The sequence below is a fragment of the Neorhizobium vignae genome (genome assembly GCF_000732195.1).
GTDB classification, from domain to species: domain Bacteria; phylum Pseudomonadota; class Alphaproteobacteria; order Rhizobiales; family Rhizobiaceae; genus Neorhizobium; species Neorhizobium vignae.
This window is the reverse complement of record NZ_JNNU01000002.1, coordinates 325,203-380,671: the sequence shown is the minus strand read 5'-3', so window position 1 is coordinate 380,671 and position 55,469 is coordinate 325,203. Positions and strand designations below refer to the sequence as shown.

Annotated in this window: 55 protein-coding genes (2 of these 55 cut by a window edge); 24 read left to right on the top strand and 31 right to left on the bottom strand. The window is 62.2% G+C overall.

Annotation, left to right across the window (positions count from 1 at the left end):
- The 4 genes from GQ59_RS02040 to GQ59_RS02025 form a co-directional block, all read right to left on the bottom strand.
- Positions 1-1,218, bottom strand: partial view of a cytosine deaminase gene (locus GQ59_RS02040; RefSeq protein WP_037076868.1) — the 5' portion only. It extends 93 nt beyond the left edge of the window; the window shows 1,218 of its 1,311 coding nt (coding positions 1-1,218); the start codon lies at positions 1,216-1,218; the stop codon falls past the left edge of the window.
- Positions 1,218-2,057 (bottom strand): ABC transporter permease, encoded by an 840-nt coding sequence (locus GQ59_RS02035; RefSeq protein WP_037076866.1) that lies wholly within the window; start codon positions 2,055-2,057, stop codon positions 1,218-1,220. Before GQ59_RS02035 ends, GQ59_RS02040 begins: the two co-directional genes overlap by 1 nt.
- A complete protein-coding gene (locus GQ59_RS02030; protein WP_037076864.1) occupies positions 2,057-2,881 on the bottom strand; it encodes an ABC transporter ATP-binding protein in 825 nt (274 codons plus the stop codon). The genes GQ59_RS02035 and GQ59_RS02030 overlap by 1 nt, the downstream gene beginning before the upstream one ends.
- A gap of 95 nt (positions 2,882-2,976) precedes the next feature.
- Positions 2,977-3,993 carry an ABC transporter substrate-binding protein gene (locus GQ59_RS02025; protein WP_037076862.1) on the bottom strand — a complete coding sequence of 339 codons (1,017 nt, stop codon included), beginning with the start codon at positions 3,991-3,993 and terminating at the stop codon, positions 2,977-2,979.
- 191 nt (positions 3,994-4,184) lie between these two features.
- On the opposite strand from GQ59_RS02025, the gene GQ59_RS02020 reads away from it, so the two are divergent.
- On the top strand, positions 4,185-5,156 hold the full coding sequence (locus tag GQ59_RS02020; protein ID WP_037076859.1) for a LysR family transcriptional regulator: 972 nt from the start codon (positions 4,185-4,187) through the stop codon (positions 5,154-5,156).
- Here the strand turns inward: GQ59_RS02020 and GQ59_RS02015 are convergent.
- Positions 5,153-5,941, bottom strand: coding sequence for a creatininase family protein (locus tag GQ59_RS02015; protein ID WP_037076858.1), 789 nt, complete (start codon positions 5,939-5,941; stop codon positions 5,153-5,155). The genes GQ59_RS02020 and GQ59_RS02015 overlap by 4 nt on opposite strands.
- Positions 5,942-6,187: 246 nt before the next feature.
- Here GQ59_RS02015 and GQ59_RS02010 point away from each other — a divergent pair, with 246 nt between their 5' ends.
- Positions 6,188-6,706, top strand: a complete 519-nt coding sequence (locus GQ59_RS02010) for a transglutaminase-like cysteine peptidase (protein WP_037076855.1) — start codon at positions 6,188-6,190, stop codon at positions 6,704-6,706.
- Between the two features lie 357 nt (positions 6,707-7,063).
- Complete coding sequence (locus GQ59_RS02005; RefSeq protein WP_244447888.1) at positions 7,064-9,247, top strand: methyl-accepting chemotaxis protein; 2,184 nt, start codon at positions 7,064-7,066, stop codon at positions 9,245-9,247.
- A gap of 122 nt (positions 9,248-9,369) precedes the next feature.
- Here GQ59_RS02005 and GQ59_RS02000 read toward each other — a convergent pair whose 3' ends face one another.
- Entirely contained in the window at positions 9,370-10,260 is an 891-nt protein-coding gene (locus GQ59_RS02000) for a DMT family transporter (protein WP_037076852.1), read from the bottom strand.
- A 289-nt stretch (positions 10,261-10,549) separates the two neighbouring features.
- On the opposite strand from GQ59_RS02000, the gene GQ59_RS01995 reads away from it, so the two are divergent.
- Both GQ59_RS01995 and GQ59_RS01990 read left to right on the top strand, forming a co-directional pair.
- Positions 10,550-11,848 (top strand): adenylosuccinate synthase, encoded by a 1,299-nt coding sequence (locus GQ59_RS01995; RefSeq protein ID WP_037076850.1) that lies wholly within the window; start codon positions 10,550-10,552, stop codon positions 11,846-11,848.
- Positions 11,849-11,907: 59 nt separating this feature from the next.
- The gene (locus tag GQ59_RS01990) at positions 11,908-14,556 is read left to right on the top strand and encodes a hypothetical protein (RefSeq protein ID WP_037076848.1); all 2,649 of its coding nucleotides are present in this window, start codon (positions 11,908-11,910) and stop codon (positions 14,554-14,556) included.
- Positions 14,557-14,702: 146 nt separating this feature from the next.
- On the opposite strand, the gene GQ59_RS01985 is transcribed toward GQ59_RS01990, so the two are convergent.
- Together GQ59_RS01985 and rpoH are read right to left on the bottom strand one after the other, a co-directional pair.
- The gene (locus GQ59_RS01985) at positions 14,703-15,086 is read right to left on the bottom strand and encodes an ACT domain-containing protein (RefSeq protein WP_037076846.1); all 384 of its coding nucleotides are present in this window, start codon (positions 15,084-15,086) and stop codon (positions 14,703-14,705) included.
- 90 nt (positions 15,087-15,176) lie between these two features.
- On the bottom strand, positions 15,177-16,079 hold the full coding sequence (gene rpoH, locus GQ59_RS01980; RefSeq protein ID WP_037076844.1) for an RNA polymerase sigma factor RpoH: 903 nt from the start codon (positions 16,077-16,079) through the stop codon (positions 15,177-15,179).
- A 322-nt stretch (positions 16,080-16,401) separates the two neighbouring features.
- On the opposite strand from rpoH, the gene GQ59_RS01975 reads away from it, so the two are divergent.
- Positions 16,402-17,037 (top strand): hypothetical protein, encoded by a 636-nt coding sequence (locus tag GQ59_RS01975; RefSeq protein WP_152564188.1) that lies wholly within the window; start codon positions 16,402-16,404, stop codon positions 17,035-17,037.
- 10 nt (positions 17,038-17,047) lie between these two features.
- On the opposite strand, the gene GQ59_RS01970 is transcribed toward GQ59_RS01975, so the two are convergent.
- From GQ59_RS01970 to GQ59_RS01940, 8 genes are all read right to left on the bottom strand, one after another.
- Positions 17,048-18,184: a hypothetical protein gene (locus GQ59_RS01970; protein ID WP_037076841.1), complete on the bottom strand. Its 1,137-nt coding sequence runs from the start codon at positions 18,182-18,184 to the stop codon at positions 17,048-17,050.
- Entirely contained in the window at positions 18,181-19,173 is a 993-nt protein-coding gene (locus GQ59_RS01965) for a hypothetical protein (RefSeq protein WP_037076839.1), read from the bottom strand. Before GQ59_RS01965 ends, GQ59_RS01970 begins: the two co-directional genes overlap by 4 nt.
- Complete coding sequence (locus GQ59_RS01960) at positions 19,170-19,820, bottom strand: hypothetical protein (RefSeq protein ID WP_152564187.1); 651 nt, start codon at positions 19,818-19,820, stop codon at positions 19,170-19,172. Before GQ59_RS01960 ends, GQ59_RS01965 begins: the two co-directional genes overlap by 4 nt.
- A 313-nt stretch (positions 19,821-20,133) precedes the next feature.
- Positions 20,134-20,919, bottom strand: a complete 786-nt coding sequence (locus GQ59_RS01955) for a class I SAM-dependent methyltransferase (protein ID WP_037076836.1) — start codon at positions 20,917-20,919, stop codon at positions 20,134-20,136.
- 237 nt (positions 20,920-21,156) lie between these two features.
- Positions 21,157-21,465, bottom strand: a complete 309-nt coding sequence (locus tag GQ59_RS01950; RefSeq protein ID WP_037076832.1) for a DUF1127 domain-containing protein — start codon at positions 21,463-21,465, stop codon at positions 21,157-21,159.
- A 106-nt stretch (positions 21,466-21,571) separates the two neighbouring features.
- Positions 21,572-21,733 carry a hypothetical protein gene (locus GQ59_RS32625; RefSeq protein WP_167336288.1) on the bottom strand — a complete coding sequence of 54 codons (162 nt, stop codon included), beginning with the start codon at positions 21,731-21,733 and terminating at the stop codon, positions 21,572-21,574.
- A 91-nt stretch (positions 21,734-21,824) separates the two neighbouring features.
- The gene (locus GQ59_RS01945; RefSeq protein WP_037076830.1) at positions 21,825-22,658 is read right to left on the bottom strand and encodes a helix-turn-helix domain-containing protein; all 834 of its coding nucleotides are present in this window, start codon (positions 22,656-22,658) and stop codon (positions 21,825-21,827) included.
- A 71-nt stretch (positions 22,659-22,729) separates the two neighbouring features.
- Positions 22,730-23,752, bottom strand: coding sequence for an RluA family pseudouridine synthase (locus tag GQ59_RS01940; RefSeq protein ID WP_037076828.1), 1,023 nt, complete (start codon positions 23,750-23,752; stop codon positions 22,730-22,732).
- Between the two features lie 45 nt (positions 23,753-23,797).
- On the opposite strand from GQ59_RS01940, the gene GQ59_RS01935 reads away from it, so the two are divergent.
- Positions 23,798-24,184: a hypothetical protein gene (locus tag GQ59_RS01935; protein WP_037076826.1), complete on the top strand. Its 387-nt coding sequence runs from the start codon at positions 23,798-23,800 to the stop codon at positions 24,182-24,184.
- Positions 24,184-25,005 (top strand): TrmH family RNA methyltransferase, encoded by an 822-nt coding sequence (locus GQ59_RS01930; RefSeq protein ID WP_037076823.1) that lies wholly within the window; start codon positions 24,184-24,186, stop codon positions 25,003-25,005. The genes GQ59_RS01935 and GQ59_RS01930 overlap by 1 nt, the downstream gene beginning before the upstream one ends.
- A 4-nt stretch (positions 25,006-25,009) precedes the next feature.
- Here GQ59_RS01930 and GQ59_RS01925 read toward each other — a convergent pair whose 3' ends face one another.
- Both GQ59_RS01925 and GQ59_RS01920 read right to left on the bottom strand, forming a co-directional pair.
- Entirely contained in the window at positions 25,010-26,215 is a 1,206-nt protein-coding gene (locus tag GQ59_RS01925) for a coiled-coil domain-containing protein (RefSeq protein ID WP_037076821.1), read from the bottom strand.
- Positions 26,216-26,373: 158 nt separating this feature from the next.
- On the bottom strand, positions 26,374-26,976 hold the full coding sequence (locus tag GQ59_RS01920; RefSeq protein ID WP_370649327.1) for a DUF1134 domain-containing protein: 603 nt from the start codon (positions 26,974-26,976) through the stop codon (positions 26,374-26,376).
- A gap of 184 nt (positions 26,977-27,160) precedes the next feature.
- On the opposite strand from GQ59_RS01920, the gene chpT reads away from it, so the two are divergent.
- Both chpT and GQ59_RS01910 read left to right on the top strand, forming a co-directional pair.
- Positions 27,161-27,808, top strand: a complete 648-nt coding sequence (gene chpT / locus GQ59_RS01915; RefSeq protein WP_037076818.1) for a histidine phosphotransferase ChpT — start codon at positions 27,161-27,163, stop codon at positions 27,806-27,808.
- Positions 27,809-27,912: 104 nt separating this feature from the next.
- Positions 27,913-28,275 (top strand): response regulator, encoded by a 363-nt coding sequence (locus GQ59_RS01910; RefSeq protein WP_037076816.1) that lies wholly within the window; start codon positions 27,913-27,915, stop codon positions 28,273-28,275.
- 143 nt (positions 28,276-28,418) lie between these two features.
- On the opposite strand, the gene ctrA is transcribed toward GQ59_RS01910, so the two are convergent.
- Positions 28,419-29,117: a response regulator transcription factor CtrA gene (ctrA, locus tag GQ59_RS01905; protein WP_007769464.1), complete on the bottom strand. Its 699-nt coding sequence runs from the start codon at positions 29,115-29,117 to the stop codon at positions 28,419-28,421.
- Between the two features lie 423 nt (positions 29,118-29,540).
- Here ctrA and GQ59_RS01900 point away from each other — a divergent pair, with 423 nt between their 5' ends.
- A complete protein-coding gene (locus tag GQ59_RS01900) occupies positions 29,541-29,891 on the top strand; it encodes a hypothetical protein (RefSeq protein ID WP_037076814.1) in 351 nt (116 codons plus the stop codon).
- Positions 29,892-30,011: 120 nt separating this feature from the next.
- On the opposite strand, the gene GQ59_RS01895 is transcribed toward GQ59_RS01900, so the two are convergent.
- Positions 30,012-30,290 carry a GNAT family N-acetyltransferase gene (locus GQ59_RS01895; protein WP_037076811.1) on the bottom strand — a complete coding sequence of 93 codons (279 nt, stop codon included), beginning with the start codon at positions 30,288-30,290 and terminating at the stop codon, positions 30,012-30,014.
- 107 nt (positions 30,291-30,397) lie between these two features.
- On the opposite strand from GQ59_RS01895, the gene GQ59_RS01890 reads away from it, so the two are divergent.
- Positions 30,398-30,850, top strand: a complete 453-nt coding sequence (locus GQ59_RS01890; RefSeq protein WP_037076809.1) for a paraquat-inducible protein A — start codon at positions 30,398-30,400, stop codon at positions 30,848-30,850.
- 91 nt (positions 30,851-30,941) lie between these two features.
- On the opposite strand, the gene sciP is transcribed toward GQ59_RS01890, so the two are convergent.
- From sciP to GQ59_RS01875, 3 genes are all read right to left on the bottom strand, one after another.
- Positions 30,942-31,217 carry a CtrA inhibitor SciP gene (gene sciP / locus GQ59_RS01885; RefSeq protein WP_007769470.1) on the bottom strand — a complete coding sequence of 92 codons (276 nt, stop codon included), beginning with the start codon at positions 31,215-31,217 and terminating at the stop codon, positions 30,942-30,944.
- Positions 31,218-31,411: 194 nt separating this feature from the next.
- Positions 31,412-32,068, bottom strand: coding sequence for a sugar transferase (locus GQ59_RS01880; protein WP_432762564.1), 657 nt, complete (start codon positions 32,066-32,068; stop codon positions 31,412-31,414).
- Between the two features lie 197 nt (positions 32,069-32,265).
- Positions 32,266-33,297, bottom strand: coding sequence for a DUF2793 domain-containing protein (locus tag GQ59_RS01875; protein ID WP_037076804.1), 1,032 nt, complete (start codon positions 33,295-33,297; stop codon positions 32,266-32,268).
- A gap of 237 nt (positions 33,298-33,534) precedes the next feature.
- On the opposite strand from GQ59_RS01875, the gene GQ59_RS01870 reads away from it, so the two are divergent.
- The 11 genes from GQ59_RS01870 to GQ59_RS01820 all read left to right on the top strand — a co-directional run bounded on the left by GQ59_RS01870 (position 33,535) and on the right by GQ59_RS01820 (position 45,113).
- Positions 33,535-34,785 (top strand): sarcosine oxidase subunit beta family protein, encoded by a 1,251-nt coding sequence (locus tag GQ59_RS01870; protein WP_037076800.1) that lies wholly within the window; start codon positions 33,535-33,537, stop codon positions 34,783-34,785.
- Between the two features lie 12 nt (positions 34,786-34,797).
- A complete protein-coding gene (locus GQ59_RS01865; protein ID WP_037076799.1) occupies positions 34,798-35,079 on the top strand; it encodes a sarcosine oxidase subunit delta in 282 nt (93 codons plus the stop codon).
- Positions 35,076-38,033, top strand: coding sequence for a sarcosine oxidase subunit alpha family protein (locus GQ59_RS01860; RefSeq protein ID WP_037076795.1), 2,958 nt, complete (start codon positions 35,076-35,078; stop codon positions 38,031-38,033). Before GQ59_RS01865 ends, GQ59_RS01860 begins: the two co-directional genes overlap by 4 nt.
- A 9-nt stretch (positions 38,034-38,042) precedes the next feature.
- Positions 38,043-38,591 (top strand): sarcosine oxidase subunit gamma, encoded by a 549-nt coding sequence (locus GQ59_RS01855; protein WP_037076793.1) that lies wholly within the window; start codon positions 38,043-38,045, stop codon positions 38,589-38,591.
- 298 nt (positions 38,592-38,889) lie between these two features.
- Positions 38,890-39,792, top strand: a complete 903-nt coding sequence (locus tag GQ59_RS01850) for a branched-chain amino acid ABC transporter permease (protein WP_037076790.1) — start codon at positions 38,890-38,892, stop codon at positions 39,790-39,792.
- A gap of 1 nt (position 39,793) precedes the next feature.
- Complete coding sequence (gene livM, locus GQ59_RS01845) at positions 39,794-41,182, top strand: high-affinity branched-chain amino acid ABC transporter permease LivM (protein WP_037076789.1); 1,389 nt, start codon at positions 39,794-39,796, stop codon at positions 41,180-41,182.
- Positions 41,182-42,048: an ABC transporter ATP-binding protein gene (locus GQ59_RS01840; RefSeq protein ID WP_037076785.1), complete on the top strand. Its 867-nt coding sequence runs from the start codon at positions 41,182-41,184 to the stop codon at positions 42,046-42,048. Before livM ends, GQ59_RS01840 begins: the two co-directional genes overlap by 1 nt.
- Positions 42,048-42,776, top strand: coding sequence for an ABC transporter ATP-binding protein (locus GQ59_RS01835; RefSeq protein ID WP_037076781.1), 729 nt, complete (start codon positions 42,048-42,050; stop codon positions 42,774-42,776). Before GQ59_RS01840 ends, GQ59_RS01835 begins: the two co-directional genes overlap by 1 nt.
- Positions 42,777-42,815: 39 nt before the next feature.
- Positions 42,816-43,169 carry a DUF6867 family protein gene (locus tag GQ59_RS01830; protein WP_037076780.1) on the top strand — a complete coding sequence of 118 codons (354 nt, stop codon included), beginning with the start codon at positions 42,816-42,818 and terminating at the stop codon, positions 43,167-43,169.
- Between the two features lie 139 nt (positions 43,170-43,308).
- Positions 43,309-44,433: a branched-chain amino acid ABC transporter substrate-binding protein gene (locus GQ59_RS01825; RefSeq protein WP_037076778.1), complete on the top strand. Its 1,125-nt coding sequence runs from the start codon at positions 43,309-43,311 to the stop codon at positions 44,431-44,433.
- Between the two features lie 266 nt (positions 44,434-44,699).
- Entirely contained in the window at positions 44,700-45,113 is a 414-nt protein-coding gene (locus tag GQ59_RS01820; protein WP_037078081.1) for a hypothetical protein, read from the top strand.
- 64 nt (positions 45,114-45,177) lie between these two features.
- Here the strand turns inward: GQ59_RS01820 and GQ59_RS01815 are convergent, their stop codons facing one another.
- The 5 genes from GQ59_RS01815 to GQ59_RS01795 form a co-directional block, all read right to left on the bottom strand.
- Complete coding sequence (locus GQ59_RS01815; RefSeq protein WP_037076777.1) at positions 45,178-46,101, bottom strand: response regulator transcription factor; 924 nt, start codon at positions 46,099-46,101, stop codon at positions 45,178-45,180.
- Positions 46,094-49,480: a hybrid sensor histidine kinase/response regulator gene (locus tag GQ59_RS01810; RefSeq protein ID WP_037076774.1), complete on the bottom strand. Its 3,387-nt coding sequence runs from the start codon at positions 49,478-49,480 to the stop codon at positions 46,094-46,096. The genes GQ59_RS01815 and GQ59_RS01810 overlap by 8 nt, the downstream gene beginning before the upstream one ends.
- A 121-nt stretch (positions 49,481-49,601) precedes the next feature.
- Positions 49,602-50,333 (bottom strand): SDR family oxidoreductase, encoded by a 732-nt coding sequence (locus GQ59_RS01805; RefSeq protein WP_037076771.1) that lies wholly within the window; start codon positions 50,331-50,333, stop codon positions 49,602-49,604.
- Positions 50,334-50,464: 131 nt separating this feature from the next.
- On the bottom strand, positions 50,465-51,061 hold the full coding sequence (locus GQ59_RS01800; protein WP_037076768.1) for a LysE family translocator: 597 nt from the start codon (positions 51,059-51,061) through the stop codon (positions 50,465-50,467).
- A 68-nt stretch (positions 51,062-51,129) separates the two neighbouring features.
- Entirely contained in the window at positions 51,130-51,573 is a 444-nt protein-coding gene (locus GQ59_RS01795; RefSeq protein ID WP_432762560.1) for a DUF488 domain-containing protein, read from the bottom strand.
- A 115-nt stretch (positions 51,574-51,688) separates the two neighbouring features.
- Between GQ59_RS01795 and GQ59_RS01790 the strand changes: the two genes are divergently transcribed.
- A complete protein-coding gene (locus GQ59_RS01790) occupies positions 51,689-52,651 on the top strand; it encodes a GlxA family transcriptional regulator (RefSeq protein WP_037076765.1) in 963 nt (320 codons plus the stop codon).
- A gap of 1 nt (position 52,652) precedes the next feature.
- Here GQ59_RS01790 and GQ59_RS01785 read toward each other — a convergent pair whose 3' ends face one another.
- From GQ59_RS01785 to GQ59_RS01775, 3 genes are all read right to left on the bottom strand, one after another.
- Positions 52,653-54,314 (bottom strand): alpha-amylase family protein, encoded by a 1,662-nt coding sequence (locus tag GQ59_RS01785; RefSeq protein WP_037076762.1) that lies wholly within the window; start codon positions 54,312-54,314, stop codon positions 52,653-52,655.
- Positions 54,315-54,456: 142 nt separating this feature from the next.
- Positions 54,457-55,113, bottom strand: coding sequence for a phytochelatin synthase family protein (locus tag GQ59_RS01780; protein WP_037076759.1), 657 nt, complete (start codon positions 55,111-55,113; stop codon positions 54,457-54,459).
- Between the two features lie 90 nt (positions 55,114-55,203).
- Positions 55,204-55,469, bottom strand: the 3' portion of a protein-coding gene (locus GQ59_RS01775; RefSeq protein WP_037076757.1) for a putative quinol monooxygenase. The gene runs 55 nt beyond the window's last position; 266 of the gene's 321 nt are visible here — the last part of the coding sequence; its start codon lies off the right edge, out of view; its stop codon occupies positions 55,204-55,206.

Genomic DNA, 55,469 nt, shown 5'->3' with positions numbered 1-55,469 from the left:
ACGGGAAAGGAATTCACTCCAGCGGCGCGCGCTGAACAGCACGAGGTCGGCGGGGCCGCCTGCGGCAATAACCCCGATATCCGGCCGGCCGAGGATTTCGGCGGGCGTCGAGGTCACGACGCGGGCGGATGTGTCGAGCGGGTGGTCGAGATGCAGGATGCGGACCGCCTCGCGGAAAACCTCGACCGGATCCATGTCGCCATAGGCGTAGAACGGATCGCGGGTGTTATCGGAGGAGACGGCGGTTTTCACACCGGCGGCCGTCAATTCGTGGAACAGCGTGACGCCGCGCCACCGCGGGGTGCGGCCGGCGTGGCGGTCCTGAAGGTACATGTTGCACATCGGCAGCGACACGACGGAGATGTTGGCCTTGGCCACCTTGTCGATGACACGCCCTGCGGTCTCGTCGTCCTGCCTTGCGAGCGAGCAGCAATGGCCGACGGTGACCGAACCTTCGAAACGGTTGCGGAGTTTAGCCTCGGCAATGGCTTCCAGGGTCAGGACCTGTCTGTCTTCCGTCTCGTCCACATGCAGGTCGATATCGAGGCCGTTGTTGGCGGCCGCCTTGAAGAGCGTGTCGAGGATCCGTTCGAAATCCGGCAGGATGCGGGTGGCGCCGCCGAGCAGTCCGCCATAACGCTTCGCCGTCGCGACGATGCCGCCGAAGACGCTTTCGTCGAGCACGCATTCCAACGGCAGCAGGGCGACTGCCTGCAGCGCGATCCGATCTTTCCATTCGGCGCGAAGCTCATCGAACAAAGGAAAGGAGATATCCGGCTGCGGCGGAATACTATCGAGATGGGTGCGGATGAGTTTCGTGCCGTGAGCGTAGGCACTTTTCAGTGAGAATTCGAAGCGGGCTCGGATATCCACTGCCGACCAATTGGCGATCCGGTCCTCGCGCACGTTCATCAAGGCGCCTTCGAACGTGCCGTCGGGGTTGGGGCGGCGGTCCCAGAAATGTCCCTTGTCGAGATGGGTATGCATGTCGGCGAAACAGGGCCAGACCATGCCGCCGCGCATATCCGCAATGGTCAGATCGGCGGGTGCCGAGCCTTTCGGCAGGATAGCCTCGATCGTCCCGTCCGCGATGACGAGATCGGCCTCCACGAGGCCGTCCTTCGCGGCAACCGGCAGGCCCTTGACGAGGACGGCCGGCAGCGTCGCATTGGTGAGCGCGAAACGGCGGGCGTCGGGAAGCGTCATGAAGGCAGTCATCAGTTTTCTCTTTTCAGGCTGCTTTCATGCCAGCGATGCAGGAAAAACCAGGAGATGAAGGAGGTGATCGCAAAAATCACCACGCCGAGCAAGGACAGCAGGATCAGTGCCGCAAACAGGCGCGGAATGTTGAGGCGATACTGGGATTCGAGCAGCCGGAAGGCAAGGCCGGAACCTGCGCCCGCCGAGCCCGCCGCGAACTCCGCAACAACCGCGGCGATCAGCGCCAGGCCGCCGCCGATCCTCAGGCCCGTCATGAAATAGGGGAGCGAGGAGGGGAGTTTCAGGTAGAGCAGCGTCTGCCAGCGCGAGGCGCCGTAGAGATCGAATAGGTTGAGCAGGTTGTGGTCGACGCTCTTCAGGCCCTGGACCATGTTCGACAGGATCGGGAAGAAGGCGACGAGGAAGGCGCAGATCAAAAGCGCCACCTGGGTCGTCGGCGCATAGATCAGGATCAGCGGCGCGATCGCCACGATCGGCGTCACCTGCAGGATGACCGTGATCGGATAGAAGGCGGTCTCGATCCATTTCGACTGGATGAGAAAGACGGCAATGCTGACGCCGCCGATCAGCGCCAGCGCCAGCGCCTGCATGGTGATCTGCGTCGTCACCCACAGGGCGGGCGAGAGCGTGCCCCAGTCGTTGTAGAGCGAGTTCGCGACCGCCAACGGCCCCGGCAGGATGTATTGAGGGATGCTGTTGACGGTGATGATGAACTGCCAGAGGAGGACGAGGCAGATCACCACGCAGATCGGGACGAGGGTGCGCAGCAGCGTATCGCGGTTGCGGCTGAGGAAGCCCGGCTTCGGCGGCACAAGGGCGATATCGGTGTCGGTCATCAATGTTCCTCCCCGCCGATCGCTTCGAGAAGCATGTTCGAGACCTTTTCGCAGGCCTGGCGGTAGTCTTCGGACGTGCGGTAGTGCGCGTCGCGGCTCATGCTCGTTTTCAACGGGAAATCCGCGTGCACCCGGCCTGGGCGTGCCTTCATCACCACGATGCGGTTCGAGAGATAGGCGGATTCGAACACGGAATGGGTGACGAATATCACCGTGATGCCCGTCTCGCGCCAGAGCCTAAGCACGTCGTCGTTGAGTTTCTGACGGGTGATTTCGTCGAGCGCCGCGAAGGGCTCGTCCATCAAAAGCAGCTTCGGCTTGGTGACCAGCGCACGGGCGATCGAGACGCGCATCTTCATGCCGCCTGAAAGTTCGCGCGGATAGGCATCGGCAAAGTCCTGGAGGCCGACGGTCGCAAGCGTCTTCATGATTTCGTCGCGGGCGGAGGATTTCGAGACGCCGCGCAGTTTCAGCGGCAGGTAGACGTTTCCGAAAACAGTCTGCCACGGCATCAGCGTCGGCTCCTGGAAGACGAAGGAAATGTCGCCTTCCGGCAGCCCTTTGGAATTGATGCGGGAACTCGGCCAGTCGATCGTGCCGGTCGAGACGTCGCCGAGGCCGGCAATGATGCGCAGCGCCGTCGATTTGCCGCAGCCGGAGGGGCCGAGCAGGCTGACGAACTCGCCCCCCTCGACCGTCAGCGACATGTCGGAGAGCGCCAGCGTGCCGCTGGAGAACATTTTCGAGACGGAGCGCATGACGACCAGCGGGCGTCTGCGTGTCTCCCCGGGGGCGGGTATCAACGGGGCTTGGGACGTGCTCATTGCGGGCCTTGAACTTAGTCGGGACAGGGCGGCAATTCCCTCTTTCCCGTGCCAGGCACAGCAAAGAGGGAATGAACCGTTGCGCTCTTCCGAGACTACTTCTTCAGCGCCATGCCGACGCCCTTGCAGACGAACTTGGTCGAATAGGCCTTCTTGTAATCGAGGTCGGCCGGCTGAACACCGATCGATACCATGGATTCGAAGAACTTCTTGTAGCGTTCGTCGGTGATGCAGCCGATGCCCTTGGTCTCGGCGTCGCCCGAAACCACGATGCCGTATTCCTTCATCTTGGCGATGGAATAGGCGATCTGGCCATCCGTCATTTCCGGATTGTCCTTCTTGATCAGATCGTTGCCGGCTTTGTTGTCACCATAGAGGTAAGTGTACCAGCCCTCGATCGAGGCGTCGACGAAACGCTGCACGACATCCGGCTTCTTGTCGATCATCGGCTGCGTGGTGGTGATCATCGTCGAATAGGGGCCGTAACCGGCATCGGCGATCAGGAAGACTTTCGGCGTCCAGCCGGCCTGCTTGCCGATCTCGTAGGGTTCGGAGGTCAGGTAACCCTGCTGTGCGGAGGCCTTGTCGGCGATGAAGGGGGCGGGATTGAACGTGTAGGGTTTGAACTGTTCGTCCTTGAAGCCTTTGAAGTTCTTCTTCATCCACTCGAAATAGGTGGTGTAGCCTTCCTTGGCCATGAAGATGGTCTTCATCTTGGCGAGGTCCTCGAACTTTTCGACGCCCGCGTCGGGATGGGCGAGCAGGACCTGCGGGTCCTTCTGGAAGATCGAGGCGACGCTGACCAGCGGAATGCCTTGCTTGACGGCATCCATGTCGCCGAGCGGGCCGCCCATATAGAAATCGACCTTGCCGGCGATCAGGAGTGCGCGGTTGGCGGCATTCGGGCCACCCTGCACGATCTTCACCTTCAGGCCGCGCTTTTCATAGGTGCCGTCGGCAACGGCCTGGTAGAAGCCGCCATGCTCGGCCTGGGCAAGCCAGTTGGTGCCGTAGGAGACTTCATCGAGTGCGGCGGCCGGCTGGGCGGCGAGGGCCACCGCCGAAAGACCGACTGCAGCAAAAAAACTCTTCATCATCAATGATTTGGACATGTCGCTTTGTTCCCCTGTTAAACCGTGCGGCATCGTGAGAGCGGCTTATGATGAGCATTTGTACGGTTGCGTCGCTCTTTGAAAAGCATCAAAATTCGTTCACATTGATGCCTTTAGGGCAGCGCTCTAATTTTCATCTGCCAAATTGTGGTGCATGATCAAAAAACATGCAACGAGGGGCTTCGGAGAAAATGCTGCACTCGCGAAAACTTCAATATATCGACGAAATCGCCCGATGCGGATCCATCCGCAAGGCGGCGGCCCGGCTGAACGTCGCGTCGTCGGCGATCAACCGGCAGATTCTGGCTCTGGAGGAAGAGTTCGGGGCGCCGCTTTTCGAGCGGATGCCGCGCGGGCTGAAGCTGACGGCAGCCGGGGAACTCTGCATCGAGCATATCCGGGAGGTGCTGAAGACCTACGAGCGGATGGAAGCGCGCATCCGCGGTCTCAAGATGCCGCAGGCCGGCAAGGTGACGCTGGTTTCGACCGTCGGGCTCGCCGCAGGGCCGCTTCCCGAGATCATAGCCCGCTTTGTCGCGCAGCATCCGCGCGTGCGGGTTCTCCTGCGCAACGACGGACCGTCGAACACGATGCAGCCGGTGATCACGGGGGAGGTGGATTTCGGGCTCGGCTTCAACATCCCCGCGACGCCCGGCATCCGCACGCTCGCCAATTTCGACATACCGATCGGCGTTGTGATGCCGCCAGGGCATCGGCTGGCGGCCGAAGATGGGCCGGTTGACCTTGCGGATGTCGTCCAAGAGCCGTTGGTGCTTGCGCAGTCGGGCACCAGCCTGCGCAACATCATCAATCTGGCGCTGTCGCCGCTGTCGGTGGCGGTGGAGCCGCTGGTGGAAAGCAATGCCTCGGAAATGCTGAAAAAGCTGGTCAAGGCGGGCACCGGCCTGACGCTGCTCAATCCTCTCGACGTGCTGTCGGAATGCCGCCGCGGCGAGCTGATCTTCAGGCCGATCGCCAACCCGCACGCGCGCCACCAGCCGATGAAGCTTTTCGCCCGCGCTCGGACCACGCTCGATACGGCGACCAGCCTGTTCGTGGAATTCCTGCTGTCCGAACTTGCGGCCATGGTGGCCGAATTGCAGGCCAAGGGCCATCTGCCGCCCCAGCCGCATGGCCGGGACGCGCAACGCGACGAGGGTTAACGCGAGTAGAGTTCGTCGAGCGGGAAGGTTTCGAATTCCCGCAGCATCTCGATGAAGCCCGCGACCTGGTGGCGGCAGATGAGAGCGCCTTTTTCGGCGGTCCCCTTCGAGGCATCGCCCACGACCCCGTTGGGGTTCAGGTCGTGCGCCACCCAGGACAGCACGTGCGGCGGGGCCGGCTGCATGTATTTCGAGCGGCTTTCCGCCTTGGAGACGAAGTTCTGCGCGTTCTCCATCCGCACCAGTTCGGGACGGAAATGCAGCATCAGCGAGGTTTCGACTTCGCCGCCATGGATGCCGTATTTCTGCTCGTGCTCGCTGATCAGGCCCGGCGGGTGGCCGAAGCGTCCCCATTGCGTGCCGATCACCGCCATCTTGTGGCGGACGCGCAGCTCGCGGCCGACAATGCTCATGATATCCACATTGCCGCCGTGCGAGTTGACGAAGACGAGCTTCCGCACCCCGGCTTCCGCCACCTTGGCGCCGATCGCGGTCCAGGCGGGGATCAGGATTTCCGGGCCGAAGGACAGCGAGCCGGGGCCGTAGACGTGTTCGTTCGCCTTGCCGATCTCCTGGGTTGGGAGAACGAGGAAATCGAGATCGTCGGGGCGCTGCTCCTTCAATTCCGCCAGCATGCCGTTGGCGATTGCCACGTCGGTTGCGATCGGCAGGTGGGGCCCGTGCTGTTCGGTCGAGGCGATCGGCAGGATGGCGATGGTCTTTTCGGGCGAAAGGCCGGCGAAATCGAGTGAATTGAGTTCGTTCCAGTAAAATGGCTTGCCCATGCTGTCCTGCCTTTCTGCATCTCGTTTTTGAGGGGTAGGAGATCGGGCACATCTCGAAAAGCATCAATTTCCGCCTACTCCGCTGCCTTTTTGAGCACGCTGTTTCGCACCCTCTGTATCAAGTCGGGAAAAAGCCGATTTCACTCAAATTGCAGCTATCTGTTTAAGCGCCCCGAAAAACCCGAGCGCTAGGGTGAACTCATTCAAGAAACGGCATCCAAGCCGTCTGAAGAAAAGGGTGCAGCCATGATCAAGAAGCTCATCATTTCCGCCGTGGTCCTGACGGCGCTGATTGTCGGCAAGGAATCACGGGCGGCCGGCGTCACCGGTTTCGCGGGCATGTTGACCGAAGGCGTGGCGACCGAGCGCCATCACGGCGTCCAGGATGATAGGACGCTGACATTTTCGCAGCGGCGCGAATTGCTGCGGGTCAATTCCGCAGTCAACAGCGCCATCTCCGAACTCGACAGCTATTTCGACACGGTCGCCGGCATGCCTTTGGCCAAGATGCGCGCCAATACCTGCCTCGACTGCGCCGACTTGAAGCGCGATCACCTCATTCTGCTCGGCTGGTCGCCGGAGGCTCTGCGGATCGAATACGCGATCGGTGGGGAAGGCCGCATCGAACGGGTGCTGGCGATTTCGGCCGGCCGCGGCGACGTGATCCTCGGCCATGACAGCGCGATGATCGACATGTCCGGCGATCAGGTGCGGCGCCCGACCGGCGGGCGTGGTATGATCATTCCAATCTGTCATCTTATCTGATCCGGAGCGGCTCTCCTCGCTCCCGTCCGTTGCAGCACGACGGACCGGCCCGTCTCCTTCATACGGGGAGGCGGGTTTTCGCCATTCGGTGAATGTGATGCCTAAGTTGCGGAAACGATTCCACAGGCTTCCGGAACGCCTTGTATTTAATTGAATATTTAATGTTTTATACGAGGTTGTATTATCTCTCCCGTCCAGGCCGGGAGCCGCTGCCGGGTGGTTCAGCAATCCGAATTGCTGATTGCCCGCAAACCGAGCGGCGAATGTATTAACTAAGGAGTGATGCAGGTGCGGATTTCAATCAAGCATACTTTGATACTGGCTTTTGTTGTTCTGAGCTTGGGCATACTGGGTCTCATGGGCAGAATGCTGTCTCAGGAGATCGGTCGCTACCAAAATTCCACGCAGCTCTCGGAACTGGCACAGCTTGACGAAGCGCTTTTCAATGCGCTGATCGGACTGCGCGGCGAGCGCGGCGGCATTTCGTCGGCCATCAAGCTGGAACCTGCAGAAGTCGCCTCCAGCCGCAAGAACATGGATACCGGCCGGGAGTCGATGGACAAAGCCTTTTCGGCGGTGAAGACCCTGACCGCCGACGTCGAGCAGGCAAGCCTGCGCGGTGGGATCTCTCCCGTCCTCAACGCCTATACGCAGTGGGCCGGCTATCGTGGAAATGTCGACACGGCGCTCACGCAGGCGGTCAAGGACCGCGATCCGGCGCTCGGAAAAGCGGTGCTCGGACTTGCCGATACGATGCTGGCCGATCTCGAAAAGGCCGCCAATCAGGTCGAGGCCAGCATCAATGCGCGCGGGCCCGGGATGATCATGTTCACCCAGATACGCTCCCTTGCCTGGACTGCGCGCACGCAGCTCGGTACCGCCAACTCCACCTTCGTCAATGCGCTGATCGCCAAACAGCCGCTTGCGGCGGACAAGTTGACGGAAATTGCTGTTCAGGACGCACGCGTGGCAACGGCATGGGATGTCATTACCCAGCTTTCCAACGCCGAGACAACCCCGGAGAAGATCAAGACGCTCCACCGGACAGCGCAGACGACTTATTTCGGCGGACCGTATGCCGAGCAGCGCAATGCTGCACTCAAGGCATTCCAAGCCGGCAAAGCCTTCGACATGGCGGTCGACGACTGGCGCAAGCCCGCCGCGCCGGCACAAGCTTCAATCGCCGATATGGCCTCCGCCTCGCTCAACGAGATGACGAGACTGACGGCAGAAGAGGCTGCTTCCGCAAAGCAATCCATCATCGTCTACAGTGTTGCGACCGTTATCGCTTTTGCGCTTTCGCTTCTCGGCATCTACACGGTCATCGTGCGGATCGCCAATCCGATCAGCCGGTTGACGGGTGTGATGCGCACGCTCGCCGGCGGTGACCTTTCCGTCGAAATCCCCGGTGCCGCCCGCACCGACGAGATCGGCGATATGGCGCGCGCCGTCGAAATCTTCCGCGAGGCTGCGCAGCAGAACCGCCAGCTCGAGGCGGATGCCGAACACTCCCGCAAGGCCGCCGAGGCTGAACGCATCGAATTCCAGCGCAGGGCAGAGTCCGAAGCCGAGGAGCGGTTGACCCAGGCCACCTCGGAACTCGCCTCCGGTCTGAAGCGCCTTGCTGCCGGCGATCTGCTGTGCGAGATCGACAAGGAATTTTCCGAGCAGTTCGAAACCTTGCGCCATGACTTCAACAGCTCGGTCCGCCAGTTGCGGACTGCGCTCGAAGGCGTGAACCGGACCGCCCAAAGCGTTCGCAGCGGCAGCGACGAAATCTCGACCGCTTCCGACCAGCTTTCGAAGCGTACGGAACAGCAGGCCGCATCGCTGGAACAGACGGCGGCGGCGCTGGAGGAAGTGACCACCAACGTGAAGCAGACCTCCGAAAGAGCGAGCGAGGCGCGGGAAATCGTCCGCGATGCGAGCTCCCGCGCGCAGAACTCCAGCACCGTCGTTTCCAATGCGGTCAATGCGATGCAGAAGATCGAGATGGCGTCGAACCAGATCAGCCAGATCATCGGCGTCATCGACGAGATCGCATTCCAGACCAACCTGCTTGCCCTCAACGCAGGCGTGGAAGCCGCCCGCGCAGGCGAGGCGGGCAAGGGATTTGCGGTCGTTGCCCAGGAAGTCCGCGAACTGGCGCAGCGCTCGGCCAAGGCCGCCAAGGAGATCAAGACGCTGATCGGTAATTCCGAAGCCGCCGTCAACCAGGGCGTGGTTCTCGTCAATGATACCGGCGACGGTCTCAAGGAGATCGCCAAGCTGGTCGCGGCGGTCAACCAGCATATGGAGGCGATCGCCATCGCCGCAAACGAGCAGGCGGTGGGTCTCTCGGAAATCAACACGTCCGTGAACCACATGGACCAGATGACCCAGCAGAACGCCGCCATGGTCGAGGAAATGAATGCGGCCGGCGCCTCTCTGGCGCAAGAAAGCACCCGTCTTTCCGAACTGCTGGCGCGCTTCGAAGTGAGCCGAACCAACGTGCGCGATCAGCGCTCGTTCGCCCCGGGACGACTGGCGATGGCCAGCTGAGGAGCACTTTCGACCAGCCGGTTTTCCCCAAACGCCTCCGCAGGCGGCGGGGTGTTACCGGTCGAGGATCTGAAAACCGCCGGCTCGTTTGCAAGGGCCGGCGGTTTTCGTTTCCAGCAGGACTACCGGTCCATATGGGGTTTTCCCCATTCGGCGATGGCGATGCCGCCGAGCGCCAGCGCCAGCGCGACGACATGGAAGAGCTGCAGGCTCTCGCCGATGATGGCGACCGAAAGCAGCGTGCCGAACACCGGCACGAGATTGATGAACAGCCCGGCGCGGTTGGCGCCGATCTCCCCGACGCCCTTGATGTAGAGCACCTGGGCGATCAGAGAGGCGAAAATGGCGGTGTAGAGCACCACGATCCAACCCTCGGTGTCCGGCCAGATCAGGCGATCGGCCGAGTATTCCCAGAATACCAGCGGCAGGGAGAAGATCATCGCGAATAAGGAGGGGATGGCCATCAGCGTGCGCCAATCGACCTTCGGGCGCCATCTGAGCGCCACCGTGTAGATCGCATAGGCGACGATCGCGATCATCATGATCGCATCGCCGAAATTGACGGTCAGCGTCACCAGCGCGCTCAGATCGCCGTGGACGGCGGTGAGGACGCCGCCGAGAAGCGTCAGGGTGAAGCCGAGGATCTGCGCCCAGGAGACCTTCATCCGGAACAGCGCGAAGTTGATGACGAAGATCAGCATCGGGATGACCGCCTGTTCGACCGTCACGTTGATCGCCGTGGTGTAATTGACGGCGGTATAGAGCGCAGCATTGAAGACGACATAACCGACGACGCCGAGGAAGAGCAGAATCGGCAGGTTCTTCCTGACGACCGGCCAGTCCTTGATCAACTGCGGTACGGAGATCGCAAAGATGATGGCGACGGCGAAAAACCAGCGCCAGAAGGTCAGCATCATCGGGCTGACGTGGCCGACGGCGAGCTTGCCCGCTACCGCATTGCCGCCCCAGGCCAGGGTTGCAATGATGAGCGAGAGATAGGCCTTTTTATGCAAAATGATCTCCGGCGCCGGAATATGGCGGCGATTTCAGGGATGGCGGGCGGGAAATAGCGTGCGATCCACGCTTTTGTCACGTAAAAACCACGCCTAAGTGACAAACAGGTCGCTTTCCGTCGGCCGAGGCTTTATAGATGCGGCCGTTTGCAATGCCTCTGAACGGTTTTCATCCGCCAAAGGCGGTGCATGTAAAATCAAATTGGCGCATCGACCGTATATCAATACTGATCTGCGGAAGGTGCGCGTGTGGTCGCGTGGGGCTTGGCCCACAATACAGGAAGCACAGATGACGAATGTAGTCGTGGTTGGTTCGCAATGGGGTGACGAAGGCAAGGGCAAGATTGTCGACTGGCTTTCCGAACGCGCCGATATCGTGGTGCGGTTCCAGGGCGGTCACAATGCGGGCCATACGCTCGTCATCGATGGCGTCAGCTATAAGCTGTCGCTGCTGCCCTCGGGCATCGTCCGTCCCGGCAAGATCGCCGTGATCGGCAATGGCGTCGTGCTCGATCCGCATGCGCTCTTGGCGGAAATCGAAAAGCTGGGCGCGCAGGGCGTGAAGGTCACGCCCGAGAACCTGCGGGTCGCCGACAATGCCACGCTGATTCTCTCGCTGCACCGTGAACTCGACGGCATGCGCGAGGATGCCGCCTCCAACAGCGGCACCAAGATCGGCACCACCCGCCGCGGCATCGGCCCGGCCTATGAGGACAAGGTCGGCCGCCGCGCGATTCGCGTCATGGACCTTGCCGACATGGAGACGCTGCCGGGCAAGGTCGACCGCATCCTCACCCATCACAACGCGCTGCGCCGTGGTCTGGGAGAGAAGGAAGTCTCGCACGAGGCGATCATGCTGGAACTGACCTCGATCGCCGACCGTGTGCTGCCCTTCCGCGAAACCGTCTGGGAACTGCTCGACAAGCAGCGCCGCAAGGGCGCGCGCATCCTCTTCGAAGGCGCTCAGGGCTCGCTGCTCGATATCGACCACGGCACCTATCCGTTCGTCACCTCGTCCAACACGGTCGCCGGCCAGGCGTCTGCCGGTTCCGGCATGGGGCCGGGCGCGCTCGGCTATATTCTCGGCATCACCAAGGCCTATACGACCCGAGTCGGCGAAGGCCCGTTCCCGACCGAGCTGAAGGACGAGATCGGCCAGTTCCTCGGCGAGAAGGGCCATGAATTCGGTACGGTCACGGGCCGCAAGCGCCGTTGCGGCTGGTTCGATGCAGCGCTGGTGCGTCAGTCGGTCGCCACCAACGGCATTACCGGCATCGCGCTCACCAAGCTCGACGTGCTCGATGGCCTCGACGAGTTGAAGATCTGCGTCGGCTACATGCTCGACGGTCAGCAGATCGATCATCTTCCTGCAAGCCAGGGCGCTCAGGCTCGTGTAGAGCCGGTGTATGTCACCCTCGAAGGCTGGAAGGAATCGACGGTCGGGGCTCGCTCCTGGGCGGATCTGCCGGCCCAGGCGATCAAATATGTGCGCCAGGTCGAGGAGTTGATCGGGGCGCCGGTTGCCCTACTTTCCACCAGCCCGGAGCGGGACGACACCATACTTGTGACCGACCCGTTTGAAGATTAAAGTCAAGAATTGATTACCATTCGGCCGGCCTTCGGGCCGGCTTACATGAGAAAGTGCTGATGGCTGATTTTGTAGCGGTGATCCGCCGCGCCGTTGACGGTCTGGCGAACAATACGCCGGAGATGCGCGCGAAGGTGTATGACAAAGCTCGTGGCGCCGTACAGCGGCAACTCGAGAACATGAAGCCGCGTCCGCCTGAAGACATGCTGCGGCGACAGCTCGACAAGCTCGAAGCCGCCATCGTCGACGTCGAGAGCGAACATGCCGAAGCACTGGAACCGGTAGCCGACGGCGCAAGCGCCGCAGATGCCCAGACGGCCGGTGAGGCTGCTCCGGCCGAGCAGGTCTCGGAATACCAGGACGACCAGCAGCACGCTGCCGAACCGGCTCAGGCGCCGGAAACCCATGAGCCGGCAGAGACGCCGGCCGCATCCGAATCAGCCCCTTCCGTTCGCGTAGAACGGCCCGTCTTTTACGAAGACGGTTATGAAGAGCCGGTACCGGTCGTCGCCCATGCCGAACCCGCCGAGCCGGAGCCGGTCGCGCAGGAACCCGCCGACGTGGAGCCTCCGGTCTCCGAGCCGGCCGTCCTTGACGAGGAGGAAGAGGTAACGGCGGTTTCCGATCAGCAGGAGCACGCCGCCCAGCAGTATGGCGACTGGCGGGACGACGTGCCGTCGGAGGAAATGCCAGTCGAACCGGCACCCTACGATCATTCCGAACCGGCGCCCGAGCCTTCGCAGGCTTTTGACGAGAGCACGATCGAATTCCCGACGGCCGCACCCCTGACGGCCTCAGAGCCGGTTGTGCCGGAAGCGGTCAATGCTGCCGCCGAGCCGGACGAATCCGCCGTGAGCGAATCGACCGACGACGATTTCCCCTATCCGACACGCGGCGAGCAGGCTGTTCAGCAGGTCGCTCCCGAGTTCGTGGAGGCATGGAACAGGGAACCGCATCCGTTTGAGGATCAGCATCCGGTCGAGGACCGGATGGAGGTCGAACAGCCTGTCGAGGCTAATCAGGCGCCGGAACCGGCCAAGCCGGCAGACGAGGATTGGGGCTGGGAAGTGCCGGCTCCGGCCGAGCCTCCGGTGTCGAGCCAGGAGACGGTCGTCGCCGCTGCATGGAACGATGTGCCGGAACTGATCACCGCCGGTCCTGTCGTGCCGATCGATCATGCGCATGGCGGCACCGCGGTTCCGGGCGGCGCTCATTTCGATCCGGAGACCCATGTGTCGGCCGATTCGGTCCGCATGCCGCCGGTGGCCGATCTGCCGGAGCTCGCGGAGCAATCCGGCGCAGCCGCAGGAGTGGCAACGGCGACCGCCATTGATCCCTTCGCCGAGTATCTCGATGAGCAACAGGCCAAGAAGGCCACTGTAACGCCGGCGAAACCGGCCGACAGCGATCCGTGGGGTGATCTCGAGGAGCTGATCGGCTTCAACAAGGATGCTCCTCCGTCTTCTTCGGGCGGTGGCGCGCGCAGCACGCTCCACACGGATGCCGATGCGGACGATCTGATGCATGCGCCGGCCAGGCCCTACCGGGTCACTCCGGTGCGCAAGCGCAACTATGCCGGCATCGTGCTGGCGATCGTCGGTCTGGCACTTGTCGGCGGCGGCGGTTACGCGATCTGGCTGAACCGCGACTCGCTGAACGACATGGTCGACGGCCTGATCCAGTCGAGTGCGTCGGGAAGCCAGACGGCGCAGCAGACATCGACGCCCGCACCTGCGGCAGCGCAGCCCAATCGTACCCCTTCGACGCCTTCTAACCCTTCCACACCGCCCCTGAACGGTGCGGCCAATCCGCCTGCCGCGCCGCGAACGGCGGACGGATCGACAGCCGGGACCAAATTCACGCAGCGGCTGATGGCCGACGGTCGCGAGGTTGACGAGGGGCCGGGCATCACCGCCGGCCTGGCGCAGAATGCGGAAGGCCAGTCGGTCGCGCAGCTCAATGCTCCGCCCGCCAATCCTCCGGGGCAACCGGCGACCGCTCCGGGCGCACCGCCTGCGGCCCCGCACGCTCCGAACGGCAGCGCCAATGCGGTACCGCCTCAGACGCCACCGGCGGTGCCGGCGCCGAATGCCGCCACGCCGCCCGCCAGCCCGCCTTCGGCGGCCTCGGCGAATGCTCCGGCGATCGCAGGCGAAAAGATGTTCCTGTATGAGGAGCGGATCGGCCAGACGGCGCCGACGGCCCTCGACGGTTCGGTCTCCTGGTCGCTGCAGCGCGAGGCTGGCGCCAACGGCCGGCAGGAACCGGTCGTCCAGGGACGTATCAATGTGCCCGGCAGGGGTCTGACGGCGCTGATGACCTTCAAGCGCAATACCGATCCGTCGCTGCCGGCGAGCCACCTGGTCGAGATCGTCTTCGCCGTGCCGCCGGATTTCGAGGGCGGCGCGATCGAAAGCGTGCAGCGCATCGCCATGAAGGCGAGCGAGCAGGATCGCGGCAATGCATTGATCGCGGTGCCCGCCAAGATCACCGACGACTTCCACATGATCGCGCTCAACGATTTCCCGGACGCACGCACGACCAATCTGGAACTCCTGCGCAACCGCAACTGGATCGACATCCCGATCGCCTATCGCAACGGCCGCCGCGCGCTGCTGACCCTCCAGAAGGGCCCGGAAGGCGAACGCGCCTTCAACGAGGCGATCCGCGAATGGGGCACGCTCGGCGCGACCGCCAGCGGGCAGTGACAGCCGGCACTCAGTAAGCATTCAGGAACCGGCGGTGGAAACATCGCCGGTTTTTTCTTGACGGGCGCAATGCTGCTGCTCCGTGTAAGCTATCCCGCTCAAGAACTCGCTGCGCTCGCGGAATATGCTTAGTCGTCTGGTATCGCTCAGAGAAGCGTGTGACCTGCGGCCTGCAGCAGTTCGCGGGCCTTTGGTTTGTCGGTCGTCTTAACCAGGAGGTGGTCGCCGTCGAAGGTGGAGACCACGAAAATGCCGATGCCGTTTTCCGACAGCGGTCGGATCACCGAGAGCACGATGCCGGTTTCTCCGAACGCGAACGGTCCCTGGAACTTGTAGCAGGTCCAGCCGCCATCCTGCTTGATGTCGGAAGGCACGCGTTCCTCGCGGCAGGCGATCGAGAGTTCGTCCTCGGTGCGGCTGATGCTGACGAAACCGTCGCCATCCGCCCATGCGGGAATGGGGTCAGCGGCTCCAAGCCGCGCGATGGCATAGCTGCCGGCAAGTTCCCTGAGCGTGATCTGCGCGGCCATCTCTGCTTCTCCATCCGAGTTCACAGATGCCAGATAAAGAAAAGGGGCCGCCGAAGCAGCCCCTATTTTATCGTCGGCGTCGAGCCGGATTTACGCGTCGACGACGCGCAGGGCGTTCGCCTGGGCGAGCGCTTCCTTCTGGACCGCTTCCTGCACCTTTTCAAAGGCGCGGACCTCGATCTGGCGGACGCGTTCGCGGCTGATGTCGAACTCGGCCGACAGTTCCTCGAGGGTTACCGGATCGTCGGACAGACGACGGGCCTCGAAGATGCGGCGTTCGCGGTCGTTCAGCACGCTCAGGGCCTTGGCCAGCATGCGGCGGCGCGTATCGAGCTCATCCTGCTCGATCAACACGGCTTCCTGGCTTTCGTGGTCGTCCACCAGCCAATCCTGCCACTGGCCGGATTCGCCTTCGGTGGCGCGGATCGGCGCATTCAGTGAAGCGTCGCCCGAAAGGCGGCGGTTCATGGAAACCACTTCCTCCTCGGAGACGTTCAGCTTGGTGGCGATTTCGGCCACCTGGTCGGGCTTCAGATCACCTTCGTCGATCGCCTGGATCTTGCCCTTCAACCGGCGCAGGTTGAAGAACAGGCGCTTCTGATTGGCGGTGGTGCCCATTTTCACGAGCGACCACGAGCGCAGGATGTATTCCTGGATCGAGGCCTTGATCCACCACATGGCATAGGTGGCCAGGCGGAAACCGCGTTCCGGGTCGAATTTCTTGACGGCCTGCATCAGGCCGACATTGCCTTCGGACACGACTTCGCCGATCGGCAGGCCGTAACCGCGATAACCCATGGCGATCTTGGCCACGAGACGCAGATGGCTGGTGACCAGCTTGTGGGCCGCATCCCGGTCGGCATGTTCGGCATACCGTTTCGCCAGCATGTATTCCTGCTGCGGTTCCAGCATGGGAAACTTGCGGATTTCATCGAGATAACGGTTGAGGCCGGCTTCGCCGGCGGTAATGGAAGGCAGAGTATTGCGGGCCATAAAGCACCCCTTTCCGATCTATATATCGGCTCCCTTTTTGATCTAGCTGTGCATGCTGAAGGCGAGCCAAGCGGCGCGGGTCATTTTCGACCCCGCACCGACCCAAGTGACAGATAAGTACGGCAGAACCGTGATTCAAGTGATCACGGAAGCGTTATATCATTACGTCTTGGTAATATTCCTGCTTCGATTGTTGGTATTGAAAGAACCAAACTTGCAATTTAACGATGGGTGGGGATCTGCGCCAGCAACGGCTTGCTACGAGGGGACGGGTGCTATGAAAAAATGTGCTTCCGGGATGCGCCGCACCAGGGGTCTGGCGATGTTTTTCGTTTTGTTTGCGCCGGCGCTGGCACTGGCGCAGGATGCCCAGGATCGGGCCGGAGAGCTCAAGGCCTGGCGGGAGCAATGCAACGATCCTGATCCGGACCTGCGGCTTGCCTATGTGGAGAAGGCGGTCGCCGGGGGTGACGCTGCCATCCAGCGCATCTGCACCCGTCTCGCGCTCGACAGCGACAATGCCGATATCCGCAATCTCGGACTGCGCACCGCCGTGGCGACCCTGCCGCAGATCCGCTTCTCGGTGGAGATCCCGCCCCAGCTCACGGCCGCCATCAAGGCGGCGTCCGGCAATGAAAAGAAGATGGGAGAGCTTGAGCGTTCCTATATCATGCGCAGCTGGCAGCTGATGCAGAACGGCCTGGTCTTCGAGATTGACGGCGCCGAGCCGGGTACCAGCAATTCAGTCTGGTATCCGATGGTGGGCCTCAATGACCGAAACAACAATTACAAGGGAAAGACGACCATCGTCGGCTCCCGCCTGAACTGGCTCGGCCGGGCCAACCTGCCGCAGGGGGAGTGTTCGCTCAACATTCAGTTGAAGTCCGGTTCCGAACTTGCCGGCACGTTCCAATGCGCCGACGCTTGGCCTTTCGCGGTGTCCGCCAAGCTGCTTTGACGCGCGGACGTCAGCGCAGCTTCAGGCCGGACAGGCTCACCGGTTCCTTGGCCTCGATCCGCAGGCGAAGCTGCCGGGGCCCAGCGAGGCTGACACGGCAGGGTGATGCCCCGGCGCTGCCGATCTGGCATTTGCCGACATAGTTCCAGGCGCTGTCTCCCGGCCGTCGCTCGTCGACCCAGAAGGTTCTCGTGCCGCCTGTGCAGTTCCCCTGATGCTGGAACTCTATCGTCTCGACCCGGTCGAGCGTGTCGGCGAGTTCGATCGTCAGTTCGACGTCGCCGCGTCCGCCATCTGCCGCGGCCCGGAAGCAGCCGGACCCGGACTGGAGAGCGGACGGGCCGTCGCTGCCCTTGAGAAGCAGGGCGATGTAACCAAGCACGGTATAAGGCACGCCATCCGCTGCGGCGCGGTTGCCGCGCCGCTTGGCGGAGTCGCTGCTGTCGATCGCCGCAAACCGTTCGCGGATGTAGTCGAAGCGTATCGCCATGACGCCGGACTGGTCGGCCGGCACCCGAGTGATCATCGCGAAGGGGACCGGACTTCCCGAACGCTCGCTCATCACGATCGCCCCGCTCAGCCCCTTTTGGAGAAAGCTCTTGTCGGCAGTATCCGGCACCTGGAACTGCAGGATCGCACCGCCATATTCGTCGACTCCTCCGCGCTTCAGGGCGACTTCGAAATTGCCGTAGCTGGTTCGTAGCATGCTGAAGACATTCATGCGCGGAGCCGACGCGAGCAGGTTGTTATAGACGAAGGTCGGCGGACCGAGCCGCGACAGGCAGGCGCCGTCCTTGCGTCCGCTTGCGACGCGCGCGAAGGCGAGGTCGGCGGCGCGCTCCTCCATGGGCGTCTTCGGAGCATCGATGGCGCCGGAGACCGGTCGTGCGCTTTCTCCGCCCACCGCATTCCGATCGGTGAAGAAGAACGGCTGCAACTCCTTGGTTTCCGGCGAGGCGACGACATGGGCGGGAACGGCGAGCCAGCATTCGCCGGGATTGATGCCTGCCGAGCCGAACAGCCAGGCCTGCCCGATCTCGCCATTGCGCGAGCGGACCGATACGGGTTCCGCCCGGGCGTCGGAGAGAAGCAGGGCCGCAAGTCCCAATGCAATGCCGATTGGACGAGACGGGGCCCTCATTTTCATTTCTTCTTCTCCGGATCGGGCCAGAATCCCATCCAGTTCGTGACCGCTCCAAGCACGCCGGTAAAGATCGCGACCAGACCCGTGACGACGAGGACCACGGGATCCGAGAACGTGCTGGTCAGCAGGCTGAGACCGAGCGTCTCCATTTCGTCCCTGCGGGTGCCTGGCCGGTAGAGCTGAAGCTTCTTCGAGATGGTCGTCACGGAAATATTCAGCCCGTTCTCGCCCGGCATCGCCGTACCGTACCAGGCGGGAATGGAGGGGTCGATCGGCTGCTGCGGATCGAGATTATCACCGCCGGACAGGCGGCTGCCGACGGGCAGCGGAAACTCGGAATCGGCCACGGGCACAAGCCGTTCGCTGAAATAAGTGCGGTTAAAGACCCTGACCCGCCCTTCCCACATGATGTCATAGACGCGGGAGGCGGTGCCTGTCGGCATGACCGGGACGCCGAATTCCTGCCCGATATCCGCCGGACCGGCGATCGGTAGCGGCCGGACCAGTTCGGTTGCGTTGCCGATCCGGACCGTCACGGGTTCCACGAGTTCGCAGTCAGGCCTGCCGGAAGACTGGAAGGTCGCTGCGATCCTCGCCCCGTTCCGGCTGGTGAACCCACCGACGATCTGGATGGCGATCCGGTCGGCACCGGCACGATAGCTGACGATGGCGCCTTCCGATGGTCGCAAGAGGCCGGTGACGCGCGGTGCCGGATCGCCGGCCAAGGCAGCGCAGCCTTCCGCCGAGGCGATCAGCGTCGCACCGTTGAGGGGGATCGTGGCGATCAGCGGCCTGACGGCGCGGAAGCGCACCAGTTCCGAGACGGCCTCGACGGAAGCGTAGAGCTCCGATCTGGACAGATGTTTAAGCGTGAAGAATGCAATGACGGTCAGGATCGCCGCGATGATGATCAGACTGGTCGCACCTTTCGTGCTCAGAAACTTCGCCAACCATTTCGCCGAGATCGAAACGCGCTTCCACACGATCGTCATCGGGCGTGCCTCAGCGACACGAGCACCGGTTCCTTTTCGGTATCAAAGCCGTCATCCATGGCGATAACGAAACGGGCCGCCTCATCCTGGACGCCGCGAACGTTGACCCGGCATTCCTGGTCGAAGGCGATCCGCGCCCCGCCGGCCGGCGCGCCGCAGACGACGTCGGCAGCACCTGCCGGCGCCTCCAGGGTCACCCTTCGGGAGCTCGCATTGATCATGATGGTTAGCACATCGGCGTTCGCGCCGGTTCCGAGCTGGGGGAAATGCAGCGCGCCATCCGGAATGCAGTCGCTGCCTTTCGCCTCGAAGACCTTGAGAGCGTAGTCCCTGCCGTCGTAGCCGGACAGAGCTGCTCTATGTTTTCGCGTTACCGGAGAAATCCGGACGCTTTTTGCCGTCTGCGTACTCGTGATTGTATATTCGTTATTGGCCGAGTAGCGGCCGTCGCGGGTGAGGGCGCGGACGCATACCAGCGTTTTTTGCGTCATGGCGAAGCGTACGTTTTCGGGATCGAGCTTTCCGGACGTATCGCCGAGCCTCAGGCCGACGACCACGCCTCCTGAGACCGCAGCGCTTTCGTCATAGCTCTCGCGGAAATTTTCCCCCGGCGTGGCGACGGCGACCTCCTGCGCGAATGCCGGCACGGAGGTTATGGGCGCGAGCCACAGGAAAGCGGCCGTGAGCCATCGACCGGATATAGACAGCCGGTATCGCCGATGCCATCCCCCAATGCGCAACATGCCCTCCCGCCTATTCGCCCTGAAAGACGTCGATGGACAGCCAACGACCTCAACGATTGCAAGGCTGGCGGATATTCGGTCCATGCAGCCGTGCAATCGGAAATAGAGCAAATCCGACTGGCTTTCACAAGACAGCGAAAAGGTTAAGGGCCGCACGGAGTTGTCCCGTTACGAGGGCGAACCGCAAGCCTTTCAGTAGCTCCGTAGAGGACAGTGCCTACCGGTATACGCGTTCCGAAAAGGCCCGCATGCCCGACCGTACCATCAGTTCATACACCATGCGCCGGCTCATCGGATTGTGCAATCGCGCCACTTGCGAGCCGAGGAATTCCGTTTCCACATGGTCGAAGGCAAGGAGGTCCGGGGCCTCGGCGATCGCCCTCATATAGAATTCGTGGAACTCCTTGCGGCAGACGTAGGTCTTGTACTTGGTCATGCAGAAGGTCGAGAACGTGTCCTTGCGCTCCCGCAGGAAGTCCGCGACACCGACGGTCACTTCCGGCCAGGCCGGATTGAACGTATCGTCGAAGGCAATGATGCCGTGGTCGGCCAGCGTGTCCGTCGCGAGCCGGCTGTCGGCCGCGATATGTTGCAGCGTATGGCCACCGTCGATGCTGAAGAAGCGGGTGCGGCCGACCTTGCTGGTAATCTCGTCAGCCTGCATCAGGGTGCTGTCGCCCCTGAGGATCAACTCCTCGTCCACGTCCAAACCCAGCCGCCGGCCATTGGCGAGGAACTGGCCGTATTGCGTCGGCGCCCCGTCCGACACCCGGCCGATATCGAAGAGATCGATCGCCAGGATCTTGTCCTCGCCGTTATTGACCTTCTTCAGAAGGAAATAGGAGCGCCCGTAGAAGACGCCGATCTCGGCAATGCCCCCATCCAACCCATTATTCTTTTGTGCCTGCAGAAGAGACAGGAAAACCAGCGCGTCGGGTGGGTCGATATAGCCCTCGATCGTCTGCAGGTCATGAAAGATGAACTTCCGGAGGCTTGAATTCATATCTTGCGCGTCCCTAAGTCTTCTATTTGTCGTGGGACTGGCAAATACATCGCGCACGATGCACAGCTTGTCCCAGATGTTTATTTTAGCGGTGCGGATATTTATTTTGCACTGCAGCAATAGGGACAAATAAAGCAAAACTTTGACGGAGCTTTGACTTGTGGATAGTCGGGACGATTCCGACCATGATTCGGATTTATTTCGGCATGTCTTTGCCTTGCCTATTTCTACAGGGTTTCAAGGGCATTTGCGTTCCAGCCCGTGCGCGTTGCCGAGGCGGTAGCGGCTGACTTCGCCATAGGCTTGGCTGCGCGAAACGCCGACATCCTTCAATTGATCATCGGTCAGCTCGAGCAGCGCCAGCCGGTTCCGGTGCTGGCGAAGTTTTGTGGCGACGACGGCGATCAGGTGGCGCAGAAGTGATGTCTCGACGGTTGCCGCATCGTCGGTTTCTGCTGGCTTGGCCGCCGCCACCGGCAACAGATCCAAGACAAGGTGGTAGCGTTCCGATGCGCGGTCAAAGACCGCCCGGTTCTTGTTCTTCATGATCTTTCTCCTGAAAGGAAAGGGTGCCGGCGATCCGCGGCCGGCGTTCAGGAGGCGGGCGGCTGCCGCCCGCCTCGATGTCGGTTGTTGGGGTGTCGGCTGACGTCTACTTGCTGGCCGCCTGGGCCGAGCGGGTTGCGACTTCCGCTTCCCGCAGTGCTTCGGCGCATTCCTCGCAGCAGACCTCGACCGTCTTGCCGCCGATCTTCACCGCGATCCGGGTCGAATCGAGTTCGCAGTCGCAGGCGGCGCAGGTGTTCTCTTTCATGGTGCCTTCTCCCGATGTGGACGTTACGAGAGAAGAAAAGCATTTTGGCAGAGTCTTCCGCTGTCAGAATCTTTAGCGACTTTGCGCCCTGCTATCTCAGCCCCGCAAATCTCTGGAATTCCGCCGGCGTGCGGCCATAGGCCTGGCGGAAAGCGGAGGAGAAGTGGCTGTGGCTCGAAAAGCCGAGTTCCAGCCCAAGGTCGGTCAGGTCGTCATAGCTGCCGAGCAGATCGAGCGCTCGCGCCAGCCGCAGGCGAAGCTGGTAGCGGTAGAGCGGGGTGCCCTCCACCTGCTGGAAGACCTGGGTCAGGTAGACCGGCGAGACGCCGGTTTCTCCGGCGATCTCGGCCAGCGTCCAGCGGCGCGCGAGATCGGAGGAGAGGGCGAGCTTGGCGCGATCCACCAGCTTCTGACGTCCGGCGCTGGCGGTCGCTGCGCGGGCGGTGCGCACGCCGACGGAGCGGCGCACCAGCGTCATGGCCAATGTTTCCGCCTCCAGCGTCTCGGCGGCGCCGCGCATCAGGCTGTGGCGCAGCAGCGCTACCAGCGCCTGGGCGCGTTCGTCGATCCTGAGACGCTGCTTGTTGAAGACGAAGCGCGATCCCTTGGGATTGCGGTGCTCGGCCGGGACCAGTTCCTCCAGCATCGCTTGGGGCACGTCCATGCTCAGGCAGGAATCTCCGCCTTCGACCGGATGGCTGATCTGGTAGGCCTCGTCGCAGTTGAAGAACAGGACCTGATTGGCCTCCGCCACCGTGTCGTCACCGCCGACATGGCGCATGAAGACGCCGCGATAGGGGAAGACGAGGCTCGTCGCATGCGAGCATTCCTCGCCGCTGCGATGCCGGCACTCGCCGCCGCACACGACGTCGCGGACCTGGATCAGGTCGGTGTCGAGGAGCTTTCTGACGGCGAGCTGGCTCATGGAGGACCTTGGAATGCCTCGTGAATGTCGTGGAGTCATATACTCTTCGACGACGCCTCAGACCACCCGTTTCATGCCTTCAGCGCTTCGATCAGCTCTGCCATGTCCTCCGGCATAGGTGCTTCGAATTCCATCACTTCGCCAGTGCGGGGATGCTCGAAGGCGAGCAGGAAGGCGTGCAGCGCCTGGCGCGGAAAGCGGTTGACGACGCCCTTGGCGAAGTCCGGCAGCAGGTTTGCCTTGGTTTTGAAGCCGGCCGAATAATCCTGGTCGCCGATCAGCGGGTGGCCGATATGGGCCATGTGGACGCGGATCTGGTGGGTACGGCCCGTTTCCAGCCGGCATTCGATCAGCGCGGCAAGCGCTGTGGCATCCGGCTTTTCGTGGAAACGTTCGATCACTTGGTAATGGGTGATGGCCTCGCGGGCGTCGCTGCTGTCTTCCTTCTGCACGGCGCGCTTGGTGCGGTCACCGGCACGGCCGAGCGGCGCGTCGATCGTGCCCTTGAGCCCACGCGGGCGGCCCCAGACGACCGCCTGATAGGCCCGCTCCAGGGGCCCCGAGCGGCCGTGGTCGGCGAACTGGTCGGCAAGGTGGCGGTGGGCGATGTCGTTCTTGGCGGCGACCATGACACCGCTCGTATCCTTGTCGAGCCGGTGAACGATGCCGGGGCGCTTGACGCCGCCGATGCCCGAAAGGCTCGCGCCGCAATGATGGATCAGCGCATTGACCAGCGTGCCGGTCCAGTTGCCGGCGCCCGGATGCACGACCAGGCCGGCGGGCTTGGCGATGACGATCAGGTCGTTATCCTCGTAGAGAACCTCAAGCGGGATATCCTCGCCCTTGGGCTCCGGATCCTCGGGTTCCGGAAGATCGATCTCGACGGTGTCGCCGGCATTGATCTTCTTCTTCGGCTCGGTGACCGGCTTGCCGTTGAGGCTGACGGCGCCCTGTTCGATCAGCGCCTTGATCCGGTTTCGCGAAAACTCGCCGTCCAGCACCGAGGTCAGCCAGGCATCCAGCCGTCCTTCGGCCTCGTCGGAGGCGGTGAGGACTTTCCTTGCACGCTCGGCTTCTTTAAAGGGATCGTTCATTCAATCATTCCGATAGCATTCGACAAGAACAAGGACGCCGCCCTCATGCCCCAACCCGAGATCGAGGAACAGGAAGAGCCGCTTGATCCGGCAATGGAGAAAATCCGCCGGAAGATGGTGCTTCTGATACTCGTTTCGGGCGGGATCTTGTTCGTCTGCTTTATGGCGGTCCTTGGCGCCATTGTCTACAAGGTCACGCAGCGGCCTGCCACGCCCGGGACGATCGCTTCGACTGGCGGGTTCTCGGTGCCCGCCGGCCAGCCGCTTGCTGCAACCGCCGAACTGCCTGCCGGCTTCGTGGTGCAGGGCGTATCCCTCTCCGGCAGCCAGATCCTATTCTACGGGCTGCTGACCGGCGACCAGAAGGTCCTTATCTACGATATCGCCGCCGGCCGCATCGTCGCCGATGTGACGGTGGCGATACCGCAATAATGGCGCCGATTCGCATCGATGACGCGGAGGATCCGCGGATCGCCGAGTTCCGGTCGATCCGCGAGCGGGACCTTACAGGGCGGGAAGGGCGGTTCATCGCGGAAGGGACCGTGGTGCTCAGGATGCTTGCCGCGGCGCATGGTTCCGGCGGCGATTTTCTGACCGAGAAGATCCTGCTGCTCGAAAACCGGGTTGCGGGGCTTTCCGAGATCCTCGCCAGCTTTCCGGCAGATATTCCGGTCTATGTCGCTTCGGCCGCGGTGCTCGATCAGATCGCCGGTTTCCACCTGCATCGCGGCGTGCTGGCGCTTGGCCGCCGCCGGCAGGAGAGGACGGCTTCCGAACTGATCGCGGCGCTGCCCGAAAAGGCGCTGGTGGTCGCGGCCTTCGGCATTTCCAATCACGACAATATCGGCTCGATCTTCCGCAATGCTGCCGCCTTCGGTGCCGATGCGGTACTGCTCGATGAGAGCTGCTGCGATCCGCTCTATCGCAAGTCCCTGCGCGTCTCGGTCGGAGCGGTGCTGTCGGTGCCTTATGCGCGACACGGCAGCATGTCGGACATCCTGGCGGGGCTGATGGAGAGCGGTTTTGCGGTGTGGGGGCTCTCGCCTACGGGTTCGGTGGAAATCCGGGATGTGCCGCCTTCCGAGCGTATGGTGCTGATCACCGGCACGGAAGGCGAGGGGCTGCCGGCTGAGGTGCTAACCCGCATCCAGTCGGCGCGGATCGCCCAGGCGCCCGGCCTCGACAGCCTCAACGCGGCGACGGCGACCGGCATCGCGCTCTACGAGATCGCCATGGCTCAAGGCAGGTTATAGAGTCTCAGGTGTTGGCGTCCCGCGCGGTCGCGAGCGTCTTCTTCGACCTTGCGGCCAGGCTCTCCCGGTTGCCGTTTCCGGATTTGCCGGACAGGATCTTGTGGATCGGCGATGACGACCCTTCGGACTCTGCCGTCATGGCCACCATGCTCGCGGCTATGGAGGCCAGCTCCTGGCGAATGGCCTCGTCGCTGCCGCCGCCCTTCTGCAGGCGTTCGGAGAGCGCTGCTGCCCGGTTACGGGCGTCTTCAGCCATTCTGGCCACGACGGGATCGACGTCCGGCTGCCCGGAAACCCGGGCTTGTCTCGGAGGCGGAGCATGCGGAATTTCGCGCAGGTTGATGTCCTCCGGGGTGATCTTCTTTCTCGGAGTCGCTTTTATGACAGGGCGGACAGCCGTGGACTCGCGAAGGGCGCGACTGGAATCCCGCGCTTCGGCACTGGCGCCTTTCAGCTTGTCCCGCAGTCGTCCGATCTCGGCGAGCCGGCGCTCCAGCGCCGTCTCCCTGTCGGCACGGTCGGCGATTTCCTTGGCAAGCTTGTCCTCGAGCCGCTGGACGCGATGCTCTTCCTGGGCAAGCCGTGCCTCGGCGTCCTTGGCGCGGGCGGTCTGCAGCCGGACGTCGTTGCGCAGGGTATCCCGTTCGTCACGCAAGGCGGTGACGCGGAATTTGAGGTTCTCGACCTCCGTGTCGCGGGTGGAAAGATCGATCCGGAAATTGTCGGCGTCCGCGATCATCAGAAGCTGGCGCTGCTGCAGCTTCTCGATCTCCAGATCCTTGGCGGCAACGGTTTCCTCGGCGGTTTCGAGCGCCGCCTTCAACTGCTGGATATAGCTGTCTTCCTGGCGCAGGCGCGAACGGGCCTCCGCAGCCTCGACATCCATGGTGTCGATCTGGGCGCGCAGGTCGGTAATCTCGGACAGCAACTGCGTGGCTTCCTCGGCCAGCCTGTCGCTCTTGATCTGCAGTGCGACCGCCTTGTCCCGTTCCTGCACGAGTTCCTGCTTGGTGCGGGCATTCTCGGCCGCATAGACGGCGCGGGCCATGTCCCGCTGGGCGCGGACTTCCTGCGGGCTGATCGGCAGCGTCGCCTTGATGCGGTTTTCGGTGTAGCGCACGATGCGATTGTGGACCGCCGGTGCAACCAGCATCACCGCAAGCGCGGCGCTCAGGAAACCCAAGCCGAACAGAAGAGCAAACTGGATCACGATGAGGCCGTTTCGCGGTCAGGATGGGAATGCGCAGGCTGTTTAAGCATGGTCACATTCAACCGGCAAGCGCCCTTCAGGCAGAAGGCCGGATTACCGGCCGCTGTGGTGCAAAACATGAATTCCCCTCTGTTGTCCGGAGAGGACAATGGCGATTTTCAGAAAGGGTTCCAGGTCGGCGACTGGGTGAGCTTCAGATAACCGACGTTGATGCCGAGGCGAGCACCGAGGCCGGTGCGAATCGGCACGAGAATCATGTTGTTGTTGCGCAGCACCGTCATTCCGACGCCGGCGACCACGAAGGCGGAGCCCGACACCCCGCCGAAGCGGGCATAGAGGCTGTTCACCGAGGGAAGATCGTAGACCAGCATCATCGCCCGGGTGCCTTGGCCGCCGTAGTCGATGCCGAGCGAAGGACCCTGCCAGAAGACCGGGTGCTGGCCGGCATTCTTCGTATAGAGCTCGCCCTCGCCATAGGTCAGGCCGGCGATGAACGCGCCCGAGCCTTCCTGGCCAAGGATATAGCCGTTCGGCAGGCCGTATTGCGAAAAGGCGTTTTCCACAACCTTGGCAAGGCCGCCGCTGGTGGAGCCGAAGAAGCCGTGGCCGGCATCGACGATTTCCTGGGCGGAATATTGGTTGGAGCCCTGCTGGGCGGATGCCGGGCCTGCGAAGACCGCCACGGCTGCGATCACGGCAAACACCGTCGCTGCGAAACGGGCGAGGGCGGAAGGGGTGTGGATGCGCATTGTCAGATCCATGATTGTATCATCCAGGGGCACGCCTTTTGCATCATGCTTAAGGCCCGGCCATTTTGAAGCCATGATCTTAATAATCGGTTTACCAAATATGGTGTCATTATGGCCAGGAACGTTGCTACACCCTCGCGCAACCTTCAGATGGCAAGGCGAATACGGGGGGAGCATTCCCAAACAGGAGACCTACATGCCGAAGAATCCGAATCTTACCCTTGCCGGGCCAGATCTCGCGGCACTTCTGTGCAGCCGTGTCTGCCATGACGTGATCTCCCCGGTCGGCGCGATCAACAACGGCCTCGAGCTTCTCGACGAAGGTGCGGCCGACGGCGACGCGCTCGATCTTATCCGCACCTCGGCCCTGAACGCTTCCGTACGCCTCAAGTTCGCGCGGCTCGCCTTCGGTGCCTCCGGCTCGGTCGGCGCCTCGATCGATACGGGCGAGGCCGAGAAGGCCGCCAAGGATTTCGCCATCGCCGAAAAGAAGACCGAGGTCACCTGGAACGGCCCGCGGGCGATCATCGCCAAGAACCGCGTCAAGCTGCTCCTCAACCTCTTCCTGGTCGCCTATGCCGGCATTCCCCGCGGCGGCTCCATCGATGTGACGCTGGAAAATCCGGAATACGACGCGAAATTCATCCTCACTATCAAGGGACGGATGATGCGCGTTCCGGCCAAGTTCGTCGAGATCGCCAGCGGTACTCTCGATGAGCCGATCGATGCTCATTCGATCCAGCCCTATTACACGGTGCTGCTCGCGGAAGAGTCCGGCATGGAACTGAGCCATGTGGTTTCTGAAGACAAGATCGTTTTCATTGCCGAGACCGTGGCCGCTTGAGACGATCTGCGGTTGTTTGGCACCGAAGGGTAACCATTCATTAGTGCCATCCCCTTAATGATAGATGCTCGGGACCAGAGCGGGTTCAGCGTCAGGGGGATACGATGCAGCGTTTAATGATTGCCGACGGATCGGACATCGTACGCACGGTCGGAAAGCGAATCCTGTCGGAACTGGGCTTCCTCGTGGTCGAGGCCGGCACTGCGCGAGAGGCGGCCACGCGCTGCAATGCCGAGCTTCCCAATTTCCTGATCGTCGACGCAGCTCTGGAAGGTGCGCTTGAACTCATCGGCACCATCCGGGCGATGCCGAACGGCAAGAGCATCCGCATCTTCTATTGCGTTATCGAAGCGGACCTGAAGAAGATGATGGCCGGCAAGCGCGCCGGTGCGGACGATTTCCTGCTGAAGCCGTTCGATCGCAAGATCCTGACTTCGGTCTTCTCGGCCCTGGCGCAGGCCGCCTGATTCTCAAAGCCATACATCCACTCGACTGGCGGCAGCCTGCATGATTGCCGGCTCGCGTTTCGTTTTGGATCCGCAGGCGGATCAAAACAAAACGTCCGCCTGGCAAACCAGGCGGACGTTTCGAAAGGGGATTTTCAGGCGGCTCAGGCGGTTTCGGCGTATTCCGCCTCCGGTTCGCGCAGCACATAGCCGCGGCCCCAGACGGTTTCGATATAGTTTGCGCCGCCGGCGGCATTGGCGAGCTTCTTGCGCAGCTTGCAGATGAAGACGTCGATGATCTTCAGTTCCGGCTCGTCCATACCGCCGTAAAGGTGGTTCAGGAACATTTCCTTGGTGAGCGTGGTACCCTTGCGGAGCGAGAGGAGCTCCAGCATCTGGTATTCCTTGCCCGTCAGGTGAACGCGCTGGCCGCCGACTTCGACAGTCTTGGCGTCGAGGTTGACGATCAGTTCGCCGGTGACGATGATCGACTGTGCGTGACCCTTGGAACGGCGGACGATCGCATGGATGCGAGCGACCAGCTCATCCTTGTGGAAGGGCTTGGTCATGTAGTCGTCGGCGCCGAAGCCGAGACCACGGACCTTGTCCTCGATACCGGCCATGCCGGACAGGATGAGGATCGGTGTTTTGACCTTCGAAAGCCTCAGAGTGCGAAGCACTTCATAACCCGACATGTCGGGCAGGTTAAGGTCGAGGAGAATGATGTCATAGTCGTAGAGCTTGCCGAGGTCGACGCCTTCCTCACCGAGGTCGGTCGTATAGACGTTGAAGCTTTCCGATTTCAGCATTAGCTCGATGCTCTGGGCAGTCGCGCTGTCATCTTCGATGAGTAGAACCCGCATATTTTTCCCCTTTACCGCCGCGTAAGGTATCTTTGCCCCCTTACTCGATACGGATCCAGACTGAGCCTGATTTGGAAGCTGCCACTAAATGGTTAACAAATTATGATTCAACCTGGCAAGGTTCATGATTTCGTTAAGCAAGATTAGTAGCAACCTGTTTTCCCTTCAAGTTTGGCCATCACCAGGATTGAATCCGCGGATGAGGAAATTCCGCTAAGTGATTCATTCGACTCAGACATTGTCGCGGCCAATTTAGGCCCTGGCATTTACCGACCCTTAAACGATCCGGTTTATCATTAATGATGCCCGTAAACGAAAGGTTAACGCGAGCCTTAATTTATTAACGCCGCGAGAATTTTTTGATCCTGAGTGTACCAATCCGGATACACGGGCCTGGGTCTCGCTATCCACGGAGTATTGCGTATGAAGTCGCGTGACAGCATGGTTCGCCTGAAAAGCTTTCAGGTCACCGAAAAGCGCCGTCAACTGCAGCAATTGCAGATGATGATGGCCGAATTCGAGAGAATGTCTAAAGAACTCGAGCATCAGATCACTCTGGAAGAGAAGAAATCCGGGATTACCGACCGGAATCACTTCGCTTATCCGACCTTCGCAAAGGCGGCCCGCCAGCGCGCGGACAATCTTCAGGTCTCGATTCGCGAACTGAAGGTCCAGGAGGAAAACGCCGAACTGGCGCTCGAGGAAGCGGAAGCAGAATTCGCCAAGGCTTCGGCGCTCGAAGAGCGCGATGGCGGCATGCGCGCCCGGGCTTAACAAAGTCGGGCGGCATCAACGACGGAAATGTCATAATCTGGGGCGGTGCCGCGGTGCCGGGCCCCATTTCCGTATTTTTGGTACTCGTTAACGATTGTGATTCGGGCTCGGCATCCCGTGTTAACGAAGGATATCCTGCCAGTCGGGGTGGCGTTCCGCTTGGGCCTTGAAGAATGGGCAGAGCGGGATGATCTTCCAGCCGCCCCTGCGGGCTTCTTCGACCGCATGCAGCGCGAGCGCCTGACCCACGCCCTTGCCACGAAGCGCATCCGGAACCCCGGTGTGATCGACGATGACAAGTTCCGGGGATGCACGCGAATAGGTCATCTCGGCATAATGACCTTCGACCTCGGCCACATAACGACCGCCCGACCGTGTCTCTTCCAAAGTAATATTCATGATTGTCCCGCTTTTGTCCGTTCGCCGATGGTGTAATACGGGGAGGGCCGAAGGGAAATAGCCCGGCCCGCCCCATCAGGGGTGACACATCGTCAACGGAGAAAACGATGAACTGGCTGCGGCCGCTTCTTCTCGCGCTGGCCGCGATCTTTCTTGCGCTCGGGCTCTTTTTGCCGATCATCCGTTTCGAGCGGCTCTATTTCTTCAGCGAAACGCCGTCTCTGCTGGAGCTGGTCCCGGTGCTTTTCCGGGAGGGAGATCTGGCGCTGTCGCTGGTGGTCGGGTTGTTTTCGATCGTTTTTCCGATCGTCAAGCTGGCCGGGCTGGCGGTGCAGCTTTCCGGACGGGCGGCGGAAGCAGGATTTTTCCGCCGCGCCATGCCGCATCTTTCGAAATGGTCGATGATGGACGTGATGCTGGTGGCGATCGTGGTATTTGCGGCAAAGAGCAGCGGCCTGGCTGTTGCGGTCTCGCAGCCGGGCCTCTGGTTCTACGCCGCTTCAGCCGTTATCGCCGGGCTTCTGCCATCGCTGTCCCGGATCGGACCCGGGCAGAATTGAGCCGTCTTTCAGAAACCGAAAGGTGCCGTTGCGATCGTTGCAGCGGCACCTTTGGGTTTCCGGTGCGGGCTCGAGGCCCGCGAATTCGGCGTCAGTGACGATATTGCTGGATGCGTGTGGTGCGCAGACCCGCCAGGCCGTGGTCATTGATGGAGGACTGCCAGGACAGGAATTCCTCGACGGTAAGCGTGTAACGCTCGCAGGCTTCTTCCAAGCTCAACAGGCCGCCGCGAACCGCGGCTACCACCTCTGCCTTTCGCCGGATGACCCAGCGGCGCGTATTGGCCGGCGGCAGGTCGGCGATCGTCAAGGGGCTGCCATCGGGGCCGATGACATATTTAACTCGGGGACGTATCAATTCGGTCATTGGACTCTCTACACAACGCAAGACCACGTCGGTGAGCCTAGCTGCCCAGTTTTAATATTTGACTAAACAGGCAGCAGCATTTGTTCCCACTGTGGCAACAATCGCGCTGCGTGTAGGAAGGCAGCGCGAAAAGCGTTCACTTGTCGAGGAAAAGACGGCGTTTCGGCGACCGGCGGTCGTTCGAGAGCGGCCTGTCAGAAGCCTTTGCCGCCCCGAAATTCGGCGAGCAGGGTGCCCAGCATGATACGCAGATCGAGGAAAACAGAGAAATTGTCGATGTAATAGAGGTCGCATGCGATACGGGCGCGCGCCTTGCCCGGGCGGTCCGTCGGTCCGCGAAGACCGCGCATCTGGGCCAGGCCGGTCATGCCCGGCCGCATCGAATGGCGGTGATGGTAATCCGCAACCAGGCACTCGTAGGGGATGCCGGCCGCCAGCATGTCGATCGCGTGACAGCGCGGGCCGACCAGCGACATGTCGCCTTTCAGGACATTCAGCAACTGCGGCAGTTCGTCGATATTGGCCTTGCGGATGAGGGCGCCGACGCGGGTGACGCGCGGATCGTCCCTGACCGTCTGGGCTATCCCCCGGGCATCGCCGAGATTGGTGCGCATCGAACGGAACTTGTAGACCCGGAACCTGCGACCGTCCTTGCCCCAGCGTATCTGGGTGAAGAGCGCCGGCCCGTCGCTGTCGATGCGGATCGCCAGCGCCACGAGCAGCATCAGAGGCAGGAGCAGGATCAGGGCCGAAAGCGAGACGCCGATGTCGATCGCCCGCTTTGCCGCGAGCTGCGTTCGAAGGCTGCCACCGGATTTACGGGGTAGCCCCGAATGGCGGATGAGGATCAGCGGCGGCTCTATGCGCCGCCAGCCGCTCGACCCGTCGGCGGTGTCGTCATGCAGATCAGGAACACTCAAAACCAGCCACCCCACCCAACGCCCGGCGCCCTGAGGGCGACAGTGGCTCTTAATAGAATACCTCCAATCCGGAGTCACCACCCAAGTTAACCGTCCGTTAAGTATGAATATAATTTTAGAGATTGCTGTTATTGCAGCATCGCCAAAGATAACTCTGTTTTTCCGGCGCCCAGCTCCAGTTGCGCCGTTCCTGTATGCCCGAGCGTCAGGTAATCCCCGGTGGAAAAGGAAAAAATTCCCGTTGCGGACTGCATTTGTGCTCCACCGGCGGCGCCATGCATCAGAATTAGTGTCTGCGTTGCATTGAGCACCAGGCTGGTGGCATGGCCGGACGAGGAGAGCACCGCGAGATTGAGGGCGACGAGGTACAGGCCGTCGGCCGGCACCACGACCCGATTGCCGCCGCCGCCGACCGCAGCGCCCAGCGAAAAGCCGCCCCGATCGAGGGCAAGCGTGGTGAAGCCGCTCTGCTGGCCGGCCGTCGGGGTGATACTCGTGCCGATGCGGTAAGCGCGAACGGCCGGCTGGTTGGGTTGCGAGACACGGCCGCTGGGGGAGATCGACAGCCCGGTGTTCCATGTCGTCCCGTCGCTGACCTTGACGGAGAACTCGGTGCTGCCGGCCAGGCCCATTTCCGCATAACCCGTCCAGTTCGACTGGAAGAGCAGCGAGGCCGTGTCGGTCGATGCTGCCTTGTTGACCTTGATCTGGTGGCCGTTACCGGCGTGGCTGAACAGGCTTGCCGGCGAGGCGAGCGTGAGCCGGTTGGTGCTGTCGGGCGTCGCGTTGATACCGAGTTCGTCGACGTGGCCGCTGGCGGGCAGGGGGATGTCCTGCCAGAGCGCGCCCGAAAACACTTTGAGCTTCTCGGAAGCGGCGAACCAGGCGCGCCAGCCGACGCCTGGGGTCAGGAATGCCCAGTAGCCGTCCTGCCAGGAAGCGATACGCCCCGTCTTGCCGGTCCAGGCGCCGGTCGCCCCAGTCGATACCAGGTAACAGGCGCCTTCCTCGGGTGCGCCGGGCGGGTTTGCGAGTTCCGCGACGATCGTCAGATGCACCAGCGCGTCGAGCCGCAGCAGCGCCTCGTTGTGGGTCACGTGTTTCTGCGCCTGCGAAGGCAGGATGAAGGGCATGTTCAGATTTGCGGTCGTATCGGCCATGACTGTCTCCGTTCGGTCGCCAAGAGTCTAAGGCCTACGGCGGAAACGGGGAGGCCGAAGCGGTCAAGCCCTTGAAAAACCTGAGACGGCCCTTGAGAAACATGCCCGCTTCGATGCGCCGTGCCTTTGACGCAACGCCTGGGCGTTTCGTCGCATGCAGGCTTTTCGATGTCCTGATTGCGCTTGTCCTTTGTCTCGCATATGCGAATGTGAGCGCGGCGAGAGACAGGGAAAAGCATGCGTTATTCGGCCTATTCGATCTTCAAGCAAGCGCTGTCCGGCAACCGGATGTGGAAGCCGGCCTGGCGCGAACCGCAGCCGAAGCCGCATTACGACGTGATCATCGTCGGCGGCGGCGGGCACGGGCTGGCGACCGCCTATTACCTTGCCAAGGAATTCGGCATCACCAATGTCGCGGTGCTCGAAAAGGGCTATCTCGGGTCGGGCAATGTCGGGCGCAACACGACGATCATCCGCTCCAACTACCTGCTTGAAGGCAACAACCCGTTCTACGAATTTTCGCTGAAGCTCTGGGAAGGGCTGGAGCGGGATTTCAACTACAACGCCATGGTCTCCCAGCGTGGCATGCTCAACCTCTTTCATTCCGACGGCCAGCGGGACGCCTATGCCCGCAAGGGTAACGGCATGCGCCTGCATGGCGTCGATGCCGAACTGCTCGATCGTGAGCAGGTGCGCCGGAAAGCGCCCTATCTCAATTTCGACCACGCCCGTTTCCCGATCATGGGGGCGCTCTACCAGAAGCGAGCCGGTACCGTGCGGCACGATGCGGTCGCCTGGGGTTACGGCCGTGGGGCGGACGCCCGCGGCGTCGATCTGATCCAGCATTGCGAGGTGACCGGCATCCGCCGCGAGAACGGTCTCGTAGTGGGTGTGGAGACGACCAGGGGCTTCATCGGCTGCAACAAGCTGGCGCTCGCCGCTGCCGGCAATACGAGCACCGTCGGGCGGATGGCCGATCTGGAACTGCCGATCGAATCGCATGTGCTGCAGGCCTTCGTCTCGGAAGGGCTGAAGCCGGTTGTCGACCATGTGATCACCTATGGCGCCGGCCATTTCTACATATCGCAGTCGGACAAGGGCGGGCTGGTGTTCGGCGCCGAGATCGACTTCTATTCCTCCTATGCGCAGCGCGGCAATCTGGCGACCGTCGAGCACACGATGGAGGAGGGAGTGTCGCTGATCCCTGGCCTGTCGCGGGCGAAAGTGCTCAGAAGCTGGGGCGGGGTCATGGACATGTCGATGGATGGATCCCCGATCATCGACCGCACGCCGATCGACAATCTCTATTTGAACTGCGGCTGGTGTTACGGCGGCTTCAAGGCGACGCCGGCCTCCGGTTTCTGTTTCGCCCACCTGATCGCCAAAAACGAGACGCATCACGTCTCGCGCTTCATGCGGCTCGACCGGTTCGAGCGCGGTTACACGATCGACGAAGCGGGCCGCGGCCCCCAGCCGAACCTCCACTGAGCAAGATCCCCCATGGCAAGCCTGATCACCTGTCCGCATTGCGGCACCAGACCCAAGGAAGAGTTTTCGATCCGCGGGGCCGCCGCGCCGAAACGGCCTTCGCCGACCGCCAAGGACGAGGCCTGGCATCGTTACGTCTATGTCCGGGACAATCCGAAGGGGCGAATTCTGGAATACTGGCATCACGTCGCCGGCTGCCGCCGTTTTCTGGTGGTCGAGCGGGACAATCTCACCCATGAGGTTTTCGGCGTGACCGATGCCGCGGAATTAGAGCGCGCGGGAGCTGACGAATGACCTCCTATCGTCTCGGATCCGGCGGCGCGATCAATCGCGGCCAGTCGCTCACCTTTACCTTCGACGGCCGCAGCTACAAGGGGTTCGACGGCGATACGCTCGCCTCGGCGCTGCTTGCCAACGATCAGATGCTGATGGCCCGCAGCTTCAAGTACCACCGCCCGCGCGGCGTGGTCACGGCAGGGTCCGCCGAACCGAACGCACTGATGACGATCGGGTCCGGCGCGCGGGCCGAGCCGAACGCCCGTGCGACGACGGTCGAGCTTTACAATGGTCTCGCGGCCGCCAGCCAGAACCGCTGGCCGTCGCTGAAGCACGATTTCGGCGCGGTGAACGATCTCTTCTCGCCGTTTCTCGGTGCCGGTTTCTACTACAAGACCTTCATGTGGCCGGGCGTGCTCTGGGAAAAGCTCTACGAGCCGCTGATCCGCCGTGCCGCCGGGCTCGGCAAGGCCACGATGCAGGCCGATCCGGACCGTTACGAAAAATCCTGGGCGCATTGCGACCTGCTGGTGATCGGCGCGGGACCGACCGGGCTGATGGCGGCGCTCGCGGCCGGGCGAGCCGGGGTCCGGGTCATTCTGGCGGACGAAGGGTTCAGGTTCGGTGGTTCGCTGCTGTCGGAAAGCGCTGCGGTCGGCGGGCGACCGGCTGCGGAATTCACGGCTGACGTCGTCGAGGAACTGGCGTCGCTGTCGAACGTGACGCTGATGCCGCGCACGACCGTGTTCGGCTGGTATGACGACATGGTGTTCGGCGCCGTCGAGCGGGTGCAGAAACATGTGGCCTCGCCATCGCCGGACCTGCCGATGGAGCGGCTGTGGCGCATCGTTGCCAAACGCGCGATCCTCGCCACCGGGGCTGAGGAACGGCCGCTCGTGTTTGGCGGCAACGACAAGCCGGGTGTGATGACGGCTGGGGCCGCGCGCACCTATCTCAACCGCTACGGCGTTGCCGTCGGCGGCAAGGTCGCGGTCTTCACTAATGGCGGCTCCGGGTACCGCACGGCCGCCGATCTCCTCGCAAAGGGCGTCGACGTCACCGCGATCATCGACGCGCGGCCGCAATCGGCCGATCCGGTGCCGGACGGCCTCCGCATCATCCGCAACGGATCGGTGATTGCCACGAAGGGCCGGCATCGGATCGAGGGGCTGATCGCCGAGCGTTCCGGATTCGAGGAGGTCATCGGCTGCGATGCGCTGGCGATGTCCGGCGGCTGGTCGCCGATCGTGCATCTGATGTGCCAGCGCGGCGCCAAACCCGTGTGGTCGGACGAGAAGCAGGCATTTCTCGCGCCTGACGTCGGGGGCGCTTTCGTGGCTGCCGGTGCGGCTGCCGGCCAGACGTCGCTCGGCGAATGCCTGACGGATGGTGCGGCCAAGGCGCATGCCGCACTCGAAGCGCTTGGCAGGCTGGTGGGGTCCCTCGAAACACCCGAGGTCGAGGGCGAATACGACCCGTCCTTCGCGCCGCTCTGGTATGTACCGGGCGCCCGGGACAAGGCTTTCGTCGATTTCCAGAACGACGTGCATGTCGGCGACCTCGGCCTCGCCCAGCGGGAAGGTTTCCGCCATATCGAGCACACGAAGCGTTATACGACGGCCGGCATGGCGACCGACCAGGGCAAGCTCGGCAATGTCAACACGGCCGGCATCGTCGCCGGAATGCGTGGCGTGTCGCCGGCCGAGATCGGTACCACCACATTCCGGCCGTTCTACACGCCGGTATCGTTCGGCGCTCTGGCCGGCACTGCGCGGGCCGAGCATGCGGCCCCTGTCCGTACCTCCCCGCTGCACGGCTGGGCGAGAAAGAACGGCGCGACTTTCGTCGAATCCGGTCTCTGGTACCGGTCTGCCTGGTTCCCGCGGGAGGGCGAAAAGACCTGGCGGGAAAGCGTCGATCGCGAGGTCCTTAACGTCCGCACCCATGCCGGGCTCTGCGACGTCTCCACGCTCGGCAAGATCGAGATATTCGGGCCGGGTGCGGCGGAGTTTCTCGATCGCATCTATTCCAACAGCTTTCTCAAGCTGCCGGTCGGAAGAGCACGTTACGGGCTGATGCTGCGCGAGGACGGCATCGTCTTCGACGACGGAACGGTGAGCCGGCTTTCCGAAAATCAGTATGTCATGACCACGACGACGGCCTTTGCCGCGGAAGTTCTCGCGCATCTGGAATTCTCGGCGCAGACCTTCTGGCCGGAACTCGACGTGCGCTTCGTCTCCTCCACGGATCAGTGGGCGCAGATGTCGCTCGCCGGACCGAAGGCGCGGATCATCATGAGCCGCGTCGTGCAGGACGATATTTCCGATGCGGCCTTCCCCTACCTCGCCGCCAGGGAGGTCACGCTGCGCAGCGGGCTGAAGGCGCGGCTCTTCCGCATCTCTTTTTCGGGCGAACTCGCCTATGAGCTCGCGGTGCCCGCCGGCTACGGCGAGGCGGTCGCCGACGCGATCATGAATGCGGGCCGCGAGGAGGGAATCTGCGCCTATGGCGTCGAGGCTTTGAACGTGCTCCGCGTCGAGAAGGGGCATGTCACCCACAGCGAGCTCGACGGCCGCACCACCGCGGACGATGTCGGGTTCGGCCGGATGATGGCGATGCAGAAGCCGGATTTTATCGGCAAGCGGCTTTCGATGCGATTCGGGCTGACAGCCGCGGACCGACTGCAACTGGTCGGATTGAAGCCGGTCGAGGCTGACAAGGAGATCAAGGCCGGCGCGCATCTGCTCAAAGACGGCGCCAAGCCGTCGCTCGCCAACGACCAGGGTTTCGTCTCGTCGGCCTGCTTTTCGCCAACGCTCGGGCATTTCATCGCGCTCGGCATGCTGAAGTCCGGGCGCGAACGGATCGGCGAGCGGGTCATGGTCTGGGACGGGTTACGCGGTTCGGAAGTGCTCAGCGAAGTCTGCCCGCCGGTCTTCGTCGATCCCGAAAACAGCAAACTGCATCTCTGAGGGCCACCGATGTCGATCAACCTTCTCCACCGGCATGTCCTCGAGGATCATATCTCCGGCTTCGAGACGGATCCGAATCCGAACCACCTATCAGTCATTCGCCGGCCCGTGATCTTCTCGGTCCTCGCCCACGCAGGCCAGGAGACAGCTGTCGCCGAGGCCTTGTGGAATGCCGAGGATGTCGCGCCGCGCTTCTGCGGCCCGTCCGAATGGCTTGCCGTATCGCGGACGGTCGGCGCCGAGACGGTCGCCGGCATGTTGTCCGCCATTGCCGGCGCCTCCGTGGTCGATCAGAGCGACGGCCGGGCGCTGATGGAAATCTCCGGCCCGAGCGTGCGCAAAATTCTTGGCCGTTGCGTTGCGGTCGACCTGCATCCGGAGGTCTTCGAGCAGGGGCACTCCGCCGCAATGTTGTGCTGCCATGCGACGGCGAATGTCGCCCGCACAGGCGCCGATACGTTCGAGATTATCGTACCTCGCTCTTTTGCCGGCTCGGTCTTCGAGGAGCTGATGGAAATGGGCCGCGAGCATGGGCTGACCCGCGGGTTCGCCGATTGATCCGTCAGGGGCTCACTTGGGGAGCCGGATAGGGGTTTGCGGTCAATTTCGAGGCGATCTTAAATTTCGCATGCGGGGTCGTTTGGCTAATTTTTCGACAGCCGCTGCCGGTTTTTTGGAATTTCCGATCTTTGTGTGGCCAGATTGTTGAGAACTGCCTCGATTTTGTCGATCTCTCGGCTTTTTGTCTTCACATTCCTTACGAAAACGTTATGGAATGCGCCAAAGAACGTAAGAACCCGCTAGGGGCAAATAAACGAGATGCGGCCCTTCCGGGATCGCATCCAGGGGAAAATATATGGAGTATTTTATCCAGCAGCTCATCAACGGGCTGACTCTTGGATCCATCTATGGCCTTGTGGCAATCGGCTATACGATGGTTTACGGCATCATCGGCATGATCAACTTCGCCCATGGCGATATTTTCATGCTCGGCGGTTTTGCCGCTCTCATCGTCTTTCTGATCGCAACCTCCTTCTTCGCCGGTATTCCGGTGGCGTTGCTTCTGCTGCTGATGTTGCTCGTCGGCATGCTGATGACGGGGTTGTGGAACTGGACGATCGAGCGGGTCGCCTACCGGCCGCTGCGCGGTTCGTTCCGGCTTGCACCGCTGATCACGGCGATCGGCATGTCGATCGTGCTTTCCAACTTCATCCAGGTGACGCAGGGCCCGCGCAACAAGCCGATCCCGCCGATGGTGACCGACGTCTTCCATATCGGCGGCATCACCATCTCGCTGAAGCAGGTGCTGATCGTCATCATCACCGCAGTGCTGCTGTTCGCCTTCTGGTACATCGTCAACAAGACGCCGCTCGGACGCGCCCAGCGGGCGACCGAACAGGACCGCAAGATGGCGGCGCTGCTGGGCGTCGACGTCGACCGGACGATCTCGATCACCTTCATCATGGGTGCGGCACTCGCGGCCGTGGCCGGTGCGATGTACCTGATGTATTACGGCGTCGCCTCGTTCAACGACGGCTTCATCCCGGGCGTCAAGGCGTTCACGGCGGCGGTTCTCGGCGGCATCGGTTCGCTGCCGGGCGCGGTTCTCGGCGGGCTGCTGATCGGCCTCATCGAGTCGCTGTGGTCGGCCTATTTCTCCATCGCCTACAAGGACGTCGCCACGTTCGCGATCCTCGCTTTCGTGCTGATCTTCAAGCCGACCGGCATTCTCGGCCGGCCGGAAGTGGAGAAGGTGTAACATGACAGCTGCAACCGAAACCGGTCATCCGAGCGTGCTTGCCAAGGCGGTGCGGGAAGGCATTTTCGCCGGCGTCATCTCCTTCCTCATGTTCCTGCTGTTCGTCGGCATCGAGACCTACCAGGACATCAACAACGCGCTCGTCTGGCGCACCCGCTGGGGCCTGCTGGCGATCTTTGTGCTGGTTGCGGCAGTCGGCCGCTTCCTCACCGTCGGCTTCATCAAGCCGCATCTCGACCAGCGCAAGCTCGCCAAGGCAAAGAGCGGCGTTCTGGAAATTTCCGAGAGCAAGAGCTTCTTCCACCGGCATTTCCTCAAGATCGCGCTGATTTTCCTGCTGGTCTATCCCTTCCTGTCGCTGCTCATCGTCGGCAAGCAGGGTTCGCTGAAATATGTCGACAATTTCGGCATCCAGATCCTCATCTACGTGATGCTCGCCTGGGGCCTGAACATCGTCGTCGGCCTCGCCGGACTGCTCGACCTCGGTTATGTCGCCTTCTATGCGGTCGGCGCCTATTCCTACGCGCTGCTGTCCTCCTATTTCGGCTTTTCCTTCTGGCTGCTCTTGCCGATGTCGGGCATTCTCGCCGCGCTCTGGGGTGTCATCCTCGGCTTCCCGGTGCTGCGGCTGAGGGGCGACTATCTCGCCATCGTGACGCTCGCCTTCGGGGAAATCATCCGACTGGTGCTGATCAACTGGACCGATGTGACGAAGGGAACCTTCGGTATCTCGGGCATTGCCAAGGCGTCGTTCTTCGGCATCTGGTCCTTCGATACGGGCAGCGCGAGCAGTTTCGTCAAGGCCTGGGGTTTGTCGCCATCCTCGGTCTATTACAAGATCTTCCTGTTCTACATCATCCTGGCGCTCTGCATGCTGACCGCCTATGTCACCATCCAGCTGCGGCGCATGCCGATCGGCCGGGCCTGGGAAGCTCTGCGCGAGGACGAGATTGCCTGCCGTTCGCTCGGCATCAATACCGTCACCACCAAGCTGACCGCCTTTGCGACCGGCGCGATGTTCGGCGGTTTCGCCGGAGCCTTCTTCGCCACCCGCCAGGGCTTCGTCTCGCCGGAAAGCTTCGTCTTCCTGGAATCGGCGGTGATCCTGGCGATTGTCGTCCTCGGCGGCATGGGGTCGCTCACCGGCATCGCGATCGCCGCGATGGTGATGGTCGGCGGCACCGAAGTGCTGCGCGAAATGTCCTTCCTCAAGGTCGTGTTCGGGCCGGACTTCACGCCTGAACTCTATCGCATGCTGCTGTTCGGTCTGGCGATGATCATCGTCATGCTGTTCAAGCCGCGCGGCTTCGTCGGATCGCGAGAACCGACCGCCTTCCTCAAGGAACGCAGAGCCGTCTCGGGAAGCTTTACCAAGGAGGGCCACGGCTGATGGCTCTCGGAACGACAACGATGACGAACGATACGATCCTGAAGGTCGAGCACCTGTCGATGAAGTTCGGCGGCCTGATGGCCATCAACGACCTGTCGCTGGAAGCGCGGCGCGGCGAAATCACCGCGCTGATCGGCCCGAACGGCGCCGGCAAGACCACGGTGTTCAACTGCATCACGGGCTTCTACAAGCCGACCATGGGCATGCTCACCCTGCAGCGCAGGGACGGCAAGGAATTCCTGCTGGAACGCCTGCGCGACTTCGAGATCCCGAAGCTCGCTGGCGTCGCCCGCACCTTCCAGAACATCCGGCTGTTCTCCGGCCTGACGGTTCTCGAAAACCTGCTGGTCGCGCAGCACAACGCGCTGATGAAAGCGTCGGGCTACACGCTTCTCGGGCTCCTTGGTTTTCCGACCTATCGCAGGGCCGTCGATGCCTCGATAGAGAAGGCGAAATATTGGCTCGACAAGGCCGATCTGACCGATCGCGCCGACGATCCCGCCGGCGACCTTCCCTACGGCGCCCAGCGACGCCTGGAAATCGCCCGCGCGATGTGCACTGGCCCGGAACTGCTGTGCCTCGACGAACCGGCGGCGGGCCTCAACCCGCGCGAATCGGCGGCGCTGAACACGCTCCTGCATCAGATCCGCGATGAAGGCGTGTCGATCCTGCTGATCGAGCACGACATGTCGGTGGTCATGCAGATTTCCGACCACGTCGTGGTGCTCGAATACGGGCAGAAGATCTCCGACGGCTCGCCGGACCACGTGAAGAACGACCCACGAGTGATCGCCGCTTATCTCGGCGTCGAGGATGACGAGGTGGAAGAGGTGATTGCGGTAGAACTCGAGGGGGGCAATCACTGATGGCGGCCGAGAACCTTCTGAAAGTCCAGGCTGTCGAGACCTATTACGGCAATATCCGGGCACTTGCAGGCGTCGATGTCGAAGTCAACAAGGGCGAGATCGTCAGCCTGATCGGCGCCAACGGTGCCGGCAAGTCGACGCTGATGATGACCATCTGCGGCAGTCCGCAGGCCCGCGCCGGTACGATCGTCTTCGACGGCGAGGACATTACCAAGCTGCCGACGCATCTGATCGCGCGGCGCCGCATCGCCCAGTCTCCGGAAGGCCGGCGCATCTTTCCGCGCATGACCGTCTACGAGAACCTGCAGATGGGGGCCGGCCTCGACAATCTCAAATATTTCAACGAGGACGTCGAGAAGATCTTCACGCTCTTCCCGCGGCTCAAGGAGCGCCAGAGCCAGCGCGGCGGCACGCTTTCGGGCGGCGAGCAGCAGATGCTGTCGATCGGGCGCGCGCTGATGGCGCGGCCGAAGCTGCTCCTGCTCGACGAGCCTTCGCTGGGCTTGGCGCCGCTGATCGTCAAGGGCATTTTCGAGGCGATCAAGAAGCTCAACCAGGAAGAGGGTCTGACCGTCTTCCTCGTCGAGCAGAATGCGTTCGCGGCGCTCAAACTCTCCGACCGTGGCTATGTGATGGTCAACGGCAAGGTGACGATGAGCGGTTCCGGAAAAGAGCTTCTCGCCAATCCGGAAGTGCGCGCCGCTTACCTTGAGGGTGGACGACATTGATCGTTAAGGTTGTGTTAACGACAGCCGGAGGAATTTAGGATGCAGGGACTGTTTTTCGAAAGCGACACCGGCGTGCGGTACCTCTTGCGCTTCCTCGTGCTGATCATCGGTTTCTGGACTGCCTGGCGCTCGGGCAGGGCCGCCGCCGAGGGCTGGAACGGCTTTCCGACGGTGGTGGTCTATACGCTGCTACTCGGCGTCGCGATGCGTTTTCTGCACTATGCGCTGTTCCAGGGGCCCTTCATCAGCCCGTTCTACTGCGTCATCGACGTGGCCATCCTGCTCGTCTTTTCGAGCGCCGGATTCCGCATCCGGCGGACGCGCCAGATGGTGCAGAATTACTATTGGCTCTACGAGCCTGCTTCCGCTTTCTCCTTCAAGAAGAAAGATTGACAGCCGAACTTTTCTGCCCTCAGATTAGCTCGGGTTGAAACGATAAGTAACCTAGAGTGGAACATTTCCGGCGCAGTGATGGTGGGTATTGCGCCCGGTTTCGAAAAATCAGCTCACCTAAAAAATTGGGAGTAACTCGATGAAGAAGTCTCTTCTTTCCGCGGTTGCGCTGACGGCCATGGTCGCCTTCAGCGGTAGCGCATGGGCCGACATCGTTATTGGCGTCGGCGGTCCGCTCACGGGTCCGAACGCCGCCTTCGGTGCGCAGCTCCAGAAGGGTGCCGAACAGGCAGCAGCCGATATCAATGCCGCCGGCGGCATCAACGGCGAAAAGATCAAGATCGTCCTCGGCGACGACGTGTCGGACCCCAAGCAGGGCATCTCGGTTGCCAACAAGTTTGCATCCGACGGCGTCAAGTACGTGGTCGGCCACTTCAACTCCGGCGTTTCGATTCCGGCTTCCAAGGAAGTCTATGCCGAAAACGGCATGCTCGAAATCACCCCGGCTGCGACCAACCCGGTCTTCACCGAGCGTGGCCTGTGGAACGTGTTCCGTACCTGCGGTCGTGACGACCAGCAGGGCGGCGTTGCCGGCGCTTACCTCGCCGACAAGTTCAAGACCGCCAAGATCGCCATCATCGACGACAAGACGCCTTACGGCCAGGGCCTTGCCGAAGAAACCAAGAAGGCAATGAACGCCAAGGGCCTCAAGGAAGTCATCCGCGAAGGCGTCAACGTCGGCGACAAGGACTTCTCGGCTCTCATCTCCAAGATGAAGGAAGCTGGCGTCTCGATCATCTACTGGGGCGGTCTCCACACCGAAGCCGGCCTGATCATCCGCCAGGCCAAGGACCAGGGCCTCAAGGCTAAGCTCGTTTCGGGTGACGGCATCGTCTCCAACGAACTGGCCTCGATCGCCGGCGACGCCGTCGAAGGCACGCTCAACACCTTCGGCCCGGACCCGACGCTGAACCCGGCCAACAAGGACCTGGTTGCCAAGTTCAAGGCAGCTGGCTTCAACCCGGAAGCCTACACGTTGTATTCCTACGCAGCCGTGCAGGTCATCGCTGCCGGCATCAAGGCAACCGGCAAGGCTGACGACGCCGAAGCCGTTGCCAAGACGCTGCATGAAAAGGGTCCCTTCAAGACCGTTCTCGGCGACATTGCTTTCGACGCGAAGGGCGACCCGAAGATCCCGGGCTATATCATGTACGAATGGAAGAAGGGTCCGGACGGCAAGTACAGCTACTTCCCGCAGGGCTGAGCCGTTATCGGCCAAGCCGAATTTCAGAGGGAGCCCGGCCAAAAGCCGGGCTTCTTTGCGTTTTGGGGAGTGGAGGGAAGGGCGGTGAGGATTGCTGCCGTTTCCACACGAAGAATGGGCAGGGAACGCGTTCTGCCCCGGGGCGGGCTGGCCCATCGCACGGTATTCGCGGCACTTTTTGCTTGTGAGACGTTTTTTGCGTCCCTCTGATTGATTTCTCGCCAGGATGGAATATCGCTGTCAAAAATCTCAGCTGGGGGTAGATGATGAGAGATATGATTGCCGCTTTGACACTTGCTGTGTTTGCCATCGGGGCAAGCGGAGTGGCGGAGGCTTCCGACAGTTTCAAAAAGGTGTCCCTGTCCAGAACCGTCATGAGCGGTGTTCGGACAAAGCTGGGCCAGCATTGGCATATCAACAACGATTGCAGTTTGGCTGACGTACCGGTTGCCCGTATTGTCGAAGCGCCCAAACACGGACGTCTCGAAATCGTTCGCCAACCGGTCTTCCCGAGTTCGTCAGGAAAGCTTGAGCGATGCCGGACCGTTAAAGTTATGGGCTTGGTTGCTTATTATACTGCGAAAGCAGGCTATGTAGGAGAGGACAGTTTCGTGCTGAGAGCTCCCTTCGGCGATGGGAAAATCGCAGATACCACGATGACCGTTACAGTGCTGAAGTAGTGGAATTGGCTACAGGCCTCCACGAGGTCTGCTTGGGGTATTGGAGAGCCGTCTTACTGTCAGCTCACATCTCGTGCAGAACATGCGCGGCCTTGACTGCGGCCGAGGCCCGGTTTTCGACGCCGAGCTTCACGTAGATCTGTTCCAGATGCTTGTTCACCGTGCGGGCCGAAAGTCCGAGAATATCGCCGATGTCGCGGTTCGACTTGCCCTTGGCGATCCAAAGCAGCACTTCGGATTCGCGTTGGGTCAGCGGGAAATGCTGCCGCAGCACCTCGTCGTCGGGTCGTTTGTTGGCGGCCGTCAGGCGGAAGAGATGTTCGTCGGCGCCGATGGCACCCAGGAACGAGAATTGCAGGCTCGCCTGACCGTTCTGGACGAGGGCGAAGGCGGCGTCGCGGGCAAAGCCCGGCTTGTCGCGCTCGGCCATCCAGGCGGAGATTCGGCGGGAGACGATGTCGAGCCCATCGTCGCTGTTGGTCGCCGCATTGATCAGCCGGGTCGCCTGCGGTGTCGACCAGTGGATGGCGCCGTTCGCCTTGACGGCCAGCAGATGGCGGCCGGCCGCATCGAGCGCCACACGGGCGCTCTGGGCCGAACGGGCATTGGAAAGGTGCACGCGGATGCGGGCGCGCAGCTCGTCGATATTGATCGGCTTGGTGAGGTAGTCGACGCCGCCGGAATCGAGCGCGTTGACCACATGCTCTGTCTCGGTGAGGCCGGTCATGAAGATGACCGGCACCTGCGTCACGCCGCCATTGGTCTTCAATTTCCGGCAGGTCTCGAACCCGTCCATGCCGGGCATCACCGCGTCGAGCAGGATGAGGTCCGGCGTGATCCGTTCGACGATGTTGAGCGCCGACTGGCCGGTCGTGGCGATCAAAACCGAGAAACCGGATTTTTCGAGCGCCTCGGTGAGGAAGCCCAGTGTCTCGGGGCTGTCGTCCACGAGAAGGACGATGTCGCGCGGCAGAGCAGTTTCAGCCATCACTCGTCCTTTCTGCCTCAAGGCGGCTCAGGAATTTCATATAACCGGCAAGATCGAAGGCCTGCACGTAAGCGCCGAGCTCTTCCGCGAAGGGACGGTGTTCCTCCTCCCGGGCGAGATCGGCAAGTTTTGCTTCGATACCGCGGACGTAGCCGATTTCGCCGAGCCGCAAAAGGTCCTGGACATGGTTCGTCCCCGGGCTTTTGATCGGTTTCTTCGGGCCGACCACGGCGGGAAGCAAGGTTTCGTTCTCATAGACCCAGACGAGGCCGAGATGGGCGGCGAGCTTGTCGGCGAGGCTGCGGATGTCCACCGGCTTGGCGATGGCGTCATTGTGGCCCTCGTCGCCGGAATGGGCTGCGACGCCGTCACCGATATTGGCCGAGAGCATGAGAATCGGCGCCACCTGGCCGTTCTCGCGCAGCTTGGCCACGAGCTGCCAGCCGCTCATACCGGGCATGGAAATGTCCACGAGGAACAGGTCCGGCGTCACGCCCTCGATCAGCGTCAGGCAGTCCGGGCCGCTGTTTGCCGTCAGCACGACGAAATCCATCGGCGCCAGCACTTCGCGCATCAGGTCGCGGTGGTCCTCGTTGTCGTCGACGACCACGATGGTGCGGCGAGGGCCGGTATAGGAGACGATCTTCTTTTCCGCCGCCGGCGCCGTGTTCGGCCGCTCGATGGCCGACAGCATCAGCCGGACCTTGAAGATCGACCCTTCGCCCTTGGTGCTGGCGACCGCGATCTCGCCACCGAGCGTATTGGTCAGCAGTTGGGTGATGGTGAGGCCGAGACCGAGGCCGGGCATCGGGCGCACGCTTTCCGCCTCACCGCGCTGGAAAGGTTCGTAGATGCGGCCGAGATCCTTTTCGGCAATGCCGCGGCCGGTATCGGAAATGGTGAAGGTGGCGACCTGGCTGCGATAGGCGACATCGAATTTCACCGTGCCCTCGTCGGTGAACTTGATCGCATTGGAGAGCAGGTTGACGAGGATCTGGCGCAGCCGCTTCTCGTCGGTACGAACATATTGGGGCAGAGAGCGGGTGCGTTCGTGCTCGAAGGTGAGGCCCTTGGCCTGCGCCTGCAGGCCGAACATCTCGACGATCTGGTCGAGGAAATCCTGAATGTTGATCTCGTTGGAATAGACCTGCAGCCGGCCTGCCTCGATCTTGGAAATGTCGAGCAGCCCGTCGATCAGGCCCGAGAGATGGTCGGCGGAGCGCTTGATGACCTTGATCGCCGACTGGCGCGGGGCGGGGATCGTCTCGTCGCGCTCGAGGATCTGGGCGTAGCCGAGCACCGCATTGAGCGGGGTGCGCAATTCGTGGGAGAGGCCGACGACATAACGGCTCTTGGCGCGGTTGGCGGCCTCGGCGGTTTCCTTGGCGTCCTGAAGGGCGGCATCGGTCTTCTTGTGGGCGGCGATTTCCTTCAAGAGCAGGGTGTTCTGGCGGGAGGATTCCTCTTCCGCCACCACCCGGCTGTCATGGGCGAGCACATAGAACCACGAGACGATGCCGGCGATGATGGCGAACACGAAGAAGACGATCAGCACCGTGCCGAAGATGACCTCCGCATTGACCGGCGTCGCCTGGCTCACCTGATAGGCGATCATGCCGAGGATCGCGCCGATTGCCGAGATCGACAGCACCGCCGTCGTCGCATAACGCCCGAGGCGCGTCGTCAGCCGGGTGATGACGCTCTCCGGCAGGAAGGAGCGGGCGACCGCGCCGACTTGCGTGTTCAGCCGCGCATGCGGCTTGCACATGTCGTGGCAGCGGCTGTCAAGCGAGCAGCAGAGCGAGCAGATCGGCGCGGCATAGGCCGGGCACCAGGCCATGTCCTCGTGCTCGAACGGATGTTCGCAGATCGAGCAGGTGATCGAGCCGACGCTTTTCCAGCTCTGGCGCGGCTTGCGGGCGAGATAGAATTTGCCCTTGGTGGCAAAGGCGAGCGCCGGAGAGATCAGGAAGGCGATCAGCGTCACATAGGTGGCGAGCGAGGCCATCAGCGGGCCGAACAGGCCGAAATGGGCGGCGAGCGCTATCGCCGCCGAGCCGAACATCGAGCCCAAGCCCACCGGGTTGATGTCGTAGAGATGGGCGCGCTTGAACTCGATGCCTTCGGGCGACAGGCCCAGCGGCTTGTTGATCATGAGATCGGCCGAGATGGTGCAGAGCCAGGCCATGGCGATGATCGAGAAGATGCCGAGCGTCGCTTCGAGCAGCCGGTAGATGCCGAGCTCCATCAGAAGCAGCGCGATCACCACGTTGAAGACCAGCCAGACGACGCGGCCGGGATGGCTGTGGGTGAGGCGGGAGAAGAAGTTCGACCAGGCGAGCGAGCCCGCATAGGCATTCATCACGTTGATCTTCAGCTGCGAGACGACCACGAAGGCCGCCATCAGCAGCAGGGCCGCCGTATCGTTCGGGATCATGTAGCCGAAGGCGGCGAAATACATATGCGCCGGATCGGCCGCCTCGCGGATCGGCACGCCGGTCGAGAGCGTCAGCACTGCCAGGAACGAACCCGCCAGCAGCTTCGGCACGCCGACCACCACCCAGCCGGGGCCGGCGAGGAACACCGCGAACCGGTGCCGCCATTTCCGCAGTCCCTCCGGCGGCAGGAAGCGCAGGAAGTCGACCTGTTCGCCGATCTGCGGCATCAGTGCCAGGATGACGGCGGAAGCCGCGCCGAACTCGACGAGGTTGAAGGGGGCGGGGCCGCTGACCTCGGCGTTCGAATGGCCGATGCCGGCAAAGGCGCGCCAGAGGTCGAACTTCTCCCAGTCCATGAAAGCGATGAACACGAAGGGCAGGATGTTGAGGATGATCCAGAACGGCTGGGTGAGGAGCTGGAAGCGCGAGATCAGCTGCACGCCATAGATGACCAGCGGGATCACCACCACGGCGCTGATGATATAGCCGATCCATGGCGGGATGCCGAAGGCGAGATCCAGCGCCCCGGTCATGATCGAGGCCTCGATCGCAAACAGCATGAAGGTGAAGCTCGCATAGATGAGCGAGGTGATGGTCGAGCCGATGTAACCGAAGCTCGCGCCGCGGGTGAGCAGGTCGATGTCGACTCCGTGGCGGATCGCATAGCGGCTGATCGGCCAGCCGATCACCAGCATGGCGATGGCGGCGGCGACGATCGCGAAAAACGCGTTGGTGGTTCCGTAGGAAAGCGTGATCGTGCCGCCGATCGCCTCCAGCGCCAGGAAGGAAATGGCGCCGATGGCGGTCTGGGAAATGCGGCTGGAGGAAAACCGGCGGGCGCTCTTGGCGGTGAAACGGAGGGCGTAGTCTTCCAGCGTCTGGTTGGCGACCCAACGATTGTATTCACGCCGGACGGGAATGATGCGTTGCCGCGCTGCCATGCCTAATTTCTAGCACCTTTTGAGGAAAGACCGTCAATTGTGCACTTTCGGCTGTGGCGCGGCGTTTTGCAAGCAGAGTATGATGCGGTGCGGTAAATCCCCACCGCATCCATGCGCCTGCTTACATCGTGCGGGTCGGGCGCACCACGATCTCGTTTGTATCCACGTCTTCCGGCTGTTCGATGACATGCAGGATGGCGCGGCCGATCGCATCGGGGGTGATCGCAATGCTACGATAGGTCTTCATCGCATCCGCCGCGACCGGGTCGGTGATCGTGCCGGCGAGCTCGGATTCCACCACGCCCGGATAGACGCAGGTGACGCGGATCCTGTCATTCTCCTGGCGCAGCCCGTCGGAGATCGCCCGCACCGCGTATTTGGTGGCGCAATAGACCGCTGCGGTCGGCACCACGCCGAGGCCGCCGACAGACGAGATGTTGATGATCTGGCCAAAGCCCTGGCCGTTCATGACCGGCAGGACGGCAGCGATGCCATAGAGCACGCCGCGAATGTTGATGTCGATCATCCGGTCCCATTCCTCGACCTTCAGCGACGACATCAGCGACAGCGGCATCAGGCCGGCATTGTTGACGATGACGTCGATGCGGCCGAATTCGGCCAGCGCGAATTCCGCGAAGGCCTGAAAGTCCTGGCGGTCGGTGACGTCGAGCCCGCGGATGCGGACGGTGCCGCCATGGGCAGCGATCTCTTCGGCCAGCGCTTCCAGCCGGTCGGTGCGGCGGGCGCCGAGCACGACCTTGGCGCCGGCGGCGGCGAGGGTGCGCGCCGTGCCTTCGCCGATACCGCTGCTGGCGCCGGTGATAAGAACCACTTTTTCAGTGATGTGAGTCATTTTGCTGATCCTCTGTGCGAGGCAGCGGCGGCATGCCGCTGCAGGCACGGGATCTATGCAACGGATGCGCGGCCGACCGGTATCAAGGTTCTCCGCAGTTCTTGCACGATCGTCCGAGCCTGCACCTGCGGCTATTTCAGCAACGGCCAGAGCGTTGCCACCAGCAGCAGCGCCATGACGATGTTGAACCATTTGAGCCGTACCGGATCGGACAGGAACTGCCGCAGTGCCACGCCGAAGCCGGCCCAGACGGCGACGCTCGGCAGGTTGATGACGGCGATGACGAGCGTGATCAGCACCACCGAGACGAACGGGTTCTCGGCGCTGGCATAGGCCGCCATGGCGGTGAGCGCGCCGACCCAGGCCTTGGGGTTCACCCATTGGAAGGCGGCGGATTCGAGGAAGGTGAGGGGGCGGGCGGCGCTCGCGCTATCGCTGGAGACGGAGCGGGACATGGCAATCCGCCAGGCGAGATAGAGCAGGTAGGCGCCTCCGGCGATCTTCAGCGCCAATCCAAGCGGCGGATAGGCCGTCAGCAGCGCGCCGAGACCGAAGCCGACCGCCAGCAGCACCGACGAAAAGCCGATGGTGATGCCGAGGATCTGCGGCACGGTGCGCCGGAAGCCGAAATTGGTGCCCGAGGCGAGCAGCATGAAATTGCTCGGCCCCGGCGACACGGAGCCGACAAGCGAGAAGAGGACGATGGCAAGGATGGTGTCGTAGGTCATGGCAAGGCGCTCCCCGCGCGGGGAGGCTGTCACCCGGCGTTGCATAGGATCAGGTTGATCGGACGTGTTCAGAGATGGCGGACGCTGAGCTTGCCGCCCCATTTGCCGTTCAGGTAGTCGCAGACGAGCCGGCGGTGGCAATGATGCGGCGTGTCTTCGGAACAGAGCAGGCAAGACCCGTCGAAGGCTTCCGGCTTCAGGTGACTTTCCACCTTACGTTCCGCCATCAGGCCCATGAAATCGTTCTGGAAAATCGTCCAGTCGCCCTTCTGCTTCTTGAAGGCGGTCATGATTTCCTCGGTCGGCGCCAGCAGCGGTTCGTGCACATAACCGGCGCCGCAGATCGTCTTCAGGAAGAAGGCGAGGTCGTCGGATTTGGCAAAACCGGCAAGCTGCGAGGTGTTGTGGAGGCGTACGTCCAGGACCCGTTTGGCGCCGGCCGCCTTGATGCGGCCGAAGAAATCCTCGGCGGTCGTCTTGGTGAAGCCGATCGTGGTGACATCCATGTTCATGCGTCTCTTCTTATCGCAACGGTGTCGCTCGGGCGACGTATTTCAGGGGTGATATTCCCCCGCGCAGGCCCGCTTGCCTATTGTCAATATTGACATTGTTGATAGTGTTCTTGCCATGAAGCTGCAAGTCCTCGCCCTCGACCCCGTCTTCGATACCGGTCTCTCCACGATGCTCGACGTGTTCTCGATGGCGAACGCGCTGTCGGTTATGCTGTCGCTCGAGGTGCCGACCTTCGACGTGTCGGTGATCGGAGTGCGAAAGAAGGTGAAGACGGCGCACGGACTTGCCGTGCCGATCTCGGGAAGCTTCGATCCCAAGGCCGGCGGCTGGCTGGTCGTGCCGGCGATCGCCTGCCAGATGCCGGACGTGCTGGTGCCGGCGCTTGACCGTCCCGAAATCCGGGACGCCGGGGCGCTGCTGCGCGAGGCGAAGGCGGCCGGAATGAACATCGCCGCCGCCTGCGTCGGCACCTTCGTTCTTGCCGAATCCGGCCTTCTCGACGGGGAGAAATCGACGACGAGCTGGTGGCTCGCGCCGCTCTTCCGCCAGCGTTATCCGTCCGTGCAGCTGGAAGACGGCCGCATGCTGGTGAAATCCGGCGCGCTGGTGACGGCCGGCGCCGCGCTCGGCCACATGGACATGGCGCTCTGGCTGGTGCGGCAGGTGAGCCCGGAGCTTGCCGGCCTCGTGGCGCGCTACCTCATCGTCGACAGCCGGCCGTCGCAGTCGGCTTACGTGATTACCGACCATCTTTCGCATGCCGACCCGCTGGTGCAGCGTTTCGAACGCTGGGCACGCGGCAGGCTTTCCGAAGGGTTTTCGCTCGACGACGCGGCCGGTGCGGTCGGCGCCAGCAAGCGGACATTGGCGCGGCGCATGCAGCAGGTGCTCGGCAAGACGCCGCTTTCCTATTTTCAGGATCTAAGGGTCGAGCGCGCCGTGCATCTCCTGAAGACCAGCGACAAGAGCCCGGACGAGATCGCCGCGCTCGTCGGTTATGCCGACGGCGTCACGCTGCGGGCCTTGCTGCGGCAGAAGACCGGGCGGGGCGTGCGCGAGGTGAGGGCGGGAGGATAGGTCAGATTTCCTTGCGCTTCAGGAGATAATCCAGGCCGCCGACCCGGAACCAGCGATAGGCATAGGCATCGAGCAGCAGCGTGTGCCTGCCGTTTTTCTCGGCCTTGCTGTTGCCGCCATCGGCAATGTCGATCAGTTTCTCGCCATGGTCGCCGAGACCCACCGAAAACTCCACCTCCACCGGCGTCGAATGCAGGTTGTGGACGACCAGGACCGAATTGTCGCGCCAGTCGTAGCGTAGCGCCAGCACGCCCTGATCGCTGGTCTCCAGCGGCACGCATTCACCCCAGCCGATTTCCGGCGCTTCCTTGCGCATGCGGATCAGGCGTTCCATCCAGTTCAGCATCGAGTTCGGATCGCGCCGCTGGTGCGCGACGTTCAGGTGCTCGAAACCGAAGGGACCGCCGCTGATCACCGGCAGGATCGGCTTGTCGTGCTTGGTGAATCCGCCATGCGGCTCGGTCGACCATTGCATCGGCGTGCGGGCGCAGTTGCGCTCCGGCAGCGACAGGTCGTCCCCCATGCCGATCTCGTCGCCGTAGCGGATGACCGGCGTGCCGGGCAGGGAGAACATCAGGCTGTAGGCAAGCTCCAGCCGGCGGCGGTCGCCCTGCAGCATCGGTGCCAGGCGTCTACGGATGCCACGGTCGTAGAGCTGCATATGCTTGTCGGGGCCGAATTCCGAAAACACCTTCTGGCGCTGCTTCTCGGTCAGCCGGCCGAGATCGAGTTCATCGTGGTTGCGCAGGAACAGGCCCCATTGGCCGGTGGCGGGACGCTCGTAGGTGTCGTTGATCGCCTTTGCCAGCGGCCGGCTATCTTCGGAAGCAAGCGCATAGAACAGCGCCTGGTTGACGTGGAAGTTGAACATCATCTGCATGCGGTCGCCGTCCTCGCCGAAATAGGCGAGGTTCTCCTTGGGCACCACGTTGGCTTCGGCAAGGATGATGCTGTCGCCGAGCCGCCATTGCAGGAATTCGCGGAACGTCCGGAGCATCTCGAACTGCTCCTTCGGCTTCGTCACCTCTGCACCCTTTTCGGAGATCACGAAGGGCACCGCATCCATGCGGAAGCCGGACACGCCGAGCTGGATCCAGAATCCCATGATCTTCAGGATTTCCGCCTGGACATGCGGGTTGGAGGTGTTGAGGTCCGGCTGGAACTCGTAGAAGCGGTGAAAGTAATATTGCTTGGCTTTCTCGTCATGGGTCCAGGTGGTCTTCTGGACGCCCGGAAACACCATGCCTTCGTTGGCATTCGCGGGCTTCTTGTCGGACCAGACATACCAGTCGCGATAGGGGGATTTCGGGTCGCTGCGGGCGTCCTGGAACCACGGGTGTTCGTTGGACGTGTGGTTGACCACGAGGTCGATCAGCACCCGGATCCCGCGCTGCTTGGCGCCATGGGTGAACTCGACGAAATCGCCGAGCGTGCCGTAGCGGGGATCGACATTGTAATAGTCGGAGACGTCGTAACCATCGTCGCGGCCGGGCGAGGTCTGGAACGGCATCAGCCAGATGGCGCTGACGCCGAGGCCGGAGAGATAGTCCAGCCGCCGCTGCAAACCCTGGAAATCCCCTATCCCATCGCCATTGGCATCCATGAAGGTCTCGACGGAGAGGCAGTAGACGACGGCGTTCTTGTACCAGAGGTCATTGATCATCGGGTTTGAGCTCCTCGGGCGGTTGGCGGATCCGAGGGCAAGCGTACGAGGCGGGGAAATGTTCCCTCCGTGGAACGAATTCAGGACACGGGAACGGTCACGACCCGAAGCGGGCACGGCAGGGATGGTGGGGCTGATCCTGTCATTCGATCAGCAGCAGGCCGCGCTTCTTGTCTCCATCGAGCGTGTCCATTGCCGAGAACAACCGTTGCCGCTCGACAAGCCAGGGCTTGTAGTCCTCGTTGACATCGAGGACGAGCACCAGATCCTCGGCTTCCAGATATCCTCCGATCGGAGAATGGTGACCGGCGCCTGCTCCAAAGATCTTTTCACGCGTGAAATTGACGATGTAGCGGCGACCCGGGTCGTTGGCGTGCTTCATATGCTCGCGGAATTCGTCGGCGGTCAGATCGCGCAGAACCGAAACCTTTCGCTTGGTTTTCATGCGGGCGAGATCGGCAAGTTCATCCAGCGTCAGCCCGATGATGCAGAATCCGGTCCAGCACATGCCGGTTCCGTCCAGCACCTCGGCCTCGGTCGTTTCGTCCTCGCCAACCGAGCGGAACGCATTGGCAATGCTTGCGGGACCGCATCGCGAGCCGTTCGATTGCCAGGTGATGTTTGGACCGAAGGTGGCCGCCACGGGTAGCGTCCAGGCTCGGTCCATCAGTTGGGGAGAGCGGATGACGGACGACTGGATCGCTTCCGGCGGAACTTTGGTCTGGCCGACCACGACGAATGCCGCTCCGGCGAGCAGGCCAGCGGCGGCGATCAGGCCGAAAAATAGACCGCGCTTCATGTTCAGATCCTCGAAGCCAGGGAGGATACCGAAGAATGACCCAAAGGGGCAGGGACATCAACCCGGCAGACAAACCGCGACGGCCGTCCGTCAGGAGCGGAATTGTGCCGAACGGTCGCTGCGGATCGGATGCCAGATCGAAACATCCCGAGGTCCGGGGAGGAGATCGCTCAGGGCCGCGTGCCATGCCTGGCGATAGGGGCGCTGCAACTGCACGTCCAGCACGTCCTGATGATCCTCCCATGTCTCGTAGAGCATCATGTGGTTCTCGTTCTCGGGATCGGCATGCAGCACGGCATTGTGGAACATCGGTTCGTGCCGCATGGCATCGAGCACGCCGTTCAGAAGAGCGAGGA

What these genes read in the sequence shown, in the direction of transcription:
- GQ59_RS01935 (WP_037076826.1), top strand. Translation starts at nt 23,798, where the DNA reads ATGCCCCAACCCGAGATCGAGGAACAGGAAGAGCCGCTTGATCCGGCA.
- GQ59_RS01795 (WP_432762560.1), bottom strand. Translation starts at nt 51,573, where the DNA reads ATGAACATGGATGTCACCACGATCGGCTTCACCAAGACGACCGCCGAG.
- GQ59_RS32625 (WP_167336288.1), bottom strand. Translation starts at nt 21,733, where the DNA reads ATGAAAGAGAACACCTGCGCCGCCTGCGACTGCGAACTCGATTCGACC.
- GQ59_RS01810 (WP_037076774.1), bottom strand. Translation starts at nt 49,480, where the DNA reads ATGGCAGCGCGGCAACGCATCATTCCCGTCCGGCGTGAATACAATCGT.
- GQ59_RS02020 (WP_037076859.1), top strand. Translation starts at nt 4,185, where the DNA reads ATGCTGCACTCGCGAAAACTTCAATATATCGACGAAATCGCCCGATGC.
- GQ59_RS01830 (WP_037076780.1), top strand. Translation starts at nt 42,816, where the DNA reads ATGCAGGGACTGTTTTTCGAAAGCGACACCGGCGTGCGGTACCTCTTG.
- GQ59_RS02025 (WP_037076862.1), bottom strand. Translation starts at nt 3,993, where the DNA reads ATGTCCAAATCATTGATGATGAAGAGTTTTTTTGCTGCAGTCGGTCTT.
- GQ59_RS02005 (WP_244447888.1), top strand. Translation starts at nt 7,064, where the DNA reads ATGGGCAGAATGCTGTCTCAGGAGATCGGTCGCTACCAAAATTCCACG.
- GQ59_RS01780 (WP_037076759.1), bottom strand. Translation starts at nt 55,113, where the DNA reads ATGAAGCGCGGTCTATTTTTCGGCCTGATCGCCGCCGCTGGCCTGCTC.
- chpT (WP_037076818.1), top strand. Translation starts at nt 27,161, where the DNA reads ATGCCGAAGAATCCGAATCTTACCCTTGCCGGGCCAGATCTCGCGGCA.
- rpoH (WP_037076844.1), bottom strand. Translation starts at nt 16,079, where the DNA reads ATGGCCCGCAATACTCTGCCTTCCATTACCGCCGGCGAAGCCGGCCTC.
- GQ59_RS01805 (WP_037076771.1), bottom strand. Translation starts at nt 50,333, where the DNA reads ATGACTCACATCACTGAAAAAGTGGTTCTTATCACCGGCGCCAGCAGC.
- GQ59_RS01875 (WP_037076804.1), bottom strand. Translation starts at nt 33,297, where the DNA reads ATGGCCGATACGACCGCAAATCTGAACATGCCCTTCATCCTGCCTTCG.
- GQ59_RS01955 (WP_037076836.1), bottom strand. Translation starts at nt 20,919, where the DNA reads ATGAATTCAAGCCTCCGGAAGTTCATCTTTCATGACCTGCAGACGATC.
- GQ59_RS01945 (WP_037076830.1), bottom strand. Translation starts at nt 22,658, where the DNA reads ATGAGCCAGCTCGCCGTCAGAAAGCTCCTCGACACCGACCTGATCCAG.
- GQ59_RS01890 (WP_037076809.1), top strand. Translation starts at nt 30,398, where the DNA reads ATGAACTGGCTGCGGCCGCTTCTTCTCGCGCTGGCCGCGATCTTTCTT.
- GQ59_RS01855 (WP_037076793.1), top strand. Translation starts at nt 38,043, where the DNA reads ATGTCGATCAACCTTCTCCACCGGCATGTCCTCGAGGATCATATCTCC.
- GQ59_RS01870 (WP_037076800.1), top strand. Translation starts at nt 33,535, where the DNA reads ATGCGTTATTCGGCCTATTCGATCTTCAAGCAAGCGCTGTCCGGCAAC.
- GQ59_RS01900 (WP_037076814.1), top strand. Translation starts at nt 29,541, where the DNA reads ATGAAGTCGCGTGACAGCATGGTTCGCCTGAAAAGCTTTCAGGTCACC.
- GQ59_RS01825 (WP_037076778.1), top strand. Translation starts at nt 43,309, where the DNA reads ATGAAGAAGTCTCTTCTTTCCGCGGTTGCGCTGACGGCCATGGTCGCC.
- GQ59_RS01790 (WP_037076765.1), top strand. Translation starts at nt 51,689, where the DNA reads ATGAAGCTGCAAGTCCTCGCCCTCGACCCCGTCTTCGATACCGGTCTC.
- GQ59_RS01910 (WP_037076816.1), top strand. Translation starts at nt 27,913, where the DNA reads ATGCAGCGTTTAATGATTGCCGACGGATCGGACATCGTACGCACGGTC.
- GQ59_RS01930 (WP_037076823.1), top strand. Translation starts at nt 24,184, where the DNA reads ATGGCGCCGATTCGCATCGATGACGCGGAGGATCCGCGGATCGCCGAG.
- GQ59_RS01940 (WP_037076828.1), bottom strand. Translation starts at nt 23,752, where the DNA reads ATGAACGATCCCTTTAAAGAAGCCGAGCGTGCAAGGAAAGTCCTCACC.
- GQ59_RS02015 (WP_037076858.1), bottom strand. Translation starts at nt 5,941, where the DNA reads ATGGGCAAGCCATTTTACTGGAACGAACTCAATTCACTCGATTTCGCC.
- GQ59_RS02030 (WP_037076864.1), bottom strand. Translation starts at nt 2,881, where the DNA reads ATGAGCACGTCCCAAGCCCCGTTGATACCCGCCCCCGGGGAGACACGC.
- GQ59_RS01840 (WP_037076785.1), top strand. Translation starts at nt 41,182, where the DNA reads ATGGCTCTCGGAACGACAACGATGACGAACGATACGATCCTGAAGGTC.
- GQ59_RS01785 (WP_037076762.1), bottom strand. Translation starts at nt 54,314, where the DNA reads ATGATCAATGACCTCTGGTACAAGAACGCCGTCGTCTACTGCCTCTCC.
- GQ59_RS01995 (WP_037076850.1), top strand. Translation starts at nt 10,550, where the DNA reads ATGACGAATGTAGTCGTGGTTGGTTCGCAATGGGGTGACGAAGGCAAG.
- GQ59_RS01800 (WP_037076768.1), bottom strand. Translation starts at nt 51,061, where the DNA reads ATGACCTACGACACCATCCTTGCCATCGTCCTCTTCTCGCTTGTCGGC.
- livM (WP_037076789.1), top strand. Translation starts at nt 39,794, where the DNA reads ATGACAGCTGCAACCGAAACCGGTCATCCGAGCGTGCTTGCCAAGGCG.
- GQ59_RS01965 (WP_037076839.1), bottom strand. Translation starts at nt 19,173, where the DNA reads ATGACGATCGTGTGGAAGCGCGTTTCGATCTCGGCGAAATGGTTGGCG.
- ctrA (WP_007769464.1), bottom strand. Translation starts at nt 29,117, where the DNA reads ATGCGGGTTCTACTCATCGAAGATGACAGCGCGACTGCCCAGAGCATC.
- GQ59_RS01990 (WP_037076848.1), top strand. Translation starts at nt 11,908, where the DNA reads ATGGCTGATTTTGTAGCGGTGATCCGCCGCGCCGTTGACGGTCTGGCG.
- GQ59_RS01985 (WP_037076846.1), bottom strand. Translation starts at nt 15,086, where the DNA reads ATGGCCGCGCAGATCACGCTCAGGGAACTTGCCGGCAGCTATGCCATC.
- GQ59_RS01835 (WP_037076781.1), top strand. Translation starts at nt 42,048, where the DNA reads ATGGCGGCCGAGAACCTTCTGAAAGTCCAGGCTGTCGAGACCTATTAC.
- GQ59_RS01850 (WP_037076790.1), top strand. Translation starts at nt 38,890, where the DNA reads ATGGAGTATTTTATCCAGCAGCTCATCAACGGGCTGACTCTTGGATCC.
- sciP (WP_007769470.1), bottom strand. Translation starts at nt 31,217, where the DNA reads ATGACCGAATTGATACGTCCCCGAGTTAAATATGTCATCGGCCCCGAT.
- GQ59_RS01865 (WP_037076799.1), top strand. Translation starts at nt 34,798, where the DNA reads ATGGCAAGCCTGATCACCTGTCCGCATTGCGGCACCAGACCCAAGGAA.
- GQ59_RS01950 (WP_037076832.1), bottom strand. Translation starts at nt 21,465, where the DNA reads ATGAAGAACAAGAACCGGGCGGTCTTTGACCGCGCATCGGAACGCTAC.
- GQ59_RS01860 (WP_037076795.1), top strand. Translation starts at nt 35,076, where the DNA reads ATGACCTCCTATCGTCTCGGATCCGGCGGCGCGATCAATCGCGGCCAG.
- GQ59_RS01895 (WP_037076811.1), bottom strand. Translation starts at nt 30,290, where the DNA reads ATGAATATTACTTTGGAAGAGACACGGTCGGGCGGTCGTTATGTGGCC.
- GQ59_RS01815 (WP_037076777.1), bottom strand. Translation starts at nt 46,101, where the DNA reads ATGGCTGAAACTGCTCTGCCGCGCGACATCGTCCTTCTCGTGGACGAC.
- GQ59_RS01920 (WP_370649327.1), bottom strand. Translation starts at nt 26,976, where the DNA reads ATGGATCTGACAATGCGCATCCACACCCCTTCCGCCCTCGCCCGTTTC.
- GQ59_RS01820 (WP_037078081.1), top strand. Translation starts at nt 44,700, where the DNA reads ATGAGAGATATGATTGCCGCTTTGACACTTGCTGTGTTTGCCATCGGG.
- GQ59_RS02010 (WP_037076855.1), top strand. Translation starts at nt 6,188, where the DNA reads ATGATCAAGAAGCTCATCATTTCCGCCGTGGTCCTGACGGCGCTGATT.
- GQ59_RS02035 (WP_037076866.1), bottom strand. Translation starts at nt 2,057, where the DNA reads ATGACCGACACCGATATCGCCCTTGTGCCGCCGAAGCCGGGCTTCCTC.
- GQ59_RS01975 (WP_152564188.1), top strand. Translation starts at nt 16,402, where the DNA reads ATGTTTTTCGTTTTGTTTGCGCCGGCGCTGGCACTGGCGCAGGATGCC.
- GQ59_RS01970 (WP_037076841.1), bottom strand. Translation starts at nt 18,184, where the DNA reads ATGAAAATGAGGGCCCCGTCTCGTCCAATCGGCATTGCATTGGGACTT.